Origin of the sequence: Pantoea sp. GM_Pan_3 (genome assembly GCF_026541045.1) — a bacterium.
Lineage (GTDB): Bacteria > Pseudomonadota > Gammaproteobacteria > Enterobacterales > Enterobacteriaceae > Pantoea > Pantoea anthophila.
This window is the reverse complement of record NZ_JALNVA010000003.1, coordinates 396,648-454,318: the sequence shown is the minus strand read 5'-3', so window position 1 is coordinate 454,318 and position 57,671 is coordinate 396,648. Positions and strand designations below refer to the sequence as shown.

Sequence of the window (57,671 nt, the reverse complement as noted above, 5' to 3'; positions counted from 1 at the left end):
GCGGCCAGAAACAGTCCGGCCGCTAACGGCGGCAGCACGGTAATCATCAGGGTCGGAATGACGCTGTCCGGCACGGTCAGATTTGGCAGTACCGCCCGGCCAAGCGCACCGGCCAGATGCATGCCCAGCATCAGCACCACCACCACAATGGTGCCCAGAATGATCGCCCGATGGACAGCCTTACTGTCCCTGTAGGAGATACAGCGCACCGCCGTGTGCGGCAACCCGATAACGCCAAAGCAGACCAGCACGATAAATGAGCTGAGGAAGGTTGGGGTGATAACCTCTCCCGGTCCCTGCGGTGAGAGCAGTGCGGGGTCGATGTCATGCAGTTTCTGAACCGCCGTGCTCAGACCGCCCGCCTGATGAATCACCGCGAACAGCAGCAGGAAGGTGCCAATCAGCATCACAACGCCCTGCATAGCGTCATTAAGTACGCTGGCGCGAAAGCCGCCAAACGCGGTGTAGAGGGCGATCGTGCCGCCAAAAATCAGCAGGCCGGTGTCATAGGGGATACCGGCAGCGGTTTCGAGCAGCCGCGCACCGCCAATAAACTGTACCGTCATGGCACCGATAAACGCGATCAGCAGGCTCAGACTCGCCAGCCAGATCAGCAGCGGGCTCCGATAGCGCGCATAGAGCATGTCATTCAGCGTGACCGCATTGTGCTGACGCGCCAGGATGGCGAACTTTTTCCCCAGCACCCCCAGCGAAAGCCAGACAGCGGGCACCTGCACCATCGCCAGCAGCACCCAGCCCAGCCCATATTTATAGGCGGCACCGGGCCCGCCTATAAATGAGCTGGCGCTGATATAGGTCGTGGTGATGGTCATTGCCAGCACAAATCCGCCCATGGAGCGGCTGCCGAGGAAATATTCCGTCAGGAAACTGCCTTCACGCCGTTTGCGAACGGCAAATACCGACAGTGCGGCGATCAGCACCAGATAGATCAGCAGCGGCAGGATAATTTCACTGTTCATTTTTCTCCTCCAGCGGCATGTCGCGAAAAATCACCCGCACCATCAGCCAGCACAAAAAAATGAAGAACAGGGGGGCAAACAGGCAGGAGAGTTCAAACCAGCGCGGCAGACCGGTGATGCCGGTGTCATTGCCACCCAGCCAGGCGGAAAGCCCCCAGACAGCGAGCCAGAGCAGGGTGAGATAGAGCGACCAGCGCGCCTCTTTATGTGCCTGTATAAAACGAGCATCCATGATTCAACCTTAACGCCCAGCGGCAAAAGAAAAAGGCCGGATTAACCGGCCTCTGACTGACTCAGCGTTGCAATTACTTCTCGTGCAAGCCGAGTTTTTTCTCCAGATAGTGGATGTTGGTTCCACCGTGCTGGAAATTCTCGTCGGACATGATTTTCATCTGCAGGTCGACGTTGGTCTTGATACCGTCGATGATCAGTTCCGCCAGGGCATTTTTCATGCGGGCAATCGCCACGTCACGCGTTTCGCCATAGGTGATCAGCTTGCCAATCATGGAGTCATAATAAGGCGGCACGGTGTAACCGGAGTAAATGTGCGACTCCCAGCGCACGCCAAAACCGCCTGGCGCGTGGAAGCGGGTGATTTTACCCGGACTTGGCAGGAAGGTTACCGGATCTTCGGCGTTGATACGGCACTCGACCGCATGTCCGCGAATGATCACATCATCCTGTTTGATCGACAGTGGCTGACCAGCCGCAATGCGCAGCTGCTCTTTGATCAGATCGACACCGGTGATCATCTCGGTCACCGGATGTTCCACCTGAATACGGGTGTTCATCTCGATGAAGTAGAATTCACCGTTTTCATACAGGAACTCGAAGGTGCCTGCGCCGCGATAGCCAATTTCGATACAGGCTTTGGCACAGCGGTTGCCGATAAAGCTGCGCAGTTCCGGCGTAATGCCTGGCGCTGGCGCCTCTTCGACCACTTTCTGGTGACGACGCTGCATGGAACAGTCACGTTCGCCCAGATAGATGGCGTTGCCCTGACCATCGGCCAGTACCTGAATCTCGATGTGGCGAGGATTCTCCAGATACTTTTCCATGTAAACCATGTCGTTGTTGAAAGCCGCTTTGGCTTCCGCTTTCGTCATGTTGATGGATTGTTCCAGATCCTTGTCGCTGCGCACAACGCGCATACCACGACCGCCGCCGCCGCCGGACGCTTTGATGATGACCGGATAACCGATGCGCTGAGCAAAGGCACGGTTTTTTTCCATATCATCAGTCAGCGAACCGTCAGAGCCTGGAACGGTCGGGACGCCCGCTTTCTTCATCGCGTTGATCGCAGAAACCTTGTCACCCATCAGGCGAATGGTGTCCGCTTTCGGACCGATAAAGATAAAGCCAGAGCGTTCAACCTGCTCGGCAAAATCGGCATTCTCAGAAAGGAAGCCGTAGCCTGGGTGAATCGCCACTGCGCCGGTGATCTCTGCAGCAGAGATCAGCGCCGGGATGTTGAGGTAACTTTTGACTGACTGCGCCGGGCCGATGCAGACGGTTTCGTCTGCCAGCAGCACGTGCTTCAGGTCACGGTCCGCGCTTGAGTGAACCGCAACAGTCTTGATGCCCAGTTCTTTACAGGCACGAAGAATGCGCAGCGCGATCTCACCGCGGTTAGCAATAACAATTTTATCCAGCATGATCTGCCCCGTTACTCGATGATAACCAGTGGCTCGTCAAATTCGACCGGCTGACCGCTTTCAACCAGAATGGCTTTCACCACGCCGGATTTGTCAGCTTCGATCTGGTTCATCATTTTCATGGCTTCGACGATGCACAGCGTATCGCCCGCGTTCACTTTCTGACCGACTTCCACAAAGGCTTTCGCATCCGGGCTCGGCGTGCGGTAGAAGGTGCCTACCATGGGTGAACGCACGATGTGACCGCTGATCTCAGCCGGTGCGGCTTCGGCAACGGCTGCAACAGGGGCCACAGCGGTGGCCAGCGCAGGCTGTTGTACCGGTGCAGCGTAAGCCTGCTGCATAACCGGGTAACCTGCGTTTGCAGGTGCGCGGCTGATGCGAACGGACTCTTCACCTTCAGAGATTTCCAGCTCAGAAATGCCAGACTCTTCAACCAGTTCGATCAGTTTTTTAATTTTACGAATATCCATGAGTGGGGTTCCGTACTCAGTTTGATTAATTAGTTTGAGACAGGCGTTTTACTGCCGTTTGTAAAGCCCATGTGTAGCCGTCAGCGCCAAGCCCGCAAATCACGCCAGCAGAGACATCAGAAAGATAGGAGTGATGACGGAAGGGCTCGCGTGCATGCACATTGGAGAGATGAACCTCGATAAACGGTATTTCTACCGCTAACAGGGCATCACGCAGTGCGACACTGGTATGGGTAAACGCGGCAGGATTAATGATGATGTAATCCACATTGCCTTTGGCCTCATGAATGCGATCAATAAGCTGAAATTCAGCGTTGGTTTGCAGGTGGCTCAACTCCACATTCAGCTGGTCTGCCTGATGCGTTAAATCGTCAACGATCTGACGCAGCGTGGTATGACCATATTTCTCAGGTTCACGCGTTCCCAACAGGTTCAGGTTGGGTCCGTTTAAAAGCAGAATATGTAATTTATGCGCCATCTTGCTGCCATCTCCCGCAATCATTGAGGCATCGCGTAAAATACCTTGCGAATCTCCATTTGTCACCTTTCACGGTGAAAAAGAAGACCCGACGAGCAATAAAGCCGGGCATTATATCCGTTTCGTGTCATTTCGCAGCAAAATACTGGTCTTATCTGCGAAGATGATCGGATGTGGCCTGCGGGCCACATCTTTTATCAGAAAACAGCAGCGGAAAACAACGGGTGAGGGCCTAGCGGGGCCACCATTTGAGAAACTTTTTGTAACGCCAGGCTAACAGTATCGCAGCAAGCAGGGCGTAGATAAGTGGCTGGGGTGACAGGATTTTTACCGACCAGATATAGTGAACCGGCACCAGGATCGCGACAAGATAGACCGCGTTGTGCAGGGTTTGCCAGCGTTTTCCCAGCCTGCGCTGCGCGCGCTGAAACGAGGTCACCGCCAGGGCCAGCAGGATAAACCAGCTGATGATGCCCAGCGTGAGATAGGGACGGGAGATCAGCTCGCTGCCCAGCAGACGCAGATTGTCCGCACCCAGCTCCAGCAGGTAATAGCTCAGCAGATGAAGTGAGGCCCAGACAAATGTCCAGACGCCCAGCAGGCGGCGGGTGCGGATTAACAGCGGCTGCCTGCCGTAACGCGCTAGCGGTGAGACCAGCAGCGTTCCCAGCAGCAGTTTCAGCGCCATTCGTCCGGTAAAATGCTGAATATCTTTCGCCGGATCGGCACTCAGCCCGCCCTGCATCGCGGCAAAAATCAGATAAACCAGCGGCAGCAGGGCCGCCAGATGCAGGATCACCTTTAAACCGGTTATCTGTTTTAACGACAGGCGCACCACCTAGTAGTTCTCCCGTAAATCCAGACCGCGATAGAGCGAGGCGACCTGCTCGCCATAGCCATTAAACAGCAGGGTCGGCTGACGCTCGACCTTCAGGCTGCCGCCAGGGCCGATAAAACGCTCGGTGGCCTGCGACCAGCGCGGATGATTAACGTGGGGATTCACGTTGGCGTAAAAACCATACTCATCAGCGGCAATCTGGTTCCAGGTGGTCGGCGGCTGATTGCTGGTCAGCGTGATTTTTACGATCGATTTGATCCCTTTGAAGCCATATTTCCACGGCACCGTCAGGCGAATCGGTGCGCCATTCTGCGGGGGCAGCGCTTTGCCATAGACGCCAGTCGTCAGTATCGTCAGTGGATGCATCGCCTCATCCAGACGCAAACCTTCGACATAGGGATAGTTGAGACCACCGCCAATAAAGCGATCTTTCTGGCCCGGCATCTGCTCAGGATCGTAAAGCGTCTGAAAGGCGACGAAACGCGCTTTGCTGGTGGGTTCGGCCAGCGAAATCAGTTTGTTCAGTTCGAAGCCAATCCAGGGCACCACCATCGACCAGGCCTCCACGCAGCGCATGCGATAGATCCGCTGCTCCATGGCGAACCGTTTAAAGATGTCATCCATATCCAGGGTCACGGGCTTCGCCACTTCCCCATCGATGGTCAGCTTCCAGGGCTCGGTTTTCAGCGTGCCGGCATTGGCGGCCGGATCGGCCTTATCCAGACCAAACTCATAGAAGTTGTTATAGCCGGAGACCTTATCCGCCGGGGTCAGGGTCAGATCGGCCTGATATTGCGCCGGTTTAGTAAAGTCCAGCGGGCGGCCTGCCGGCGCTGGCGGGCGATCGTTTCCCTTGAACCAGCTGAGAATGTCGGCGTTTGCCACGCCAGGCACGCCGATGGCCGCGGCGCTCAGCCCCAGCGTTTTCAGCACCTGGCGGCGCTTCATATTAAAGATGCTTTCCGGCGTAACGTCGGCTTCAGTCAGGCAGGGTGTACGTTTCATGGGCCTTCTCCAGACAGATTCTTATCGACCAGCATGATGACTATCGCTGATGTCGGCCACTTTCGCTGCGAAAATGTGAAATTTCCTGGCTGGGCGGGGCGATGAGAATGCACTGAAAAGTGCCGGGGTTCACGTCAGCGAGACAATCCCGACGATATACTTCGGCTTCTGGCGTCCGGGCACTGCCGTCAGCGGTAAATTATGCTATTTTGCTCGCGTTTTCGTCAGGCTGACGGTACAAGGTTGGGTGATCCGGTTATCACCGCAGTAATACAGGCACAGGGATGCGATTAACCACAAAATTATCTGCGTTTATTACCTTTCTTAGCCTGCTGGCCATGTCACTGATGCTGGCTGGCTGCGCATTCAGTTTTTTCTGGTTCAGTCATCAGCGCGTGGAACATCGGGCACAGATCCTGGCGGTCCAGGTGGATCAGGCGATGCTCACCCAGACCCCGGATCAGCTGCATACCTGGCTCACGTCGATCATGCCAATCATGAATGCGGAGCAGATTTTACTGCACAACGGCAGACAGACGCTCCTGACGCTCTCCCGTCATGAAAACCCGATGCTGGAAGATGAACCCAACCGCTTTATCCAGTTCGAGGTGCCGCTGATGCATCAGACCGGCTTACAGCTGCGGGTTGTCACCCTCGATCCTGCCAAAACCTGGCTACGCTCCATCACCGGCACTTCGACGCTGGGTATTCTGTTTACCATCATACTGGTCATGAGTCTGATGCTGCTGATGATGCATCGCTGGCTCAGCCGTCAGTGGCGTGGCATGGAGCATCTCGAAGTGCGGGCCGAGGCGATTATCAACGGCGAACGCGGCGTCATGCCGAAGCGCGGCGTGGATGAGTGGCCGCCCAGGGCGAGCCGCGCGCTGGATCTGTTGCTGGTGGATGTGCAGGAAGCCGCCGAACAGCGCGTGCGTATCGACACGCTTATCCGCACCTTTGCCGCCCAGGATGGCCGGACCGGCCTCAACAACCGACTCTTTTTCGACAATCAGCTGGCGACGCTGCTGGAAGATCAGGAAGATGTGGGCACCCACGGCGTGGTGATGATGGTGCGGCTGCCCGATCTGGATACCCTGCAGGAGACGCTGGAGCCCGCGCTGGTCGACGAGTACCTCTTTAACTTCGTCAACATGCTCTCTACCTTTGTGCTGCGCTACCCAGGGGCGCTGCTGGCGCGCTATTTCCGCAGTGATTTTGCCGTGCTGCTGCCGCATCGCAGCCTTAAAGAGGCGAACAGCATTGCCGACCAGCTGATCAATGCGGTGGATTCACTGCCGCCGATGCGTCAGGTGAACCGTGATGATTTGATTCACATCGGCATCAGCGCGTGGCACAGCGGGCAGACCGTGCCGCAGGTGATGGAGAATGCCGAAATGGCCACCCGCCGCGCGGCGTTACTGGGCGGCAACAACTGGACCAACGGTGCAGGCAATCCGCAGGACGCCGGGCGGGGGAGTGTACGCTGGCGTACCCTGCTGGAGAATACGCTCAGCCGGGGTGGTCCGCGGCTCTATCACAAACCTGCCGTCAATATTGAAGGCAAAGTGCAGCACCGGGTGATGCTGACCCGCATCTTCGATGGCGACAAAGAGGTGCTGGCCGCCGAATATATGCCGCTGGTGCAGCAGCTGGGTATGGCGGATGCCTGGGATCGCCAGCTGATGACCCGCATTGCGGCCCTGTCTGAACTCTGGCCGGAAGAGACCCTGGTCATCCCGCTGACGATGTCCTCACTCCTGCAACGACCCTTTGTGCTCTGGCTGCAGAATATGCTGCTGCAGTGCCCGAAAGGACAAAGAAAACGATTTTTATTTGAACTTGCCGAGGCAGATGTCTGTCAACACATCAACCGCTTAACACCAGTATTCCGTGCGCTTAAGGCGTTTGGTTGTCGGGTGGCGGTGAATCAGGCCGGTTTAACCGTGGTGAGCAGTGCCTATATCCGGCAGCTGCCGCTGGAGCTGATCAAGCTCGATGCCGGCCTGGTGCGCAACATTGAGCGGCGCACTGAAAATCAGCTGTTTGTGCAGAGTCTGCTGGAAGTCTGTAAATCCACCGGCATTCAGGTGTTTGCCACCGGTGTTCGCACCCGATCGGAGTGGCAAACATTAGTGTCGCTGGGTATAGCAGGCGGGCAGGGTGACTTTTTTGCCCCTTCGCTTCCGGTTAACAGTAACGTGAAGAAGTATTCCCAACGTTACCGTATTTGATGAATTGCCGTCCTGATGACGGCAATTAGCGCTTTTTTGTCATGTTAAGTCTCGTCTGCACCCACAACCCGACTGCCGGAAATGTTAAATTTTATGTCGGGAATGGAAAGGCGAAAGGCGGAGAAAAGCAGGAGTGATGGCGTCTAGTCGCCATTCTGCCGATTTCTGTTACGGGTTCAGATGACTTAAACGCAATCAGGCCTCTTTTTTCACCGAAGCAGAACGTTTTTGCGCCTTGTGGCAGCTTCGTGTGGTTGGTAAAGTAAGCGGATTTTATTTTCCGCCCCCAGCTTGCAGGATTATCCCTTAGTATGTTTAAAAAATTTCGTGGCATGTTTTCCAATGACTTGTCCATTGACCTGGGTACCGCGAATACCCTGATTTACGTAAAAGGACAGGGCATCGTGCTGAACGAGCCTTCCGTGGTCGCTATTCGCCAGGATCGTGCCGGTTCGCCGAAAAGTGTCGCGGCCGTAGGTCATGACGCCAAACAGATGCTCGGCCGTACGCCAGGCAATATCGCCGCTATTCGTCCGATGAAAGATGGCGTTATCGCTGACTTTTTCGTTACCGAAAAGATGCTGCAGCACTTCATCAAGCAGGTTCACAGCAACAGCTTTATGCGTCCCAGCCCACGCGTGCTGGTCTGCGTTCCCGTCGGTGCCACCCAGGTAGAACGTCGTGCGATTCGTGAATCCGCTCAGGGCGCAGGCGCGCGTGAAGTCTTCCTGATTGAAGAGCCTATGGCTGCCGCAATCGGTGCAGGCCTGCCTGTTTCCGAAGCGACCGGTTCAATGGTAGTCGATATTGGTGGCGGTACCACGGAAGTGGCGGTGATCTCACTGAACGGCGTGGTTTACTCCTCCTCTGTCCGTATTGGTGGCGATCGCTTCGATGAAGCTATTATTAATTATGTGCGTCGTAACTACGGTTCACTGATTGGTGAAGCGACGGCAGAACGTATTAAGCATGAGATCGGTTCAGCTTATCCGGGCGATGAAGTCCGCGAAATTGAAGTGCGTGGCCGTAACCTGGCAGAAGGTGTACCGCGTGGCTTCACGCTGAACTCCAACGAAATTCTTGAAGCGCTGCAGGAGCCGTTAACCGGTATCGTTAGCGCGGTGATGGTTGCCCTTGAGCAGTGTCCGCCTGAGCTGGCCTCGGATATCTCCGAGCGCGGCATGGTGCTGACCGGTGGTGGTGCGTTACTGCGCAACCTGGATCGCCTGCTGATGGAAGAGACGGGCATTCCGGTTGTGGTTGCTGAAGATCCACTGACCTGTGTGGCACGCGGTGGCGGCAAGGCGCTGGAAATGATCGACATGCACGGCGGCGATTTGTTCAGCGAAGAATAATTGCCTCAACCGGTTAAGAACGCAACGATCATGCAGGGGAGTAGCATGTGAACCGGCGAAATCTGGCCGGTACAGTGCGTTCAGCCCAGGGAAGCGCGGTGGTCAGCCGCCGCTTCCTTACCCGTTGTCGAGGATCACGCAGATTATATGAAGCCGATTTTTAGCAGGGGGCCTTCCCTGCAGTTGCGTCTTTTCCTGGCGGTTGTCGTGGCGATTGCCATCATTATCGCCGACAGTCGTGTGGGGTCTTTTACCCAAATACGCAACTATCTGGATACGTCGGTCAGTCCGTTTTACTTCCTGGCGAATGGGCCACGTCAGCTGCTGGACGGCGTCTCAGAGTCGCTGGCATCCCGTCAGCAACTGGAGCAGGAAAACAAAGCGTTACGTCGTGAGCTCTTCCTGAAAAACAGTAACCTGCTAATGCTGGGGCAATATAAGCAGGAAAACGCACGCCTGCGTGAACTGCTGGGTTCACCGCTGCGTCAGGATGAGCAAAAGATGGTGACGCAGGTGATCTCTACCGGCACCGACCCTTACACCGACCAGGTGGTGATCGATAAAGGCAGCGTAAACGGTGTCTACGAAGGTCAGCCGGTCATCAGTGATAAGGGCGTGGTGGGGCAGGTCATCGCCGTTGGGCAGTTGACCAGCCGCGTTCTGCTGATCTGTGATGCGTCCCATGCGCTGCCGATTCAGGTGCTGCGGAATGATATCCGTGTGATCGCCGCCGGTAACGGCTGTACTGAAGATCTTCAGCTTGAGCATCTGCCGGGCAACACAGACATTCGCGTCGGTGATGTGCTGGTCACCTCTGGCATCGGGGGACGTTTCCCTGAAGGTTATCCGGTGGGCGTGGTCTCCTCTGTTAAAGTGGATACCCAGCGCGCTTACACGGTGATTCAGGCGCATCCGACAGCCGGTCTGCAGCGTCTGCGCTACCTGCTGTTGCTGTGGGGAGCGGATCGCAATGGCGATATGCCGTTACCGCAGGATGAAGTGCATCGCGTCGCGAACGAACGTCTGATGCAGATGATGCCGCAGGTGTTACCGCCTGCCGGGGAGATGGGACCGCCTGCGCCTTCTGCACAGATGGGCCCGCCGGCCCCTTCCGGTAGTAGCAGCGGACAGAGCAGCAGCACCACGCGTTCACGCGGGGGCCAGCCTTGAGTCGATATCGCAGCCAGGGACGTTGGGTCATCTGGCTCTCTTTCCTGGTTGCGCTGATCCTGCAGATCATGCCGTGGCCGGATGAGATCTACATGTTCCGCCCCTCATGGCTGCTGCTGATTCTGATCTACTGGGTGCTGGCACTGCCGCACCGGGTCAATGTCGGCACCGGATTTATGCTCGGTGCTATCATGGATTTGATCGCCGGGTCCACACTCGGCGTGCGTGCCCTGGCGCTCAGCATCATCGCCTACCTTATCGCCTTTAAGTTCCAGTTATTCCGCAACTTAGCGTTGTGGCAGCAAGCGTTAATGGTTATGGTGCTGTCACTGGCGATGGATGTCATCGTCTTCTGGGCTGAATTCCTGGTAATCAACGTTTCATTCCGACCTGAAATTTTCTGGAGCAGTGTTGTCGACGGTATTCTCTGGCCCTGGCTATTCTTGTTAATGAGAAAAATTCGTCGTCAGTTTGCTGTTCAATAAGGAAATTTATGGTAACCCTTTATCTTGCTTCCGGTTCACCGCGTCGGCGTGAGCTGTTAACTCAGCTTGGGCTGACCTTCGAGCGCCTTGTGACGGACGTTGAAGAGCAGCGTCAGCCGGATGAAGCGGCAGAGGCCTATGTGCGCCGTCTGGCCAATGACAAAGCACAGGCTGGCGTCAGACTGGCCGCGCAGGATCTGCCGGTGCTGGGCGCCGATACCATCGTGGTGCTGAATGGCAGCGTACTGGAGAAGCCGCGCGATGCTGATGATGCCCGCGAGATGCTGCGCAAACTTTCCGGACAGTCGCACCAGGTGATGACGGCGGTGGCGCTGGCCGATCGTCAGCAGGCGCTGGATTGCGTGGTGACGACGGATGTGACCTTCCGCACCCTGACCGCCACCGACATCGACGACTATATTGCGACCGGCGAACCGATGGATAAAGCGGGAGCCTACGGAATCCAGGGCAGGGGCGGAAATTTTGTCCGCAAAATTAATGGAAGCTACCACGCGGTGGTCGGATTACCTTTGGTTGAGACAGCGGAGTTACTCAGCCATTTCCAGTCACTGCGTGCCGTAAGGGGTCACCATGACGGCTGAATTACTGGTTAACGTCACGCCTTCTGAAACGCGGGTTGCCTATATCGACGGCGGCATCCTTCAGGAGATTCACATTGAACGTGAGGCGCGGCGCGGCATTGTGGGCAATATTTACAAGGGACGAGTAAGCCGTGTACTGCCCGGCATGCAGGCCGCCTTTGTTGATATCGGCCTGGAAAAAGCCGCCTTTCTGCACGCCTCAGACATCATGCCGCACACCGAGTGTGTCGCGGGTGACGAAAAGAAAAATTTTGTTGTTCGCGACATCGCCGAGCTGGTGCGCCAGGGTCAGGATCTGGTGGTGCAGGTGGTCAAAGATCCGCTGGGTACCAAAGGGGCCCGGCTGACCACCGACATCACGCTGCCGTCGCGTTATCTGGTCTTTATGCCAGGGGCATCGCATGTGGGTGTCTCTCAGCGCATTGAGAGTGAAAAAGAGCGCGAGCGGCTCAAAGCGGTGGTGGCAGACTACTGTGACGACCTGGGCGGCTTTATCATCCGTACCGCCGCAGAGGGGATTGGAGAAGAGGAGCTGGCGCAGGACGCCGCGTTTCTCAAGCGTCTCTGGACCAAAGTCAGCGAACGCAAAAAGCGTAACCAGACCCGCTGCCTGCTCTACGGTGAGCTGGCGCTGGCGCAGCGTATTCTGCGTGATTTTGCCGGGGCCGCCCTGGATCGCATCCGGGTCGACTCCCGTCTGACCTGTGAAATGCTGGTGGAGTTTACTGCGGAATATATTCCGGAAATGGCGGGTAAGCTGGAGCTCTACAATGGCAAACAGCCTATCTTTGACCTGTTTGATGTCGAAAATGAAATTCAGCGCTCGCTGGATCGTAAGGTTGAACTGAAGTCGGGTGGCTATCTGATCATCGATCAGACCGAAGCGATGACCACCATCGACATCAACACCGGTGCCTTCGTCGGCCACCGCAATCTGGATGAGACGATCTTTAACACCAATGTGGAAGCGACGCAGGCGATTGCCCGCCAGCTGCGACTGCGTAATCTGGGTGGCATCATCATCATCGACTTCATTGATATGAATAATGAAGATCATCGGCGCCGGGTGCTGCATTCGCTGGAGAGCGCACTCAGCAAGGATCGGGTGAAAACCGGCATTAATGGTTTCTCGGCGCTGGGGCTGGTGGAGATGACGCGCAAGCGAACCCGTGAAAGCATCGAGCATATCCTCTGTCAGGATTGCCCGGTCTGTAAGGGACGCGGCACGCTGAAAACGGTTGAGACGGTCTGCTATGAGATTATGCGTGAGATTGTCCGCGTTCATCACGCCTACGATTCCGATCGCTTCCTGGTCTATGTTTCGCCGACGGTAGGGGAGGCGCTGAAAAGCGATGAGTCTCATGCCCTGGCGGAGGTCGAAATCTTTGTCGGCAAGCAGGTTAAAGTGCATGTCGAAGCGCTCTACACTCAGGAGCAGTTCGACGTTGTCATGATGTAACGCCGGCCCGCGCACTGGTTTCTCCGGCTGCCGGGCTGAAAAAACGCCCTTGTTTGGGATAAAATGCGTGTTTTACCGCTTTTGTCTGAAGACGGTCGGGTACGAGAGCCAACTATCCGTCGTTTGCGGAACACAAGGAGAGGCGTGAGTGAGGCAGTTGCCGAGGATTTTGTTACTGCTGGTCGCGGCAATCATCGTGATTGTCGCGCTGCTGGTCAGCGGATTGCGTCTGGTGATGCCGCATCTCGACAGCTATCGCAGCAACCTTCTGCAATTTATCTCCGATCGCAGCGGCGTTCCGGTCAGCGCCAGTCAGCTGCAGGGCAAATGGGAAAATTTCGGTCCCACCCTGCAGGTTCGCGATCTCAGCGTCGATCTCCACGAGAACGGCAAACTCACCATCTCACGCATCAATCTTGCCCTCGACGTCTGGCAATCCCTGCTGCACTGGCGCTGGCAGTTCCGCGACCTCACTTTCTGGCAGCTGCATCTCGACACGAATCGTCCCTTACTCGACAACGATAAAGAGAAAAACAGTTTCCGTCCGGCGCAAATCAACGAACTTTTCCTGCGGCAGTTTGACCACTTTGACCTGCGCGACAGCACCATCGGTTTCCGCACGCCGTCCGGTCAGCATGCCGAGCTGGCCATTCCGCGCCTGACCTGGCTGAATGAGAAAACCCGCCACCGGGCAGAAGGGGAAGTGAGCCTGTCGAGCTTTACCGGCCAGCACGGTGTGGTTCAGGTGCGGCTCGATCTCAACGACAGCAACGGTTTACTGAATGACGGGCGTATCTGGATGCAGGCCGACGATGTCGATGTGCGTCCGTGGCTGGGTCGCTGGATGCGCGACAATACCCGGCTCGACAGCGCCCGCTTCAGTCTGGCGGCGTGGGTGAACCTGCGCGATGGCGACATCTATGCCGGCGATCTGCTGTTGCGTCAGGGCGGTGCCAGCTGGCAGGGCGAAAGCGGACCACACCGGATTGAGGTTGACGGGCTGACCGCGCATCTGTCGCGCTTCCGGAATGGCTGGGTGGTCAATGTGCCGCAGACCCGCCTCAGCACCGACGGCCAGACCTGGCCCGCCGGTCACTTCTCCCTGCTCTGGCGTCCTGAGGATAAGCAGATGTCGGGCACTGACGGCCAGCCTGAGGTCCGGGTGCGCGCCACACAGCTGGTGCTGCGTCATCTTGCCCCTGTTATTCCCCTTTTCGCACCGCTTTCTCCGGCGCTGTTTGAAAACTGGCAGAAGTTACAGCCACAGGGCACCGTTGAGGGACTGGCGCTGGATATCCCGTTAGATCAGCCAGAAAAGACCCGCCTGCAGGTGAAATGGCACGATTTCAGCTGGCAGCAGTGGAAGCTGCTGCCGGGCATCAGTCGGTTGAGCGGGGAGGCTCGCGGCAGTCTGAGCAATGGTCAGGTCAGTGTGGCGATGGGAACCGCCACCGTCCCCTATGGTGACATGTTCCAGGCACCGCTGGAGATTAAACGGGTCACCGGGGCGCTGCGCTGGCTGCGCGATGAACATGGCCTGACGTTGGCGGGTGAGGATCTGGATCTGCAGGCGCGCTCACTCCGGGCGCGGGGCGACTTCAGTTATCAGCAGAACCGTGGCGCGGAGCCGCGTCTCGATATTCTGGCCGGTATCCGGGTCACTGATGCAGGCGATGCCTGGCGCTATTTCCCGGTGCCGCTGATGGGCAGGGGACTCACGCACTATCTGAGCGGGGCCGTGAAGGGGGGCAAAGTCGACAACGCCACGCTGCTGTTTGCCGGTAACCCGGCGCTGTTCCCGTTTAAACACAACGATGGCATGTTCCAGGTCTGGGTGCCGCTGCGCCAGGCAACCTACGCGTTTCAGCCCAAATGGCCGGCGATCAGCAATCTGGATATCGACCTCAACTTCCTGAATGACGGATTGTGGATGCATGCCCCGGTCGCCCGGCTGGGTGACGTCGAAGCGCACAACGTCAGCGCGGTCATTCCTGACTATCTGAAAGAGAAGCTGATCATCGATGGGGATATCCATGGCGAAGGCCCGCAGGTCGCGGACTATTTTCAGCAGACTCCGCTGAAGTCGTCGCTGGGTGCCGCCTTGGAGCAGCTGCAAATCACGGGCGGCGTAGGGGGGCATCTGAATCTCGATATTCCACTGGACGGTAAGCAGGTGCACGCGCGCGGCAATGTCGATCTGCATAACAACTCGCTGTATATCAAACCGTTAAAAACGACTATCGCTAACCTCTCTGGCCGCTTCCGTTACGATAACGGCAATCTGGCCAGTGAAGATTTGCAGGCGAACTGGTTTGGTCAGCCCCTGGGCGTCCGGTTCAGCACCACCGAGAACCCGGATGATTTTGGCGTTAACGTCAAACTGCAGGGCGACTGGCAACCGGCCAGAATCAGCCCGATTCCGGCCGCCGTCAGTAAGCAACTGGGCGGACATCTGCCCTGGCAGGGGAACGTCGATATCACGCTACCCCATCATGGCGGAGCGCGCTATGAAGTCGCCCTGAACGGTAATGCAAAAGAAGTGAGTAGTCGCTTACCTGCACCGCTCGACAAGAAAGCCGGTGAGACGATGCCGGTTACCATTGAGGCCAGCGGCGACCTGAACCACTTCGATCTCAGCGGCAGCGTCAGCGCAAACCACCGTTTTAACAGCCGCTGGCTGCTGGAGCCGACGCTGCGCGTGGATCGCGGCATCTGGCTGAATGATGCCCAGAAGAAACCCGAGCTGCCCGACCAAGCCGGAATGGTGCTGAATCTGCCTGCGCTGGATGGCGAAGCCTGGGTCGGGATGCTGGCAGCCGGAGGCGCAACGGGCGGCAGGTCGTCAGGTGGCGGCAGCGATTTCCAGACCGGCGGCGTGACGCTGCCCGGCAATATCACGCTGCGCAGTCCGGCGGTCACGCTGGCGGGGCAGCAGTGGCATGAGGTTGAGGCGACGCTGGCACAGCGTTCAGCCGGCAGTGGCAACGTCAGCGTCAGGGCGCAGGAGCTGCGTGGTGAGCTGTCGATGGCACCACAATCCCCGTGGCAGGTGAATCTGGATTACCTTTATTACAATCCGCAGTGGAACAGCGAGACGACGAGAGGCAGCAAAGCGAGCACTCAGCAGGCCAGTAATATTAATTTCAGTCAGTGGCCGGCTCTGCAACTGCGCTGTAAAGAGTGCTGGGTACTGGGGCAGAAATATGGTCAGGTCTCTGCGATGCTGCAACCCAAAGGGGATACGTTAGCGCTTACTAACGGCAAGGTGGATACCGGCAGTTCACAGCTGAAAATCAGCGGGGAGTGGGTAAATCGCCCGAACGACCCGCGCACCTCGCTGAAGGGCACGCTGAAAGGTCCTAATATCAATAATGCGACCAACTGGTTTGGTGTGAATACGCCGCTGCGTGATGCGCCATTCGACATTGCCTATGACCTGCACTGGCGGTCGGCGCCTTGGCAGCCCTCCGCAGAGACGCTGAGTGGCACCCTGAAAACACACTTTGGCAAAGGCCAGATTGCGGATGTGGACACCGGCACGGCTGGCAAGATCCTGCGACTGGTGAGCTTTGATGCACTGCTGCGCAAGCTGCGCTTCGATTTCAGCGACACCTTTACCAACGCGTTCTACTTCGATTCGATTAATGGCACGGCCTGGATCGAGAACGGCGTGATGCGCACTGATAATCTGCTGGTGGATGGGCTGGAAGCTGACATCGCTATGCAGGGCAATCTCGACCTGGTGAAACGTCAGATCGATATGGAAGCGGTGGTGGCGCCGGAGATCTCCGCCTCGGTGGGTGTCGCGACCGCCTTCGCGATTAACCCGGTGGTGGGCGCGGCGGTTTTCGCCGCCAGTAAGGTGCTGGCTCCCTTGTGGAACAGGATATCGTTGCTGCGTTATCACATCAGCGGGCCGCTGGATAAACCGGAAATCAATGAAGTGCTGCGTAAACCGCGTGAAACAGATAACAAGTGAATTTGACGCCGTACCTGAATTACCGCAGGCTATGATTATCTGAGCACATAATGAGTGAGAAACGATGACTCTGAACCTGGTAAGTGAGCAGTTACTGACTGCTAACGGCATTAATCAGCAGGACCTATTTTCCCTGTTAGGGCAGCTTTCAGAACGTCGTCTGGATTATGCCGATCTCTATTTTCAGTCCAGCTTCCACGAATCCTGGGTGCTGGAAGACAAAATCATTAAAGATGGCTCTTACCATATCGACCAGGGCGTGGGCGTTCGCGCGGTCAGCGGTGAAAAAACCGGCTTCGCCTATGCAGACCAGATTACGCTGAATGCGCTGCGTCTCTCCTCTGACGCCGCTCGCAGCATTGTCCGTGAACAGGGCAACGGCAAGGCACATACGCTTTCTGCCGTCATGAACCGTTCGCTTTATCCGGCGGTCGATCCGCTAAACAGCCTGACGCGTGAAGAGAAAATTGCGCTGCTGCATCGCGTTGACCAGGTGGCCCGTGCGGCGGACCCGCGCGTGCAGGAGGTTAATGCCAGTCTGACCGGCGTTTACGAGCAGGTGCTGGTGGCTGCGACGGATGGCACGCTGGCGGCGGATGTCCGTCCGCTGGTGCGTCTCTCTGTCAGCGTCCAGGTGGAAGATCAGGGTAAGCGTGAGCGCGGCGCCAGCGGCGGCGGTGCACGCACCGGTTATGCGTTTTTCCTGGCCGATGAGAATGGCGAAGTGCGTGCAGATGCCTGGGCGCGTGAAGCCGTTCGCATGGCGCTGGTTAATCTCTCTGCCGTGGCGGCCCCGGCGGGCGCATTGCCGGTGGTGCTGGGCGCGGGCTGGCCTGGCGTGCTGCTGCATGAAGCGGTGGGGCACGGTCTGGAAGGCGACTTCAATCGCCGTGGCACCTCCGTGTTCAGCGGTAAAATCGGTCAGCAGGTCGCGTCAGAACTCTGCACCGTGGTGGATGACGGCACCCTTGAAGGGCTGCGGGGTTCACTGGCGGTCGATGACGAAGGCGTGCCGGGTCAGTACAACATGCTGATTGAGAATGGCGTGCTGAAAGGCTACATGCAGGACAAGCTGAATGCGCGACTGATGGGCGTCAGCCCGACCGGTAACGGTCGCCGCGAATCCTATGCGCATCTGCCCATGCCGCGTATGACCAACACCTATATGCTGGCCGGCAAATCAACGCCGCAGGACATCATCGAAAGCGTTGAATATGGCATCTATGCGCCCAACTTTGGTGGCGGTCAGGTGGATATCACCTCCGGCAAGTTTGTCTTCTCCACCTCAGAGGCCTATCTGATTGAGAAGGGCAAGATCACCAAACCGGTTAAAGGTGCAACCCTGATCGGCTCCGGTATTGAAGCGATGCAGCAGATCTCGATGGTCGGCAATGACCTGGCGCTGGATAAAGGCGTGGGCGTCTGCGGCAAAGAGGGGCAGAGCCTGCCGGTCGGTGTGGGTCAGCCAACGCTGAAGCTGGACAAACTCACCATCGGCGGCACCGCCTGATGTGACCCCGACAACCCGCCCGCTGGCGGGTTGTCAGCTTTTGCGGTGCAGCTGATACTGTTCCGCAACCTGCTCAAAATAGCCGGTCAGATAGTCGATACAGACCTGTACCTTGAGCGGCAACTTATCCTTCTCGGTATAGAGCGCATAGACCGGTCGCGGATCGGACTGATATTGCGGAAAGAGAATATCGACCTCACCTGCGGTGATCTCATCAATCACCCACATCATCGGCACATAGGCGATGCCGTTACCGGACTTCAGCCAGCGTAGCAGTGTCAGCGAATCATTGGTGACAAACCGTCCCTGCGGGGCCAGCCGGGTGACGATGCCTTCTGGCGCAATCAGCTCGAAGTTGTTGTCGGGCCGTACGCTGTATTCCAGCCAGGAAAAGTTATCGATATCCCCCGGTTTCTCCGGCGTGCCATGCTGCGCCAGATAGCTCCTGGCGGCGCACACCACCATCGGCATCGCGCCAAGGCGACGTGAAAACAGGCTGGAATCTTTTAAGGCCCCGACCCGAATCACCAGGTCCAGACCGTCCGCGATCAGGTCCGGAGCGGGGACGCCGGTCACCAGGTTTACGCTCAGCCCCGGATAGTCGCGCAGCATATCGCTGGTCATGCCCGCTAACACGTTCTGTGCCATGGTCGAGGAGCTGCCGATACGCAGCACCCCAATGGGCGTGTTGTTAAACGCATAAAGCTGTTCATGCACCTGCGTCGCTTCCGCCAGCATACGGCGGCAGCCCTGATAGTAGATTTTGCCCGCTTCGGTGAGCCCGATACTGCGGGTACTGCGATTCAGCAGCTTAACCTGTAACGTATCTTCCAGCTTCGCGACGATCTGGCTGATTGAGGAGACACTCAGATGAAGCTGACGCGCCGCCGCGGTAAACGAACCAAGTTCGACCACTTTGGCGAAGACAGACATGCCCTTCAGTCGTTCCATTATTTACTCTGGCTTAAAAGTGATTTAGATCACATTCTGTAGAAAACTTATAGTCAGGCGCGTTATTATAAGCGCGCCGGGGTATCTCCCGGTGACTCTTCATTGCCTGATGCCCTGTGATGATACGCTATTATTAAGCCAGCTGCGGTTTGTATCGCGCTGTCAGCTGGGTTTGCTGTGACAGCTGGGTTTGCTGTGACAGCTGAAAAGGCAAAGGAGACTCCCGGCAAGGTTGAACTAAGGATTTCTGATGAGTGTGCTTCCGGTATTTGTCATGTTTGGGCTCTCGTTTCCGCCCGTATTCATCGAACTTATTCTCTCACTGATGCTGTTCTGGTTAGTGAAACGTGTGCTGACGCCGAGCGGTATTTACGATCTTGTCTGGCATCCGGCACTTTTTAATACAGCGCTTTACTGCTGTGTGTTTTACCTTGTCTCCCGTTTATTAGTCTGAGGTTTAAGTGAAAGCACTCATAAGAAAAATCGCGCGTTACGCGATTACACTCCTGCTGGTCATTATTGCTGTGGTTATCATCTTCCGTGCCTGGGTGTTCTATACCGAATCCCCCTGGACGCGTGATGCGCGCTTCGCGGCAGACGTAGTGGCGATCTCACCTGACGTGACCGGCCTGATCACCGACGTTCCGGTGCACGACAACCAACTGGTGAAGAAGGGCGACACGCTGTTTGTGGTTGACCGCCCACGCTATCAAAAGGCGCTCGAGCAGGCTCAGGCAGACGTGGAATATTACCAGGCGCTGGTGAGTGAGAAACGGCGCGAAGCCGGCCGCCGTAACCAGCTCGGCACTTCGGCGATGTCGCGCGAGGCGATTGAGCAGTCCAACAACGATCTGCAGACCAGCGAACATCAGCTGGCGAAATCGGTGGCGACACGCGATCTGGCGAAGATCGATCTGGAGCGCACCACCGTGAAAGCGCCCTCCGATGGCTGGGTCACCAACCTGAATGTCTATCAGGGCGAGTTCATTACCCGCGGCTCTGTGGCGGTCGCCCTGGTGCAGCAGCACTCCTACTATGTGCTGGCCTATCTGGAAGAGACCAAGCTGCATGGCGTAGAGAAGGGCTTCCGTGCGGAAGTGACGCCACTTGGCAGCAACATTGTGCTGCGGGGGACCGTAGATAGTGTGGCGGCCGGTGTCACCAACAGCAGCAGCTCGGTTGACAGTAAAGGTATGGCAACGGTCGATTCCAACCTGGAGTGGGTCCGTCTGGCGCAGCGTGTTCCGGTGCGCATCCGTCTGGATCAGCAGCCCGGCAACCGCTTCCCGGCCGGGACAACGGCGACCGTGGTCATTACCGGTCAGGCCGATCGTCAGCCTGAGCAGGTTTCACCGATGGTCCGCCTGTTTAATCGCCTGCGTGAGTTTGGTTAAGAGGGCGATATGATTGAGTTCCTGCGGTTCCCGGTAAAGCTGACCTTTGCGCTGGTGTTAGCACTGATGGTCGGCTTTCACTTCAACCTCGAAACGCCGCGCTGGGCGGTGATGACTGCCGGTATTGTGGCGGGCGGCACCGCGTTTGCAGCGGGGGGCGATCCCTATTCGGGGGCGCTTCGCTACCGTGGCGTTTTGCGTATTATCGGGACCTTTATCGGCTGTATCGCCGCGCTGACTATCATGATCGCCACCGTTCGTGCGCCGGTTGTGATGCTGCTGCTGTGCTGCATCTGGGCAGGGCTCTGCGTCTGGCTCTCTTCGCTGATCAAAGTTGAAAACTCTTACGCACTGGGACTGGCGGGCTACACCGCGCTGATTATCGTGGTGACCGCTGACGCCAGCGGCGGTCTGACCCTGGTGCCGCAATATGCGGTCGAGCGCTGCAGTGAAATCGTGCTCGGCATTCTGTGTGCCATTCTGGCCGACATGATCTTCTCACCACGCTCGATCAAAAAAGTGATCGACGCGGAGGTCGACTCGCTGCTGGTGGCGCACTATCAGCTGCTGCAGCTCTGCGTCGCCCACGGTGACAAAGAGGAGGTCGATAAAGCCTGGAGCGCGCTGGTCCGGCGCACCACCGCCCTTAACAGCATGCGCAGCCAGCTGATGATGGAGTCGTCACGCTGGAAGAACAGTAACCGCCGGCTGCAGATGCTTAATACCCTGTCGCTGACCCTGATTACGCAGGCAGCCGAAACCTTTCTGATCCAGAATTCGCGTCCGGACTACATCCCCCCTCAGTATCGCCTGATGATTGAGAAGCCCGCCACGACGGTTGACGAGGTGCACAAGCGGATGAAGGTGATGCGGCGGGTGATGGGGGCCAGAGATAAAACGGCCCCGGTGACGCTGAGCAGCTGGGTGGGTGCCGCGACGGAATATCTGCTGCTGCTGAAAGGCATCCGAAGTAACAGCCGGATCACGTCGCTGGAGGAGGAGATCCTGCAGCGCGAGGTGGTGATTCAGGCGCGCTCCGCCGAAACACACCATGCGATGATCAACGGTATCCGCACCTTTGTGGCGACCGCGCTGGGTTCCCTGTTCTGGCTCTACACCGGCTGGACGTCGGGCAGCGGCTGTATGGTCATGCTGGCGGTTATCACTGCGCTGGCGATGCGTATGCCTAATCCACTGATGATGGCAAAAGATTTTCTCTACGGCATGACGGTTGCGGTGCCGCTGGGCGCGCTCTACTTTATGTATGTGCTCCCCTCGACCCAGCAGAGCGCACTGCTGCTCTGCATCGCCATCGGCCTGCTGGGCTTTATCGGTGGCATCTTCATTCAGCGGCGTCAGCTCGGCACACTGGGGGCGCTGATCGGCACGCTTAACGTGCTGGTTCTCGATAATCCGATGCAGTTCCACATCAACGTCTTTCTCGACAATGTGCTCGGCCAGGTCATCGGCTGCTTTGTGGCGATGATGGTTATTCTGCTGATTCGAGACAAATCGAAGGCCCGCACCGGCCGTAAGCTGCTGAACCGCTTTATGTATGCGGCGGTTTCAGCCATGACGACTAATCAGGCGCGTCGGCGTGAAAACCATCTGCCGGCCCTCTATCAGCAACTGTTTCTGCTGCTGAATCTGTTTCCGGGCGATATCAATAAATACCGTATTGCCCTGACGCTGATCATCGGTCATCAGCGGCTGCGTGACGCAGACATCCCGATCAACGCGGATCTCTCTGCTTATCACCGGCAGCTGCGCTATACCGCTGACCGGGTCATCTCTGCCAGCAGCGATGACAAGCGGCGCTACTATTTTGAACGCCTGCTGAAAGAGCTGGACCTCTATCAGGAGAAACTGGTCCATTACGAGGCGCCTGTCAGCGTTACGGAACCGGTAAAACGCCTGGCCTTGATGCTGGATAAGTACCAGAACACGCTCATCCAAATCTGAATCTGGCCGCTGCGATCGGCAGCGGCCTGCGCAATCCCCGCCCGTCACAAAACCTGTCGCTTTTGCCAACTATACTCTTCAGACGCAAGCGTAAAACTGACAGGAGCGAATCAATGACATCACTGCAACAGAGCGAGCTGTTTCAGACCGGCTATCTGGCAGACGGCCAGTGGCACCCGGCGGCATCCACCTTTGATGTAACCAATCCGGCAACCGGCGAGGTCATTGCGCAGGTCGCCAAAGCGGGCAAGGCTGAAACGGAACAGGCGATTGCCGCAGCAGAACGCGCCTTTCCCGCCTGGCGTGCGCAGACGGCAAAAGCGCGTGCTGAGATTCTCACTCGCTGGTACCAGCTCATCATTGAGAACAAACGCTGGCTGGCCGAACTGATGACGACGGAACAGGGCAAGCCGCTTAAAGAGGCGGAGGGCGAAGTGGAGTATGCCGCCAGTTTTATCCAGTGGTTTGCCGAACAGGCGAAGCGAGCCAATGGCGAGATCATTCCGCCCGCCAAAGCGGGTTCCCGCATCCTGGCCACCCGTGAACCGATTGGCGTTGTGGCCGCCATCACACCGTGGAACTTCCCGATGGCGATGCTGACCCGCAAGCTGGGGCCCGCACTGGCCGCAGGCTGTACCGGGATCATTAAACCCGCTAATAACACGCCACTCTCCGCCTTTGCCCTGCTGGCCCTGGCGAAACAGGCTGGCGTCCCGGATGGCGTGCTGAACGCCGTAGCGGGTGACACCCATGCCATCAGCGACGCCATTATGGCCAGCAAAGCGGTGCGGAAGATCTCGTTCACCGGTTCAACCCAGGTGGGCAAGCTGCTGATGCGCAATGCCGCCGAAACCATGAAGAAAGTTTCTATGGAGCTGGGCGGTAACGCGCCTTACATCGTCTTTGACGATGCCGACATCGATGCCGCCGTACAGGGTGCTATTGCGAACAAATTCCGCAATGCGGGTCAGGTGTGCGTCAGTGTGAACCGTTTCTACATCCACAACAGTGTTTACGATCGTTTCACCACGCAGCTGGCCGCAGAGGTGAACAAGCTTAAGGTGGGTAATGGTCTGGACGAGGGCGTGATTGTCGGGCCATTGATTGAAGCGTCGGCGGTGGAGAAAGTGGAGCAGCACGTCAATGACGCGCTGGCAAAAGGTGGCAAACTGCTGGCAGGCGGCGAGCGCCATGCGCTGGGCGGCAACTTCTGGCAGCCAACCGTAATCGCCGAAGCACACGAAGGGATGCAGCTCGCGCAGGAAGAGACCTTTGGCCCGGTTGCCGCCTGCTTCCGCTTCGATGATGAAGATGAGGTGATCCGCCGCGCTAATGATACGCCATTTGGCCTGGCCGCCTACTTCTACACGCAGAATCTGCAGCGGGTGTTCCGCGTCTCAGCGGCGCTGGAAAGTGGCATGATCGGCATTAACGAATGTGCCGTTTCAACCGAGCTGGCACCCTTTGGCGGCGTCAAAGAGTCGGGTCTGGGCCGTGAGGGGTCGGTACTCGGCATGGAAGAGTATCTGGAGGTCAAAGCGCTGCATCTGGGCGGTTTGGGCTAGCAGAAGGGCACGGGCGGCGAAGGTCGCCCGCAGACGGAGCATGGGAGCCGTCAGCATGAAAACCGAGCGTTTTGATTTTAATGAAATTGTCGACCAGGCCCATTTTTTCCGCCAGTTCAGCGAGCGATTCGCGCTGGATGAGCGTCGCATCTGCGATTTGGATGGGTTATGGGATGTGGTGACGGAGGATCTGCTCCCGATGCCGCTGGAGATTGAGTTCATCAATCTGGGCAGAGGACAGCGACGGCGTTATGGGGCCCTGATTTTACTCTTTGATGAAGCTGAAGAGGAGCTGGAAGGTCAGCTTCACTTTAACGTCAGATGAAAAAAGGCCCCGGCGAGCGGGGCCAAAGGGTTCGTCATGATAGTGACGAGGAATTACTTATAAAGCTGTGCGGTGATGTGGTAGTTATCACCGGTGCGCGCCTCGATCACTTTATAGGCGCTGGCACCCTGTTCATCGGCTTTCTGAGACAGTTCAGCGCGATAATCCATCGGTGCGCCCGCAGTACCACTGATGGTTACGGTGCCCGCAGGCTGCAGGTTCTGCGTCTGATCGCCGGTTACCAGCTGCGCGGCGGAAGCGCCGAACGCCATAACGGAAAGCAGACTGACTGTAGCGATGGTTGTTTTGATGTTCATGTTCGTCTCCTCATTACATTCAACAACCTGCGGTTAATCATTGGTGCGGGTCGTCGATATTTTCAACGCCATAAGGCGTCATCACAGTGAATTATTTATACAGCTCAGCGGTCACATGCCAGGTGTTGTCCTGGTTGTTTTCGATGATGCGATAGTGGCTTGCGCCCTGCGCATCCGCTTTCTCCGACAGAACCTGACGGATATGCGTCTGGTCGCCGTTACGGCCCGCAATGCTGATGGTCTGGTTCATTGACTGCAAACCCTGCGCCTGTTCATTGGAAACCAGGCTGGCGGCACTGGCACCTGCTGAAAACAGGGCGATGCTCAGTGCAGCGATGGCAAGTTTGGTTTTCATTTTCTGCTCTCCTGAAATTCTGCTTACGCTCTCCGGCACGCGGCTTATCGCGTCAGACGGAGTGAGGCGACGCCTTAGTTATAGAGCGCGGCGGTCGCATGGTAATTGCCGTTGTTGTAAGCCTCGATGACGCGATAGGCTTTTGCGCCCTGCTGATCGGCTTTGTCGCTCAGTTTCTGTCGGATATCCATCGGTGAGCCCGCTACGCCGCTGACACTGATGGTGCCGACAGCCTGCAGATCCTGTGCCTGAGAGGCGCTGATAGATTCTGCTGCCACAGCACCGAATGACAGGGCAGAGAGCACGCTAAGAGCAGCGATGGTAGTTTTTACGTTCATGAAATTTTCCTCGTCGTCTGTTTTTATCTTTTTAGTTAGTGTGATTTGCATCACGAAAAGAAGTATAGGACTAATAACGTCAGAAATTAATACCGCGCTAATAATGTTTTTTTGTGATTCTTTATCCTTATGGCTACTTTTAATAACCGGACGTTATAAAAACAGGGTGAAAAATGAGCTTTGAGCGTGTTTTAACAGCAGAAACAAGGGGATAAATGACTTTAACGTTTCGTGCGAAAGAAGGTGGTATATCGGGCTGGTGTTTGATCTGGATCCGGGCAATGCGGCCGGATTAGTGATGTAAAGCAGTGTAAAATAGCGCAGAAGGTGAAGCAGACGACGCTATCTGACCACCAGCCTGCTGCCTGAAAACGGGGGCAAGCCTCGCAGAACGGCAGTCACGAGAGGAGCGCGTAACGGGAAGAGGAGAAGCGCAAACCGCAGAGAAAGCGCGGGCAGAGAGATGAACTGACGACCAGGCGCAGGATGGCCGGCCGCCAGTCAGCGATCAGAGTTCCTGTTCAAACAGGTTGAGGATCGCGCTATGCAGTTGCTTGACCGTGAAGTCACGCGCACGGGTAATAAAGATGGTGTCATCCCCGGCAATGGTGCCAAGAATTCCTTCCGACTTTCCTAATGAATCCAGCAGGCGTGCAATCAGCTGTGCTGCGCCCGGACTGGTGTGAATGACCACCAGCGCATCGTTGTAGTCGATATCCAGCACCAGGTTTTTTAACGGGCTGGTGGTCGTCGGCACACCCAGTTCGGCAGGCAGGCAATAGACCATTTCCATTTTGGCATTACGGGTGCGCACTGCGCCAAACTTGGTCAGCATCCGCGAGACTTTGGACTGGTTGATATTTTCAAAGCCCTCATCCTGAAGCGCCTGAACAATTTCGCCCTGGGAACTGAATTTTTCTTCTTTTAATAAGGCCTTGAAAGCCTTGATCAGATCGTCTTGTTTCGATGGGTTTCGCATAGGTTACCAATAAATAGAAAGAATAACCGCGCATCCGCCCGCGGCAGAGTGGTGATTATGCATTTAAATGCATTTTTATGCAATCGGTCGATTGATGAGCAGGGTTCGGGCGGCTAGCGGGCGGCGATAATAGCAAATAAATCCCTTCAGACCAAAACCCCTGTCACAGCCCCGAAAGGCGAAGGTTGCAAAGTTGTTATACTATTGGTGGTGTAGTAACAGAAAACGAACATAGCCGTTCTCTGTCTGACGACGGCACGGTTGTCGGTCATTCAGGCGACATGATAAGTAACTTTTGAATCCGGCGATTAAGTGTGAAAACACGTAGAATTAACAGCGGATTATCATTTTCGCCTGAGCAGTTGATTAAGGTCTGACACAGATAGAATTTCGGCCCATCTCTGCCCCACCTTAATAAGGAGTCAAGAATGAAAGTTGCCGTTCTCGGTGCCGCTGGCGGCATAGGCCAGGCGCTCGCACTTCTGCTCAAAACCCAGCTTCCGGCAGGTTCAGCACTCTCACTGTATGACATCGCCCCGGTGACACCGGGTGTTGCCGTTGATCTCAGCCATATTCCCACTGCCGTCACTATTGAAGGGTTCAGCGGAGAAGACGCGACGCCAGCCCTGAAAGGTGCCGACGTGGTCCTGATTTCAGCAGGTGTCGCACGCAAACCCGGTATGGATCGTGCGGACCTGTTTAATGTTAACGCCGGTATCGTCCGTAACCTGATTGAACAGGTGGCGGCAACCGCGCCAAAAGCCCTGATCGGGGTGATCACTAACCCCGTCAACACTACCGTTGCTATCGCGGCGGAAGTGCTGAAAAAGCATGGTGTCTACGATAAGAACCGTCTGTTTGGCGTCACCACGCTGGATATCATTCGCGCCAATACTTTTGTCGCGGCGCTGAAAGGCAAGCAGCCTGACCAGGTTGAAGTGCCGGTGATTGGCGGCCACTCTGGCGTGACCATTCTGCCGCTGCTCTCTCAGGTCAAAGGAGTGAGCTTCAGCGATCAGGAGGTGGCGGATCTGACCAAACGTATTCAGAACGCCGGCACCGAGGTCGTGGAAGCCAAAGCCGGTGGCGGTTCGGCCACGCTGTCGATGGGGCAGGCAGCTGCGCGTTTCGGGCTGTCACTGGTACGCGCGCTGAATGGCGAAGCGAACGTGGTGGAGTGTGCCTATGTGGAAGGTGAGGGCGAACATGCGCGCTTCTTCTCACAGCCGCTGCTGCTGGGTAAAAACGGGATTGCTGAACGCAAGCCTATCGGTACACTCAGTGCGTATGAGCAGCAGGCGCTGTCAGGCATGCTGGAAACCCTGAAGAAAGATATCGAACAGGGAGAGGCGTTCGTTAAGCAGTAGCAGACGTCACTGACTGAAAACGCCCGGCTTTGGCCGGGCGTTTTGTTTGTGACAAATTCGGGTTCATCTGGCTGTGAGAGGGTGCCTGCGCGGGGAACACGGTCAGATCGGAAAGACGCAAAAGCCGTCATCCATGACACGCTCGGCCCGCACCATCCCTGGTGCGGGACGCTTTCCTCTTCTGACCGTGTTCCCCTCGCTTCAGGTTTATTCGTCGCGGTTAAATTCACCCTGCGCACACTTTATCAGCTTAACTTCACATTCCCCCGACTCTGCCAGGCATGCTCTCTTACAGGCCACCTGATTTATAGGCACGGGCCGCCGGTGTCCCGTTACTGGCAGGCAGCTTCTTACCCAGGGTCTCCATGCGCATCTGGAACGGCGGGAACGGCATCTCAATACCGTGCTGCTCAAATCCGCGCAGGATGAGCTGATGCAGCTCGTGACGCAGGGGCATACGATGTCCCATCTCCGCGGCATGCACCCGGAGTTCAAACAGCTGAATCCCCTGCTGCAAATCGACGAGGAAGGCTTCCGGCTGCGGTGTATCCAGCACATAACTGCAGCGTTCCGCCGCCTGCGTCAGGATGGTGGTGACCTGTTCGCTGCTCACTTTGGCCGGGGCCGGGATGGTAAGCACCACACGCGTAACGGAATCGGAGAGCGACCAGTTAATAAACTGTTCGGTGATAAAGGCCTTGTTCGGCACGATAATCTCTTTGCGGTCCCAGTCGGTAATGGTGGTGGCACGGGTGTTAATCCGCGTAATGCTGCCGGTCAGGTCGCGAATCGTCACGGTGTCGCCAATACGAATCGGTTTTTCAAACAGGATGATCAGGCCTGAGATAAAGTTGGCAAAAATCTCCTGCAAACCAAACCCCAGTCCCACACCTAATGCGGCAACCAGCCACTGCAGCTTCGACCACTCGATGCCGATCATGGAGAAACCAATGAGTCCGCCAATCAGCAGCAGCAGATATTTGGTCAGTGTGGTGATGGCGTAGCCGGTGCCCGGCGTCAGATTAAGATGCTGTAACAGCGCCAGCTCAAGCAGGGCTGGCATGTTGCGCACCAGCTGAGTCGTGATGATAAACACCAGAATGGCAATCAGCACCGACCCCAGGGTAATCGGCTGAATCGACTCCACGCCCTGCACGGAGGTACTGACATCCCACAGCTGGATATTCTCCAGGAAGCCGAAGGCCGAGTGAATTTCAGACCACAGGACAATCACCGAGACCAGGGCGATCAATGTCAGAAGGGATCGCACCAGCCGCAGCGACTGCGCACTGATCGCATCCAGGTCGATCACCGGCTCCTCGACTTCAATCGCGTCGGTGTTCTGGGTGCCTTGCTCTTTCTCTTCTTCACTGCGCGCCCGGTTCGCCAGCATATCGGCACGGCGCTGACGGGCGCGATCAAAGCCCAGACGCCGCCGCTGAATCAGCATCCAGCGGCGAATGATGTGATAGATGACCAGCAGCAGGAACCAGATAGCGACTGAGGTTTCCAGACGGGCCAGCAGCGCCTGCGCAGTCGCCAGATACCCTACGGCAGAGGCGAGGGCTGCCATCAGCGGCATGGCGATCATCATGTTCCAGAGCATCCGGTTCACTATGTTATCGCCGTTTCCCTCTTTATCGAGATAGAGCGGGATGCCGGAACGCTTCAGGCTGACGGTGACGATGCTGATGGCCCCGCAGATCAGGATGAAACAGAGGCGGCCCAGCGATGCTGAGAACTTCCGGTCTTCAAGATTACCAAAGGCGATAAGCAACATGATCAGCGGCACAATCAGCCCGATACTCAGCGAGTAGTAGCGCATGGCGCGCGCGACCCGGTTCTGCGGCCAGCGGAAATGGACGATGAACAGTCCGTTGGGGCGGGCAAAGGCGGCGCTGATCATGAATGCCCACAGCAGCGGCAGCGTGGCGGTAATGCCATCACCAATCGCCACTGCGATAGGGTAGGGCCAGGCGTTCTGCAGGCCATACCCCAGCGTACCCCACAACACCGGCAGCGGCAGCGCCACCAGAATCGACCAGAACACGGTGCGGATGGTCAGACGAAAGCGATCCTGTGTCACTTTGCCGACTTTGCTGGCAGAACGATCCAGAAAAGCATTGAAGTGGCGGCGCGAACTGATACTGAAGCCAACCAGCAGCAGCGCACCAATAATTGGCAGCACCGTGTTGCGACTGGTAAACATCATTGCTATCGCTTTCCCAAGCTGACCCAGCGTATCCAGCGACAGCAGTCGGGAAAGATCTCTCGCCAGGTCCAGCGGATAGCTCAGCCCAATCGGGCTGACGTCGGCGGTCCAGAAGAGATAGCGGTGCGTCGCATCTTTGACTTCACTGAGCGCATCCTGAAGCTGAGTATTGCCGACCTTCAGCTTGGTGATCTCCAGAATCAGCGTGTCACAGCCGGAGATCAGCGAATTGAGCAGTTCACGCTGGGTGCGGAGTTGCGCATCGAGGATACGCTTCTGCTCGGCGGTAAAGGGCTGACCATTGGCCTGATGCCCCTTACGCAGGGTTTCCTGCTGCGCCATCAGATCTTCGTAGTAGAGACGCTGCACGCGAAGTTGCGCCATCTCGCTGTCAATCTGCTGGGACTTTGGCATCTCGGGCAGTCGCGCAACCTGTGCCCGCAGCGCTTCACCCAGCAGGTTAGAGGCACCCAGCCACTGCGACTGCTCACGCAGCGTCGAGAGAGCCTGACGAACCTGAATGATCTGGTTAGTGGCGAGACGCTGTTGCGACGCGACCAGATCCATCCGCTGCGCCTGCTGATTCAGAGCGACAGAGAGTTCACGGTTAACCCGGAACTGATCGCTGATGTCCTGCGGCAAATCACCGCTGTTTTCTGCCAGCTGCTCGGTGCGGGCCAGCGCAACTTCGGCTTCGCGTTGCCGCTGGTCATTGAGTTGATTGCGCAGCGCCTGCAGGTAGTTATCCAGCTGCGTTGCTTTACGCTGATGGGCTTCCGCCCGCATCCGCGCCAGTTCCTGACGGTTATTGGCAGAGAGTTGTGCCAGGTCAAGCTCATCGACGAGTGCTTTATTCGCCGCATTTTCCGCCTGGCGAGCCGCCAGCTGAAGCTGCCCCTGCGGTGAGCTGCTGTTGCTGGCACTCTGCAGACGACGCTCACTCTCCGTCATCGCCCGGCGGGCATCCGTCTGCTGCTGCGGCAGTTGCGACAGCGAATCACTGATTTCCCGCGCCCGATCCTGCTCCTGGCGCGCCTGCCGCCCCTCTTCCAGAAGCTGACTGCTGACCTGCAGGATCTCCTGATCCAGTTCGGCGCTGCTCATATTACTGCGCACTGTTTTTCCGCTGTCGCTGAGCGTGGCGATCTGCTGACGCAACTCCCGCGCCAGACGCGGAAAATCATCAATGACCTGCTGATACTGCGCTGCGCGCTCCAGGGAGTCATCACGTTCAGAGAGGAAATTCAGGGCGGCTTCAATCGACTGGATCTGCTCTGCCTGCGCGGGCGAGCTTTTGGCCGATTTTATCTCTTCCAGCTGCTGTTTGAGCTGGCTGGCGTCAGGAAGGCTGGCCGCAAAGGCCGGGCTGCTGAGCCAGAGGCTCAGCAGCAGAAGGAGAATCGAACGCACGGAGGACACTCAATTTAGTCGACGATGACGTCGGAGAGGTCTGTCGCGACCGGCAGCGCCAGGGCCAGCGGTTGTCCCAGACGGGTTTTACTTTCCGCTTCCAGGCTTTCAGCCAGTTTAACGCGGCCCGGTGCGAACAGGTTGATGACGGTAGAGCCGAGTTTGAAGCGACCCATCTCCTGACCTTTCAGCAGGACCACGGCGCCTTCATCATCCGCTGCCGGATAGTGCCAGCGCTTAATTACGCCTTCACGCGGTGGCGTAATCGTGCCTGCCCAGACGGTTTCGATACTGCCAACAATGGTGGCGCCCACCAGGATCTGCACCATCGGCCCGATATCGGTTTCAAAGTAGCAGATGACGCGTTCGTTACGGGCGAACAGATTCGGGATGTTACGCGCGGTCAGCGGATTGACCGAGTAGAGATCGCCAGGCACATAGATCATCTCACGCAGGATACCGTTGCACGGCATATGAACGCGGTGATAATCACGCGGGGCCAGATAGGTCGTGACGAATTCGCCCTCCACAAACCGGGCCGCCATTCGCTCATCACCCGCCAGCAGTGCTTCAAGCGAGTAGTGATGACCTTTGGCCTGGAAAATCTGGTCACCGTCGATGTGGCCGAGCTGGCTGATAGCGCCATCTGCGGGCAGGGCGATCAGGCTGGCGTCAGCATCCACCGGACGCGCATCCTCTTTCAGCGGACGCACGAAAAAGTCATTAAACGTCCGATAGCTGGCGGTGTCGGGCTTTCGTGCTTCCGCCATGTCGACTTTGTAAAACCAGACAAAGATGTCAATGACCAGTTTGGTCAACCAACCACCGCGGCGACTGGCGCCCCAACCGGCGAGTTCAGTCAGCCATTTCTTCGGGAGAATATGATTCAAGCCGAGTTTTAAACGATCAAACACCTTAGCCTCCTGGCTATTTTATGACGTTGAAAAAAAGGAAGCGGATTGTAGCAGTGCCCCGTTCTGATGGCGACTATACCTGATTCCGCGCATGCTGCACGGTCTGGGTCGCCTAATGGAAGGCACCTCGCAAAATCTTCTGGTCAGACCGGATCACGCGGTTATACCGGTTAACTCTCACCGTCAGGGAAATTTTTACGCGTTTTTACCTGCGCCATGCTCTCCAGGATACGGTGGTAGTTGTCGAAACGGGAGCGATGAATTTTACCGGCTTCCACCGCTTCGCGAATCGCACAGCCCGGGTCGCTGCCATGTTTGCAGTCGCGGAATTTGCATGCACCCAGGAAGGCGCGAAATTCGACAAATCCGCGGGTAATCTGTTCCGGCTCCAGGTGCCATAAGCCGAACTCGCGCACGCCGGGTGAGTCGATAACATCCCCGCCGTGCGGGAAGTGATAGAGCCGTGAGGCGGTGGTGGTGTGCTGACCTAAGCCGGAGCCGTCTGACACCTCGTTGGTCAGAATCGCGAGCTGCTCTTCTTTGTCGAAGCCGAGCAGGGCGTTCAGCAGGCTCGACTTGCCGACGCCGGACTGACCGGCAAAGATACTGACGCGATCGGTTAAGGCGGCTTCGAGATCGTCCAGGCCATTTTTCGCCCGGCTGGAGACCATCACTACGCGATAGCCAATCGCACGGTAGATATCCATCTGCTCATCGACCACGGCGCGTGCGCGCTCATCCAGCAGATCGGTTTTGTTGAGGACCAGTAGCGGCTCGATCTCCAGGGTCTCGCTGGCCACCAGATAGCGATCGATGATGTTAAGCGACAGCTCCGGCAGGATCGCAGAGACAATAATGATCTGATCGATGTTGGCCGCCATCGGCTTCACACCGTCATAAAAATCGGGACGGGTCAGCACACTGGTGCGTTCATGCACCGCTTCCACAATCCCTTTGCCGCCGCTGGTTGCCGGACGCCACAGCACCCGATCGCCGGTCACCAGCGAACGGATCGTGCGGCGGATATTGCAGCGGTGGGCAACGCCTGCGCTATCCTCAACGTCAGCGTGCATGCCGAAACGGCTGACAACAACCCCATCTGCGGCTTCCCCAAACAGGTTGTCGTCCGCTTCCGGGCGCTCTTTACGCTGATTGAGACGGCGATCGTGGTTAGCGCTTACGCGGCGTTGTTGGCCCTTCGACAGTTTATTTTTACTCACTCACCCTCACAGCATTAGCCAGATTTCGCCCGGCTGGGCAAAACGTCTATGATACACCTTATTCATTGTGAATGACGACTATAGCAACCGCAGGAAACAGCATGGCTACTGGAAATGAACAGAACCTGATCTGGATTGATCTTGAGATGACCGGGCTTGATCCGGCTCACGACCGTATTATTGAGATTGCGACCCTGGTGACTGATGCCAACCTGAACATTCTGGCGGAAGGGCCGGTTATCGCGGTTCATCAGTCTGACGCGCAGCTGGCGCTGATGGATGAGTGGAATGTCCGCACCCACACCAACAGCGGTCTGGTTGAGCGGGTGAAGGCGAGCACGATTGACGATCGCGCGGCGGAGCTGGCTACCCTGGAATTTCTGAAGCAGTGGGTGCCGGCGAACACCTCGCCTATCTGCGGCAACAGCATCGGGCAGGATCGGCGCTTCCTGTTTAAGTACATGCCTGAGCTGGAGGCGTACTTCCACTATCGCTATCTGGATGTCAGCACCCTGAAAGAGCTGGCCCGCCGCTGGAAACCCTCTATCCTGCCAGGCTTCAAAAAAGGCGGCACACACCAGGCGCTGGATGATATCCGCGAGTCAGTGGCGGAGCTCGCTTACTACCGCGAACACTTTTTGCAGCTTTAATCCGCGAAGGGTGCGCATGAAATCGCCAGGTTGCCTATTTAATCGGCAAACGCGCTGAAAACGAAAAATTCTGCTTTCAGACGCTTGCAGCAGCAACGATTTCTCGTATAATGCGCACCCCGTACCGGTGAAGAATTTAGTGACGGTACAAGGCGCGGGAATAGCTCAGTTGGTAGAGCACGACCTTGCCAAGGTCGGGGTCGCGAGTTCGAGTCTCGTTTCCCGCTCCAGTTTTAATCAGCAGTACCCTCTTTGCGGGAATAGCTCAGTTGGTAGAGCACGACCTTGCCAAGGTCGGGGTCGCGAGTTCGAGTCTCGTTTCCCGCTCCAGTTTTGTTTAGCAGTGCCCTTCTATGCGGGAATAGCTCAGTTGGTAGAGCACGACCTTGCCAAGGTCGGGGTCGCGAGTTCGAGTCTCGTTTCCCGCTCCAGATTTAACATCAACCTCATTGTGATCAGTTATCCGACGGTTTATCGTCGTCTGATTTTGATTGTCAGCCTAAGGTTATCCACAGCACGGCACCCCATCGTCTGCGCCTTTTACGGCGATCTGTAAAATGTTTCTGAACAGAGTTATCCACAGCTTTATCGTTAAAACGAAGCGGTAGACTCATTATTAAATAAACACAACTTTTTCTTAAGTTATTGATATTTATGATTATGAGGATATTTCAATTTGTTATTCCAGCGTGAAACGCCCGTTATTGCAGTTGAATGACAACAGCTTTTTATTTTTATTCACAGCGTGTGGAAAACGATAAACTGCCGGCTGGCTGGTTAATCACGCATCACGGGGTAAACCTTTTTCAATGGCACGCACCAGACGTTTCTGCTGAGCAGGCTGTACGTCCACGACGAGTTGCTGGCGTTTCTGCTGCTGACAGGCGACCGCCCACAGAATATGTTCATCCAGCAGTTCACTCTCTCCGAGCCGCTGTTCCAGTACTGGCACAATATCCGCTGACCAGGGCGCATTACCCAGCGCTACCGCAATATTACGCAGCCAGCGCAAATGACCAATCCGTCGAATCGCCGAGCCTTCGGTGATACGCAAAAATTTCGCCTCATCCCACTGAAACAGATCGATAAGCTCCGGTGCATGCAGGGCCGCGCGGGGAGAGAAGTCACTTTCATCGCTGAGTTGCCCGTAACGATTCCACGGACAGATCAACTGGCAGTCATCACAGCCATAAATCCGGTTGCCCATCAGCGGGCGAAACGCTTCCGGGATCGCCCCTTCCAGCTCGATAGTAAGATAGGAAATACAGCGCCGGGCATCCACGACGTAAGGCTCAACGATAGCGCTGGTCGGGCAGATGGTCATGCAGGCGACACAGCGGCCACACTGCTCCTGCTGCGGCGTATCAATCGGCAGGGGTATATCGATCAGCAGCTCGCCGAGGAAAAACCACGAGCCAGCTTCACGATTCAGAATCAGCGAATGTTTGCCGGTCCACCCCAGTCCTGCTTTAGCTGCCAGCGGTCGCTCAAGCAGCGGGGCCGAGTCCACAAAGGGCCGGAAGTTAAGCTCGCTGCAATGCTGCTGGATCATTTCTCCGAGCTTTTTCAGGCGATTGCGTAATACTTTGTGGTAATCGCGGCCTAATGCATAACGGCTGACATAGCCCAGTCGGGGATTTTTCAGCGTGCTGGCAAAGGCGGCTTTGGCCGGAAGGTAGTTCATGCGAACGCTGATGACGCGCAGCGTGCCGGGAAGCAGTTCATGCGGACGCGCCCGCATCATGCCATGTCGCGCCATCCACTCCATCTCGCCATGATACTGCTTCTCCAGCCACGCCTGCAGGCGCGGCTCTTCCGCACTGAGATCGGTATCGGTGATGCCGACCTGCTGAAAGCCGAGATCTAATCCCCACTGTTTAATCTGTTGTGCAAACTGATGAAGATCGAGAGGGTATGACATGAGTGACCAGGATTCGAAGAGAAACGACCGCAGTTTACCATATTCTGTCTGGCCTGCGCAGGCGGTGGCGCAGCTTGAGCAGCAGGGAGCCGATGCCCTTGGCATTACCCTCTATGAACTGATGCTGCGCGCCGGGCAGGCCGCCTATGAGCATCTGAACCGGCACTGGCCTGACGCCCGCCACTGGCTGATTTTGTGCGGCCACGGTAACAATGGCGGGGATGGCTATGTGCTGGCCCGACTGGGACAGGCCGCGGGTAAAACCATCACGCTGCTGGCGTGTGACAGTGAAAAAGCGTTACCGGAAGAGGCGCAGCGCGCCCGGGACGCCTGGCTGGATGCGGGCGGCGAGATCCATGCGGCTGGTGCGGCCTGGCCAGAGCAGGTGGATGTGATTGTCGATGCGCTGCTGGGCACCGGCACACAGCGCGCGCCTGCGGAACCCTATGCCACGCTGATTCAGCAGGCAAACGCCCACGCGGCACCGATCCTCGCCATCGACATGCCCTCCGGCTTATCCGCGCGAAACGGCACGACGCCCGGTGAGGTGATTAACGCCACACATACCCTGAGCGTCGTGGCGCTGAAGCCAGGCCAGCTTACCGGCAAAGCCCGCGACGTTATCGGCACGCTCTATTATGCCGACCTTGGCCTGGCGACGTTTCTCGCGGGAGAAACCGCGCCGATGGCGCGTTATGATGCCAGCGCACTGACCCGCTGGCTCAAGCCGCGCAAACCCACCTCGCATAAAGGCAACCATGGCCGTCTGCTGGTCGTCGGAGGCGATGCCGGAACGGCCGGGGCAGTGCGCATGACGGCTGAGGCCGCGTTGCGCACCGGCAGTGGGTTGGTGCGAGTACTCACTCACAAAGATAACATTATCCCGATTCTGACAGCCCGCCCCGAAGTGATGGTCGATGAACTGTCCGATGAACGCCTGAAAGAGGCGCTGGAGTGGGCCGATGTCATCGCGGTCGGGCCTGGATTAGGACAGCGCGAGTGGGGTAAGCAGGCGCTGAAAGCAGTGGCAGGCAGTGAAAAGCCGATGCTTTGGGACGCAGATGCACTTAACCTGCTGGCAATCAGTGCGGAGAAACGTCAGAATCGCATCATTACGCCGCATCCTGGCGAAGCGGCACGTTTGCTTAATATCAAGACCAGTGAAATTGAGAGTGACCGCTTACATGCAGCGCAGAGACTGGCGCAGCAATATGGTGGCGTAGTGGTACTGAAAGGTGCCGGTACGATTATTGCCAGCGAGCAGGGCGAAATGGCCTTTGCTGATGTGGGCAATGCCGGTATGGCCTCCGGCGGTATGGGCGACCTGTTGAGTGGCATCATCGCCTCGCTGATGGGTCAGCAACTGCCGCTGTTCGGGGCGGCCTGCGCTGGCTGCGTGGCGCATGGTGCCGCAGCCGATGCGGTGGCGGCACAACGCGGCACGCGCGGTATGCTGGCAACAGATTTACTGGATCTACTGTGGCAGTTTGTTAATCCTGAGATGAATAAAGAAGCATGAAGACCTGTGTTATCTCTTTGCCCGATGAGGCGGCTACGCTCAGTTTGGGCGCTCAGCTGGCGCGCGCCTGTGGCAGCGCGGCAGTGATTTATCTCTATGGCGATCTGGGGGCGGGTAAAACCACCTTCAGCCGCGGCTTTCTTCAGGCGCTCGGCCATCAGGGCAACGTTAAAAGCCCTACTTACACTCTGGTGGAGCCTTATGCGCTGGGTGATCGCACCCTTTATCATTTCGACCTCTACCGCCTGGCCGATCCCGAAGAGCTGGAGTTCATGGGGATCCGCGACTATTTCAGCGGCGAGGCAATCTGTCTGGTCGAATGGCCGCAGCAGGGCGCTGGTTTTCTGCCGTCGCCCGATGTCACACTGACGCTGCGCTATGTGGGTGAGGCGCGGGAAGTGGAGCTGACGGCACAATCCGCAGCCGGACAGCAATGGATTGAACACGTTGATCAGGGCAGGGATCAGGCATGATGTCACGGATGAAAATCGCGCTGGTGACACTGCTGCTGCTGGTCTGTACGCCGCTGTTTGCCGCCACGTTGTCCGATATTAAAGTGGCTAACGGCGACAGCCAGGCCACCATTACCCTGAACTTTGCCGGACAGCCTGTTTACGGCTTCTTCCCGCTGCGCAATCCCGATCGTGTGGTGCTTGATGTGCGCCAGAGCGGCGTGGTTCAGGGACTGCCGCTGAACTTCAGCGGGGAAAATATCGTAAAGCGGATTCGGACAAGTACCCCGAAAGATAAACAGAGCGTGCGGCTGGTGTTTGAGCTGACGCAGGCAGGGAAAACCCGTGCGGTTACCCAGCGCAATGGCAACAGCTACAGCGTGGTCTTCACGATTACCGGTAAAGCGCCGGCGGTGACGCGCAGCGCACCCGCTCCGGTGACAGCCCCGTCGCGAGCGCCCGTCCAGAGTGCCGCTGCCAATCCATTTAACGCCAATCCGGTTACCTCAGTGAGCAGTTCTGCCAGCACGGTACGCCCTGGCGCGGCGGTCAGCCACAATGACACGGTGATTGTGGCGATTGACGCCGGGCATGGCGGTCAGGACCCGGGCGCCATCGGACAGCGCGGGCTGCAGGAGAAGAACGTCACTATCGCGATTGCACGTAAACTGCGGGTGCTGCTGAACAACGATCCGATGTTCAAAGGCGTTCTGACCCGCGATGGTGACTATTTTATCTCGGTGATGGGCCGTTCTGACGTGGCGCGTAAAGCCAATGCGAACGTGCTGGTGTCAATCCATGCGGATGCGGCGCCGAGCCACGCAGCCACCGGTGCATCGGTCTGGGTCTTATCCAACCGCCGTGCCAATAACGAGATGGCTAACTGGCTGGAGCAGAAAGAGAAACAGTCTGAGCTGCTGGGCGGCGCAGGCGACCTGCTGGCTAACAGCCAGGCGGATCCCTACCTCAGCCAGGCGGTGCTGGACCTGCAGTTTGGTCACTCGCAGCGCGTCGGATATGACATCGCGCAGAAAGTGTTGCAGCAGCTGCGCGGCGTCACCTCGCTGCATAAACGGCTGCCTGAACATGCCAGCCTGGGCGTGCTGCGTTCACCTGACATTCCTTCTCTGCTGGTGGAAACCGGCTTCATCAGTAATTCCTCGGAGGAGCGACTGCTTGGCAGTAGCGCACACCAGGATAAGATTGCGCAGTCGATCTACAAAGGTCTGCGCACTTATTTCCTGGCGCACCCGCTGCAATCCATCCCAAAGGAGGAAAACCGGCCGCTGGGCTCGTCGCCGGCGGTTAGCGTCGCCAGCAACCCGGCGACCGGGGTGACGCAATATACGGGGGCAACGCAGCGTCATACGGTGACGCGCGGTGAGACGCTTTCCGGTATTGCCGCGAAGTATGGCGTCAGCATGGCGACGCTGCGTGAGCTGAATACGCTGAAGCGGGATGTGGTCTGGGTCGGACAGCGGCTGAAGGTGCCCGCCACTGCCACGGCCAGCCGCACGACCCGCGCCCGGGGTGTTGTGCGGCACAAAGTGGTCGTCGGGGATTCCCTGACCGGTATCGCCGCACACTATGGCGTCAGTCCGAAAGCGATAATGCAGACCAACAATCTGAAGTCGACCAACGTAATGTTGGGGCAGAACCTGAAAATCCCTGCATCCTGATTGTTCGCCCGGCCACGCGCCGGGCTGTCAGCCAAAAGGATATCCACCATGCCGATACAAATTTTACCGCCTCAGCTGGCAAACCAGATTGCGGCGGGGGAAGTGGTTGAGCGTCCTGCATCGGTTGTAAAAGAGCTGGTGGAAAACAGCCTTGATGCTGGCGCAACGCGCATTGACGTTGATATTGAAAAAGGGGGCGCAAAGCTTATCCGCATCCGTGACAACGGTTGCGGCATCGTGAAAAGCGAACTCTCGATGGCGCTCGCCCGGCACGCTACCAGTAAAATTGCCTCGCTGGATGACCTGGAGGCGATCATGAGTCTGGGGTTCCGGGGCGAAGCGCTGGCCAGTATCAGTTCGGTCTCCCGCCTGACCTTAACCTCGCGTACTGCCGATCAGACCGAAGCCTGGCAGGCTTATGCCGAAGGGCGTGAGATGGCGGTGACGGTCAAGCCGGCTGCGCACCCCTGCGGCACCACGCTGGAAGTGCTGGACCTGTTTTATAACACCCCCGCGCGGCGCAGATTCATGCGCACCGAGAAAACCGAATTTGGTCACATTGACGAGGTGATTCGTCGTATTGCGCTGGCGCGGTTTGATGTCGCCTTTTCACTCAGCCACAACGGCAAAATGATGCGCCAGTATCGGGCCGTCAGCGAGGAGAGTCAGCGCGAACGGCGGCTGGCCGCCATCTGTGGCACCACCTTTATGCAGCATGCGCTGCGCATCGACTGGCAACATGACGATCTTTCGCTGCGCGGCTGGGTCGCCGATCCGGCCGGGTCGCGTCAGGTCAGCGAGCTGCAATATTGCTACGTCAATGGCCGCATGATGCGTGACAGGCTGATCAACCACGCTATCCGCCAGGCTTTTCAGGACCAGCTGCAGGATGAGCAGCAACCCGCTTACGTGCTCTATCTGGAGATCGATCCGCATCAGGTGGATGTCAACGTCCATCCGGCCAAACATGAAGTGCGGTTTCATCAGTCACGTCTGGTGCATGACTTTATTTATCAGGGCGTGGTCAGCGCGCTTCAGGCGGTTGCCGCACCAGCGCTGCCCGCGCTGAAAGCAGAAGAACCGGCCCCACGCTGGCAGCCGGAGAATCGTCAGGCCGCCGGGGGCAACCATTTTGCCCAGCCTGCGACCTCCGCCAGTGAGAACCGACCGGCCGCGCCCGCCCCCGCATGGCAAAACAAAGAGAACGTCTATCGTCAGCGTGAAGGCGCGGTTTATCAGCAGCTGCTGAAAACGCCTGCCGCCAGTGCGGCGGCGCCTGAAGCCCGCGAACCGGCTGCGCGGCGTCAGCCGGAGAAAGCCACGCCGCTGGCGGCCCATGCGCAGAGTTTTGGCCGGGTGCTGACCGTCCTGCAGAACCACTATGCGCTGCTGGAACAGGACCAGAAACTGTTCCTGATGGCGCTGCCGGTCGCGGCGCGCTGGCTGAAGCAGGCGCAGCTCGAACCGGGTGAAGAGGGGCTTAAACCGCAGCCCCTTCTGATTCCGGTGCGCCTGAAAATGGCGCGGGAGGAGTGTCAGGCCGCCAAAGAAAACAGCAGTCTGCTCAGTCAGATGGGTATCGATCTGCAGCCTGACGGTGACCACGTGACCCTGCGTGCAGTGCCTTTACCGTTACGAACACAAAATTTACAAATCTTGATTCCTGAACTGTTAGGCTATCTCGCCCGGCAGCAGGAGAACTCTGCGACGCAACTGGCCCAGTGGCTGGCACGGCGTCAGGATGCAGCGTCCTCCGACTGGAATCACTCACAGGCGATCAACCTGCTGGCAGAGCTCGAACGGCTCTGCCCACAGCTACTGAAATCGCCACCTTCAGGCTTGTTACAGCCCTTAGAGATTGAGAGCGCGATTAACGCGTTGAAGCATGAGTGAACTGAACCAGGCTGGCCGGCCAAAGGCGATTTTTTTGATGGGACCCACTGCATCGGGTAAAACCGCATTAGCCATTGAACTGCGCAGGCAGTTACCGGTGGAACTAATCAGCGTCGATTCTGCCTTAATCTATCGTCAGATGGATATTGGTACGGCAAAACCGTCGGCTGAGGAGTTAGCAGTGGCCCCCCATCGTCTGCTCGACATCCGCGATCCCGCAGAAGCCTATTCGGCTGCGGAGTTCCGGCGCGATGCTTTAGCAGAAATGGCGGATATCGTTCAGGCTGGACGAATTCCGTTGCTTGTTGGTGGAACCATGCTCTACTTCAAGGCGTTACTTGAAGGATTGTCGCCGTTGCCCTCGGCCGATCCTGACGTTCGTCAGCAGATAGAGCAAACGGCGCGTGAAAAAGGCTGGGAAGCTTTGCACCGCCAGCTGTGTGAGATCGACCCGGTTGCTGGTAGTCGTATTCATCCGAATGATCCGCAGAGACTTTCGCGAGCACTGGAAGTTTTTTTTATTTCGGGTAAAACTTTAACGGAACTGACAAAAACCTCCGGTGAAGCGTTACCCTACGACGTGCATCAGTTTGCCATCGCCCCCGCGAGCCGCGAACTGCTGCACCAGCGCATCGCGTTACGTTTTGAGCAGATGTTGGCGTCAGGATTTGAAGCGGAGGCTCGGGCCCTGTTTGCACGAGGTGATTTGCATACGGACATGCCTTCCATTCGTTGTGTTGGCTATCGTCAGATGTGGTCTTATTTATCAGGCGAAATCGATTACAGCGAGATGGTTTATCGGGGAATTTGCGCAACCCGGCAGCTCGCTAAGAGACAGATGACCTGGTTACGTGGCTGGGAAAACGTTCACTGGCTTGACAGTGACGAGCCCCGGCTGGCGCGTGATACGGTGTTACAGGTTCTTAGTGCGAAGCATGGGTGATTGTGTACAATTGATGAGTTATCGTGCGCAAATTTTTACGCAGTTTTTTTCAGAACCATAGGTTCTACGAGCAACAAACAACAAGCATATAAGGAAAAGATAGAATGGCTAAGGGGCAATCATTACAAGACCCGTTTTTGAACGCACTGCGTCGTGAACGTGTTCCGGTTTCGATTTATCTGGTTAACGGTATTAAGCTGCAGGGTCAGATTGAGTCATTTGATCAGTTCGTCATTTTGTTGAAAAACACGGTAAGTCAGATGGTTTATAAACATGCCATTTCTACCGTTGTTCCTTCACGCCCGGTTTCTCACCATAGCAATAATACCGGTGGCGGCAGCAACAATTATCATCATGGTGGCAGCAACACATCTGCGCAGCCACAGCCACAACAAGACGGTGATAACGCAGAGTAACGCGTCGCCGTACAGCCAGGATCGGAGAACAGTGGTTTTCCGTCCTGGTCTTTTATTTTAGCGAGGTTATAGCTTGTTTGACCGTTATGATGCCGGTGAGCAGGCCGTACTGGTACACATCTGGTTCTCCCAAGACAAAGAAGTAGAAGATCTGCAGGAGTTTGAAACCCTGGTCTCTTCTGCTGGCGTTGAGGCGCTGCAAGTGGTAACTGGCAGCCGTAAAGCGCCACACCCCAAGTATTTTGTCGGTGAAGGAAAAGCCGTTGAAATTGCCGATGCGGTAAAAACAACAGGAGCATCGGTCGTCTTATTCGATCATGCCCTTACGCCCGCTCAGGAAAGAAACCTCGAGCGCCTGTGCGAATGCCGGGTCATTGATCGCACCGGTTTAATTCTGGATATCTTTGCCCAACGGGCACGCACCCACGAAGGTAAATTGCAGGTCGAGCTGGCACAGCTTCGCCATCTCGCCACACGTCTGGTGCGCGGCTGGACCCACCTTGAACGCCAGAAGGGCGGGATTGGTTTGCGGGGTCCGGGTGAAACCCAGTTAGAAACAGACCGCCGTCTGTTACGCGGACGCATCAGCCAGATTCTGTCTCGCCTTGAGCGGGTTGAAAAGCAGCGCGAACAGGGGCGTCAGTCACGTGCCAAAGCGGATGTGCCGACCGTTTCGCTGGTGGGGTATACCAACGCCGGCAAATCGACCCTCTTTAATGCCATGACCTCGGCCAACGTCTTTGCCGCAGACCAGCTGTTTGCGACGCTCGACCCTACGCTGCGCCGTCTGAATGTGGCTGATGTCGGGGAAGTCGTGCTGGCGGACACGGTCGGGTTTATTCGCCATCTTCCTCACGACCTGGTTGCCGCGTTTAAAGCCACGCTGCAGGAGACACGCCAGGCGACGCTGCTGCTGCACGTGGTTGATGGCGCCGATCTTCGCGTCACCGATAATATGGCTGCCGTCGATGCCGTCCTCGAAGAAATTGAAGCGGATGAGATCCCGACGTTACTGGTGATGAATAAAATCGATATGCTCGACGGATTTGAGCCGCGTATCGATCGCAACGAAGAGAATCTGCCTATTCGTGTCTGGCTCTCTGCCCAGACCGGTGCAGGCCTTCCGTTGCTCTGGCAGGCGCTCTCTGAGCGGCTGTCCGGGGAGATTGCTCAGCATGCATTACGTCTGCCACCGGAAGCGGGGCGACTTCGCAGTCGCTTCTATCAGTTGCAGGCGATTGAGAAAGAGTGGAATGAAGAAGACGGCAGTGTAGGATTGCAGATACGTATGCCCATTATTGAATGGATGCGTTTATGTAAGCAGGAACCGTCGCTGACCAGTTACATTGTTTGATATTGCCAAAACGCATTTACCTTAACATTAGACGATTGTCGCATCCGAAAAATGAAGGGTAAAAACCGTAATTACAATAAATGGAGTAGAACATGGCGTGGAATCAGCCCGGAAATAACGGACAGGACCGCGACCCGTGGGGAAGCAGCAATAATCAAGGCGGCAACTCTGGGGGGAATAAGGGAGGACGGGAATCCGGGCCTCCTGATCTGGATGATATCTTCCGTAAACTGAGCAAGAAGCTTGGCGGACTGGGCGGTGGCAAACAGAGCGATAACGGTCAGCGCGGCTCCGGCAGCGGTGGCAAACTGGCTGGCATCGTCGCGGTAGCGGCGGTCGTCATCTGGGCTGCAAGCGGTTTCTACACCATCAAAGAAGCGGAACGGGGCGTGGTCACGCGTTTCGGTAAGTTCAGTCACCTGGTCGAACCAGGTCTGAACTGGAAGCCGACCTTCATCGATCAGGTTCGTGCGGTCAACGTCGAGTCGGTGCGTGAACTGGCGGCGTCTGGCGTCATGCTGACCTCTGACGAAAACGTGGTGCGCGTAGAGATGAACGTGCAGTACCGCGTGACCGATCCGGAACGCTATCTTTATGCGGTCACCAGCGCCGACGACAGCCTGCGTCAGGCGACCGACAGCGCGCTGCGTGGCGTAATTGGTCGTTCTACCATGGATCGCATCCTCACCGAAGGTCGTACCGTGGTGCGTAGCGATACCCAGCGTGAAATTGACGAGACGATTCGCCCGTACAACATGGGCATCGCGGTACTGGACGTCAACTTCCAGGCGGCCCGTCCGCCAGAAGAGGTGAAATCTGCGTTTGATGACGCTATCGCCGCGCGTGAAAACCGCGAGCAGTACGTCCGTGAAGCGGAAGCCTACGCTAACGAAGTTCAGCCTCGTGCGAATGGCCAGGCGCAACGTATTCTGGAAGAGGCGCGCGCTTACAAAGAGCGAACCGTTCTGGAAGCGCAGGGTGAAGTGGCGCGTTTCGCCAAGATTCTGCCGGAGTATAAAGCGGCGCCAGAGATCACCAAGGAGCGTCTCTATATTGAGACCATGGAACGCGTACTGAGCCATACCCGCAAAGTTCTGGTTAACGATCGCGGTAATAATCTGATGATGCTGCCGCTGGACCAGCTGATGCGTGGCGGTCAGGCTGCATCCGGCCAGCACGGTCAGAAGGGCGGCACCAGCTCGTCACTGCCTGCGCTCTCCGATCGCAATGCCAGCCGCAATGACACGTCGTCATACAGTCCGGATAACATCATGGATCAGCGCCGGGCGAATGCTCAGCGCAGCGACAGCCAGCGCGAAGGGAGAGAGTAATCGATGCGTAAGCCAATAATATTTTTAATTATCGTCGTGCTGGTGGCGCTCTATGCGTCGCTGTTTGTGGTGCAGGAAGGCGAGCGCGGCATCGTGCTGCGCTTCGGTAAAGTTCTGCGCGACGGCGAAAACAAGCCGCAGGTGTTTGAGCCGGGTCTGCATTTCAAGATCCCATTCCTGGAAACGGTTAAGACGCTGGATGCACGTATCCAGACCATGGACAATCAGGCCGATCGCTTCGTCACCAAAGAGAAGAAAGATCTGATCGTGGACTCCTACATCAAGTGGCGTATCAGCGACTTCAGTCGTTACTACCTGGCCACCGGTGGCGGGGATGTCTCTCAGGCGGAAGTGCTGCTGAAACGTAAGTTCAGTGACCGCCTGCGTTCGGAAATGGGCCGTCTGGATGTGAAAGATATCGTTACGGATTCCCGCGGTCGCCTGACCACGGACGTGCGTGACGCGCTGAACACCGGTTCTGTCGGCAGCGATGATGAAGTGGCGACGCCAGCGGCAGATGACGCGATTGCCAGCGCAGCGGCCCGTGTTGAGCGTGAAACCAACAGCAATGAGCCCGCTCCGAATCCGAACAGTATGGCCGCGTTAGGTATTCAGGTCGTTGATGTGCGCATCAAGCAGATCAACCTGCCGACCGAAGTGTCTGATGCGATCTTCAACCGTATGCGCGCTGAGCGTGAAGCGGTTGCACGCAGCCAGCGTTCACAGGGTCAGGAAGAGGCGGAAAAACTGCGCGCCCAGGCGGATTATCAGGTCACGCGTACGCTGGCCGAAGCGCAGCGTGAAGCGCTGATCACCCGCGGTGATGGTGATGCGGAAACGGCCCGGTTGTTTGCCGATGCGTTCAGCAAAGATCCTGACTTCTACGCCTTTATTCGTAGCCTGCGTGCTTACGAAAACAGCTTCAGCGAAAATCAGGACGTGATGGTGTTAAGCCCGGATAGCGACTTCTTCCGATATATGAAGGCGCCCTCTAACGCGACACGCTAAGAACTGATATAACCTACAGGCCGACAATGTTGTCGGCCTTTTTTTTGGGTATCAGAATGAAAACAAGCATCTGGATGGCACTGGCGCTGGTGTTAGTGCTCGAAGGGTTGGGGCCGATGTTTATGCCACGCCTCTGGCGACGCATGATCCTGTCGATGACCCGCTTACCGGATCGTCTGCTGCACCGTTTCGGTGGCGGACTGGTGGTGGCAGGCATGGTCATCTACTGCATGCTGAGTCTGCACGGCAACGTCTGAAACCGTGGCTGAAACCGGCTAAATTGTGCCTTTTTGCGCCAGAATCCCCAACATGTTGTAGTGATCAAAACTCAGGCAAAAAAGCGCGCAATCGTATGCTAAAAGTGCTGAAAACAGCGGGATCAGATGATAGAATCCTTTTTTAAGCAATCGGTGATTTTGAGAAATGGGTAAGAACGTCGTCGTACTGGGCACCCAATGGGGTGACGAAGGTAAAGGTAAGATTGTAGACCTTCTGACTGAACGCGCGAATTACGTTGTGCGTTATCAAGGCGGCCACAATGCGGGCCACACGCTTGTCATCAACGGTGAAAAAACCGTCCTCCACCTGATCCCTTCTGGCATTCTGCGCGATAACGTGACCAGCATCATTGGTAACGGTGTTGTGCTCTCTCCTGAAGCCTTAATGAAGGAGATGAAAGGTCTGGAAGCGCGCGGGATTCCGGTACGTGAACGTCTGCTGATTTCTGAAGCCTGTCCGCTGATCCTGCAATATCATGTTGCGATGGACATGGCGCGTGAACGTGCGCGCGGTGCCAAAGCGATCGGTACCACCGGCCGTGGCATCGGACCGGCTTATGAAGATAAAGTGGCGCGTCGCGCACTGCGCGTCAGCGACCTGTTCAACAAAGAAACCTTTGCTGCCAAGCTGAAGGAAGTGGTCGATTTCTACAACTTCCAGCTGGTGGAGTACTACAAAGAGCCAGCCGTCGATTTCGACAAAGTGCTGAGCGATGTGATGGAAGTCGCTGACATCCTGACCGGCATGGTGGTTGACGTCTCTGAACTACTGGACAGCGCGCGTAAGCGTGGCGATCTGATTATGTTTGAAGGCGCGCAGGGTACCCTGCTGGATATCGACCACGGGACCTATCCTTACGTGACCTCGTCCAACACCACCGCAGGTGGCGTGGCGACCGGTTCAGGTATCGGTCCGCGTTATGTCGACTACGTGCTGGGTATTGTGAAAGCGTACTCCACCCGCGTAGGTGCAGGCCCGTTCCCGACCGAGCTGTTCGATGAAACCGGTGAGTTCCTGTGTGCACAGGGCAACGAGTTTGGTGCGACCACCGGACGTCGTCGTCGTACCGGCTGGCTGGATGCGGTAGCCGTTCGCCGTGCAGTTCAGATCAACTCCCTGTCAGGTTTCTGCATGACCAAGCTGGACGTGCTGGATGGCCTGAAAGAGGTGAAAATCTGTGTCGCTTACCGTATGCCGGATGGCCGCGAAGTGACCTCTACGCCGCTGGCAGCAGAGAACTGGGAAGGCATTGAGCCGATCTACGAAACGCTGCCAGGCTGGAGCGAGACAACGTTTGGCGTTAAGACGCTGGAAGGTTTACCTCAGGCGGCGCGTGATTACATCAAGCGCGTTGAAGAGGTAACGGGTGTGCCGATTGATATTATTTCAACCGGTCCCGATCGCAGTGAAACCATGATTCTGCGCGATCCGTTCGACGCATAATGATTGAGGCCGGACGCTGTCCGGCCCTTGTTTTTCCACTCTCTGATGCCACTTATCTTCCCTTCGCTTGTCAAACCCGGTGCTGACTGAAAAAAACGCACGGCCAATCACACTCTGGTTTATCATCGTAGTTAATCGAATGGCGATCCGATTTAATCCCGACACCCATTGTAAGGCGAACAATGTCATGCAACGCCTGAAGGTTCACTGAGGTTACTGTGCAGCTCACGAGTTTTACTGATTATGGCTTACGGGCCCTGATTTATCTGGCCTCGTTACCTGAAGGCCAGCAGACCAATATTACTGCGGTAACCGACACGTACGGTTTGTCGCGTAACCATATGGTCAAAATCATTAATCAGCTGAGCCGGGCGGGCTATGTCGCTGCAACACGGGGTAAAAATGGCGGTATTCGTCTGGGTATGCCGCCGCGTCAGATTGTGATTGGTGAAGTGGTCCGCAGGATGGAGCCGCTACAATTAGTCGATTGCCCCTCCTGCTCCATTTCGCCCGCCTGCCGTCTTAAACAGGCGCTGCATGATGCAGTACAGCGATTTTTGCAGGAGCTGGATAACTATACGCTGGCCGATTTGGTCGAAGGCAATACGCCACTTTATGAAATCATACTGTCCAAATCGCCGGCGGATATAAATATTAAATGACATCGGAGGAACCGTTATGTCAAAAGATCCTTTTCAGGATAGAGAAGCTGAAAAATACGAAAACCCTATTCCAAGCCGTGAATTTATCCTGGCTTTATTAGAAAAACGTGAAAAACCGGCCAGCCGTGAAGAGCTGGCTGAAGAGATGAATCTGCACGATGAAGAGCAGCTTGAGGCGCTGCGTCGCCGCCTTCGCGCCATGGAGCGTGATGGTCAGCTGGTCTTCACCCGCCGTCAGTGTTATGCCCTGCCAGAACGCCTCGATCTCCTGCGCGGTAAAGTTATCGGCCATCGTGATGGCTACGGCTTCCTGCGGGCGGAAGGTCAGAAAGATGACCTCTATCTTTCCGCTGAACAGATGAAATTCTGCATGCACGGTGACGTGATCCTGGCGCAGCCACTGGGTGCCGATCGCAAAGGCCGTCGCGAAGCGCGCGTGGTCCGGGTGCAGGAACCCCGCAACAATCAGATCGTTGGCCGCTACTTTACCGATGCCGGTGCCGGCTTCGTGGTGCCGGATGACAGTCGCCTGAGTTTCGATATTCTCATCCCGCCAGAAGAGACGATGCAGGCCCGTATGGGTTCCGTGGTGGTGGTAGAGCTGGTGCAGCGCCCGAACCGCCGCAGCAAAGCGATCGGTAAAGTGATTGAAATCCTCGGCGAAGATATGGGCACCAGCCTGGCCGTGGATATGGCGCTGCGCACCCATGAAATTCCGCACACCTGGCCGCCGCAGGTAGAAGCCCAGATCAGCCAGCTGAAAGAAGAGGTGCCGGAAGAGGCGAAAAAAGGCCGCGTCGATCTGCGCAAACTGCCGCTGGTCACCATTGATGGTGAAGATGCCCGTGACTTCGATGATGCCGTCTACTGTGAGAAAAAGCGCGGGGGTGGCTGGCGTCTGTGGGTCGCGATTGCCGATGTGAGCTACTACGTTCGTCCGGGCACGCCACTGGATGATGAGGCGCATCAGCGCGGCACCTCGGTCTACTTCCCGTCACAGGTGGTGCCGATGCTGCCGGAAGTGCTGTCGAATGGCCTCTGTTCGCTTAACCCGCAGGTGGATCGCCTGTGTATGGTGTGCGAGATGACCATTTCGACCAAGGGTAAACTGACCGGCTTCAAACATTATGAAGCGGTGATGAACTCCCATGCGCGTCTGACCTATAACAAGGTCTGGAATATCCTGCAGGGCGACAAAGAGCTGCGTCAGCAGTACGCGCCGCTGGTTAAAGATCTTGAAGAGCTGCATAACCTCTATCAGGCGCTGGATGCTGCCCGCGAAGAGCGCGGCGGTATTTCGTTTGAGACGGAAGAGGCGAAGTTTATTTTCAACGCCGAGCGCCGTATTGAGCGGGTGGAACGCGTCTCCCGTAATGACGCCCACAAGCTGATCGAAGAGTGCATGATCCTGGCAAACATCGCCTCGGCACGCTTTGTCGAGAAAAATCAGGAACCGGCGCTGTTCCGCGACCACGATCGTCCGACCGACGAGAGCATCAAGAGCTTCCGTACCGTGCTCAATGAGCTGGGACTGAGCCTGCCAGGCGGCAACAAACCGCAGCCTGTTGACTATGCGGCGCTGCTGAAGCAGGTGGCCGATCGTCCGGATGCGGAAATGCTGCAGACCATGCTGCTGCGTTCCATGAAGCAGGCGGTGTACGATCCGGAGAACCGCGGCCACTTCGGTCTGGCCCTCTCCTCCTATGCTCACTTTACCTCGCCGATCCGTCGCTACCCGGATCTGACGCTGCACCGCGCCATCAAATATCTGCTGGCAAAAGAGCAGGATGAAGGCAAAGGGCTGGTTCAGCGCGCCATTAAGTACCTGATGCCGAAAGATCGCAGCGTTGCCAAAGATCTGACGACCGCGACCGGGGGCTATCACTATGACATGCCGCAGATGCTGCAACTGGGCCTGCACTGCTCCCTGACCGAGCGCCGCGCAGATGAAGCGACGCGCGATGTGGCGGACTGGCTCAAGTGTGACTTCATGCAGGATCAGGTCGGTAACGTGTTCAACGGCGTCATCTCCAGCGTCACCGGATTTGGCTTCTTTGTGCGCTTAAACGATCTCTTCATTGATGGTCTGGTGCATGTCTCCTCACTCGACAATGACTACTACCGTTTTGACCCGGTAGGGCAGCGTCTGATTGGTGAATCGGGCGGGCGCACCTATCGCCTGGGTGACACCGTGGAAGTGCGGGTGGAAGCCGTGCATATGGACGAGCGTAAAATCGACTTTGCCCTGATCTCCAGTCAGCGGCAGGTGCGTGGCGAAGGAAAAACCGCGCTCGACCGCGCAAAACGCGACGATAAAGCGCCAGCGAAGCGCCGTCGCGATGCGAGCCGTAAGTCTAACTTCGAGCCGGACGCCGCCTTCCGGGGAGGCAAAGGCAAATCTGCCGGGGCAAATAGCGAGAAAAAAAGTAAAAACGTCTCGGAAAAAACCCGTAAAATCGCCGCCGCCACAAAGGCGAAGCGCGCCAGAAGAAAGACTGAGTCTGACTGAGGCGCGTCACCGCCTTTTCTCTCCGGAGAAAGGGCGGTTATTCTTTTCATTTCCAACCACTGAGCAGATTGATGAGCGAAATTATTTTTGGTATCCATGCCGTGCAGGCGCTGCTGGAACGTGCTCCACAACGTTTTCAGGAAGTCTTTATCCTCAAAGGCCGCGACGATCGTCGCCTGCAACCCGTGGTCGCCGCGCTGGAAGCTCAGGGGATCGTCATTCAGCTGGCGGAGCGTAAATGGCTCGACAGTCAGGTCGAAGGCGGGGTGCATCAGGGCATCGTGGCACGGGTAAAACCCGGCCGTCAGTATCAGGAGGGCGATCTGCCGGATCTGCTGCAGAGCCTGGACAAACCGTTTCTGCTGGTGCTGGATGGCGTCACCGACCCGCATAATCTGGGCGCCTGTCTGCGCAGCGCGGATGCGGCCGGTGTGCACGCGATTATCGTGCCGAAAGATCGTTCTGCCCCTCTGAACGCCACCGCCAAAAAAGTGGCCAGCGGCGCGGCGGAAAATGTGCCGTTGATCCGCGTCACCAACCTGGCGCGTACGCTGCGTCTGCTGCAGGAGTACAACATCTGGGTTGTCGGCACCGCAGGTGAAGCTGACCATACCGTCTTCCAGAGCAAAATGACCGGCCCGATGGCGCTGGTGATGGGCGCAGAGGGTGAGGGCATGCGTCGCCTGACCCGTGAACATTGCGATGAACTGATCAGCATTCCGATGGCCGGCAGCGTTTCGTCGCTCAACGTCTCGGTGGCCACCGGCGTCTGCCTGTTTGAAGCGGTGCGCCAGCGCAACGCCTGATCCCCGATGTGATCCTCGCCACAAATTAGTTTCTGTACCAGGCATAACCCCGCGTCCTTCGCATACTTACGGAGTGACATCCGCGAGGAGTGGTTATGACCTGGACAACACACACCGTTTTTAATCAGCCCCATCCTCTCAGCAACAGTAATCTGTTTCTTTCCGATACGCCGCTCAGCGAAGCCCTTTCCCGTGAGGGGGCCGGATGGGATCGGGAATGGCTGACCTCCGTTGGCTCACAGCTCGGCGGAGCCGAGTCGCTGGAGCTTGGCCGGCTTGCCAATACTGAACCCCCTGAGCTGCAGCGCTATGACGCCCGTGGCGTGCGGCTGGATGAGGTCCGTTTTCACCCCGCCTGGCACCTGCTGATGCAGGGCGTCTGCGCCAGCCGCCTGCACAACCTCAGCTGGCAGCCTGCGGTTCGGGAACAGGCGAGCGTGGCGCGCGCCGCGCGCTTTATCCTGCATGCACAGGTTGAAGCGGGCACGCTCTGCCCGATGACCATGACACACGCTGCCATTCCGCTGCTGCAGACCTGTCTGCCCGCCGCATTTGAGGGCTGGCTCGATCCGCTGCTCAGCGACCGCTACGATACCCATGCGCAGCCTGGCGACCTGAAACGTGGCCTGCTGATCGGCATGGGAATGACAGAGAAGCAGGGGGGCAGCGATCTGCTTACCAGCACCACCTTTGCAGAACCGCTTGAGGCGCGCGGCCCCGGAGAAGCCTGGCGGCTGACCGGCCATAAATGGTTCTTCTCCGTGCCGCAGAGTGATGCGCATCTGGTACTGGCGCAGACGCCCGCCGGATTAAGCTGCTTCTTCCTGCCGCGACTGCTGCCCGACGGCACCCGCAATGCCATTCAGCTTGAACGGCTCAAAGAGAAGCTGGGCAATCGCTCGAACGCCAGTTGCGAAGTGGAGTTTCGCGAGGCGACGGGCTGGCTGCTGGGAGAAGAGGGTGAAGGGGTGCGGCTGATCCTGAAGATGGCCGGGATGACGCGCTTCGACTGTGCACTCGGCAGTCACGGGCAGATGCGGCGGGCCTTCTCGGTGGCACTCTGGCATGCTCACCAGCGTCAGGTGCAGGGGAAAAACCTCGTGGATCTGCCGCTGATGCGGCAGGTGCTGGCTCAGCAGGCGCTGCAGCTGGAGGGGCAGACTGCGCTGCTGATGCGCCTTGCGCGCGCCTGGTCGCAGCCGGCGAAACCGCATGAGGTCACCTTTGCCCGCTTATTTACCCCGGCCGCTAAGTATCAGATCTGCAAAGCGGGCGCGCCGTTTGTAGCGGAGTCGATGGAGGTGCTGGGCGGGATTGGCTACTGCGAAGCGAGTGAGCTGCCGCGTCTCTATCGTGACATGCCGGTCAACAGTATCTGGGAGGGGTCGGGCAACGTAATGTGTCTGGACGTCCTGCGCGTGCTCGCCCGCCAGGCTGAGGTGGCTGAGATGCTGAATCAGGAGTTTGAGGCGGTAAAAGGAAGTAACCGGCATTTTGATGCGCGCTGGCGTCAGCTGCGGCTGAGACTCAGCCACATCCCTGAAGAGCAGGCGCGCGAGGTCACCCGCACGCTGCTACTGCTGGCGACGGGCGCTCAGCTGCTGAAATATGCCGAGCCGCCGCTGGCCGATGCCTGGTGCCAGCAGTGGCTCGACCCGCGCGGTTCACGCCCGCTGGAAGCCGCAGTGACCGATCGTTTACTGGCCCGCGCCTGTGGCCGGTGACGCACCATAAAGAATCGCACTGGCGTACCACAAGCCAGGCATCACCGTTTCACTCAGCGCCACGATCTGATAGTAAACCGCTCCGGCCTGATTGGCCCGGGCGGCCACCGCCCGCTGGGCGTCATCCGGCGAGCCATGCACATTCACGGTGATATTACCCAGCTTCGGTAAGCCGCCACTCTGCGACCGTGAAATCTCCTGTGCCTGCTGCGTTGGAGCAGGCGGCGCTTCTGGCGTTGTCTGAAGGGCGGAACAGCCTGCCAGAAGCAGGCTCAGGATCAGTAAGTAAGCGGAACGCATAGCAAAACCCTTTTTCAGGACGAGACAGTAAGTGTATGTCATCGTCCTGAAGGCGGTCAGGCTTTAAGGCTGAATACGCTGACCAGCTGGGTGAGATGATGACCTTTATCACTCAGCGTCTGCGCACTGTTTTCCGCCTGCGCCACCAGCTCGCTGTTCTGATGGGTCGCCTGACTGATCTGATTCATCGCCAGATTAACCTGACCAATGCCCGCCGCCTGCTGCTGCGCCGCCACGTTGATCTCGCCCATCAGCGCCTGCACCTGCTCGATGTGCGTCACGATGTCACTCATCGCATCGCGCGTCTGTTCAGAGAGCTGATGTCCCTCTGCCACGTTGCCGATGGAGGTGGCAATCAGCCCATCGATCTCTTTGGCCGCCTGCGCCGACCGCTGTGCCAGTGCCCGCACTTCTGCCGCGACCACGGCAAAACCGCGGCCCTGTTCACCGGCTCGCGCCGCTTCAACGGCGGCATTCAGCGCCAGGATGTTGGTCTGGAAGGCAATCGACTCAATCACATGGGTAATGTCCGCAATGCTTTGTGAGGACACTTTAATCGCTGACATGGTGTTTACCGAGCGCTCCACCGTCTGGCTGCCGTGGCTGACGATTCCGCTGGCTTCCGCCACCAGGGACATCGCCTGACGCAGGCTGTCGGCGGTGTGTTCCACCGTTGCGCCAAACTGCTCCATGCTGGCGGAGGTCTGCTCGACGCTGCTGGCCTGACGTCCAATCTGCTCGCTGATGTTATGGCTGCTGACGGCGATGGTATCCGTACCGTCACTGATCTCCTGTGCGGCAACGCGCACCTGGCTGACGATTTTTTCCAGACCGTTTCCAATACCGTTAATTGCCACGATCAGCTGGCCTACCTCATCAGAGCGGGTGGTCTTCAGGTTGACCTGCAGATTACCGGCGGCATACTGCTCCGCCAGATGGATCACCTGCTGCAGCGGATGGGTAATGGCCCGGCGGCTGTACCAGACAAACCCCAGCGCAAAGATCACCACCAGAATCAGTCCGGTCATCAGGAACAGGTTACGGCTGTGGGTAATCGGAGCCAGCAGGCTGGCACGGTTAACTTCGCCGGTGATCACCCAGTTCCAGCCCGGCAGCTGCTGCCAGGCCAGGATTTTCTGCTCACCGTCAATCTCCACCTGCTGCATGCCCTGTGGCTGCGTCAATAGCGGCTGCAGGATAGCGCTATCCCAGCCGGGCTGTTTTCCTTCGTTGTGCTGGTCAAACAGATAGTTGCCCTGCGTCTTACCGGGCGTGCCGTTGAGCACAAAGAAATGACCGCTGTCACCCAGCCGGCGAGCCAGGATTTTTTCGCGCATCAGCGCATACTGCTTGTCAATGCCGACGCCGACGAAGAGGATGGCAACGACCCTGCCACTCTCATCCTTTACCGGCTGGTACTGCGTGATATAGCGGTGGCCGAACAGCGTGGCCAGGCCCTGATATGCCCTGCCTTCGTGAACGCTTTTCCAGGCGGCGCCGGTGCGATCAAGCTGAGTACCGATAGCCCGACTGCCATCCTCTTTTTTCAGCGAGGTGGAGATGCGGATAAAATCATCGCCATCGCGCACAAAAATCGTCGCCACCGCTGCGGTGCGGTCAGTGAAATCGTCGACGGCAACCTGATCGAGGTTCAGCGTTTTTAATCCGGCGCGCAGCACGGGCGTTGAAAATGCGCCCACCTGAATTCTGGCGCTGTCATCAAGGCTGAAGCGCCTGGGTAAAAAGCTGATAAACAGATTGGTATAGTGGCTCACCTCTTCGGTGAGGGTGGCGTTGAACATGGAGGCCATTTCATTAATGCCCTGCACCTGATTGTGCATGTCATCGATGGCGAGATTTTCCAGCTGGCGTGAGGCGTTGTGGCTTTGAGTCAGGGTGAGTACCAGCAACAGCAGCGCAACGCTGAGAGACGTCAGTACAGACAGCTTAACTCCAAGACTCAGGCCGCTGAGAGAGAGACGCGTCATAAATTACCTTTGAACAAGTTATGGGGGTACACCATCAACGGCAGGGAGGGGGAAAAGTTTAGGGCGAAATCCGGCCGCTAAGCGCAGCGGCACGTTTCGTTAAATCATCCACAGCACGTACACTGAAGCGGCACGCTTTCACCTCATCAGGAGAGACGATGATCGAACTCACGACAGAAACGCTGGCCGGTATTGAATGCCTGCACGCCACGCCTGCCGGACAGCGCCAGGCACCGCTGCCCACGGTGCTGTTTTATCACGGCTTTACCTCGTCGAAAGAGGTCTACGCCTACTTTGCGGTAGCGCTGGCGCAGGCAGGTTTTCGCGCGGTGATGCCCGATGCGGCGCGACACGGCGCGCGCTATGACGGTGATGCCGGGACACGCCTGGACCGCTTCTGGGAGATCCTGAAGCAGAACATTGATGAGCTGCCGCAGCTGGAAGCGGCGCTGCGAGATGAAAATCTGATCGCCGGTTCGTGTTTTGCGGTGGCGGGGGCCTCAATGGGCGGCATGACCGCCCTGGGGGCCATGGCGCGCTATCCACAGATTCACAGCGTCGCCTGCATGATGGGATCGGGCTATTTTATGCAGCTCAGTCACTCACTGTTTCCGCCGCGGCTCCCCGATTCGCCCGACCGGCAGGCGAAATTTGCTGCCCGTATGGCGCCTCTGGCGGAGTATGACCCCTGCAACCGGCTCACGGCACTGGCAGACCGGCCGCTGCTGCTGTGGCATGGCGAGGCGGATGAGGTGGTGCCCTGGGCGGAAACCGAGCGGCTGGAGAGAGCCCTGCGTGACAATGGCCTGGATCAGCATCTGACGTCGCTGTCGGAAAAGGGAATTGGGCATAAGATCACCCCCTCCGCCCTGACGGCGCTGGTCAGCTTCTTTCGTCATCAGCTGTAAACGATGAACGGGCGGAGCAGGATGCCGCCGCCCGTGACGCGACCGGTACTTACCAGCGCGCAGCCGATTTCTCAGCTGGACTGGCAGCCGCGCTGACCGGGTTTCGTTCCGGCCTGTCCAGCCGGTTAACGTAGACATAACCGGATGCCGCTTCACTGCTGTGACTTCTTATCTGCTGCGCACAGTCAGCATGGCTGGCAAGGGCGGGTGGAGACAGGAAGAGACCCAGGAAAGTGGCGATGACGAACGTTTTCATGCCCGACTCCTCACTTCAGGGAAGACACTCTGTGTGACGCCAGCGACCCTGTCGTGACGTCTGCTTTAATTTTAGCCACTGCCACTGCGAACGCCAGA

Annotated in this window: 50 protein-coding genes and 3 tRNA genes (1 of these 53 only partly in view); 34 read left to right on the top strand and 19 right to left on the bottom strand. The window is 57.3% G+C overall.

The window, feature by feature from the left end:
* From panF to msrP, 7 genes are all read right to left on the bottom strand, one after another.
* Positions 1-980, bottom strand: the 5' portion of a protein-coding gene (gene panF / locus OXR04_RS12640; RefSeq protein WP_046102624.1) for a sodium/pantothenate symporter. 466 nt of this gene lie to the left of the window's left edge; only the first 980 of its 1,446 coding nucleotides appear in the window; it begins with the start codon at positions 978-980; the stop codon falls past the left edge of the window.
* Positions 970-1,212: a YhdT family protein gene (locus OXR04_RS12635; RefSeq protein ID WP_009087527.1), complete on the bottom strand. Its 243-nt coding sequence runs from the start codon at positions 1,210-1,212 to the stop codon at positions 970-972. The genes panF and OXR04_RS12635 overlap by 11 nt, the downstream gene beginning before the upstream one ends.
* Positions 1,213-1,285: 73 nt before the next feature.
* Positions 1,286-2,635 carry an acetyl-CoA carboxylase biotin carboxylase subunit gene (accC, locus tag OXR04_RS12630; RefSeq protein WP_009087525.1) on the bottom strand — a complete coding sequence of 450 codons (1,350 nt, stop codon included), beginning with the start codon at positions 2,633-2,635 and terminating at the stop codon, positions 1,286-1,288.
* A gap of 11 nt (positions 2,636-2,646) precedes the next feature.
* The gene (accB, locus tag OXR04_RS12625; protein WP_009087523.1) at positions 2,647-3,108 is read right to left on the bottom strand and encodes an acetyl-CoA carboxylase biotin carboxyl carrier protein; all 462 of its coding nucleotides are present in this window, start codon (positions 3,106-3,108) and stop codon (positions 2,647-2,649) included.
* A gap of 25 nt (positions 3,109-3,133) precedes the next feature.
* Entirely contained in the window at positions 3,134-3,586 is a 453-nt protein-coding gene (aroQ, locus tag OXR04_RS12620; protein ID WP_009087521.1) for a type II 3-dehydroquinate dehydratase, read from the bottom strand.
* A gap of 232 nt (positions 3,587-3,818) precedes the next feature.
* Positions 3,819-4,421, bottom strand: a complete 603-nt coding sequence (msrQ, locus tag OXR04_RS12615; protein ID WP_046102638.1) for a protein-methionine-sulfoxide reductase heme-binding subunit MsrQ — start codon at positions 4,419-4,421, stop codon at positions 3,819-3,821.
* 3 nt (positions 4,422-4,424) lie between these two features.
* Positions 4,425-5,429 (bottom strand): protein-methionine-sulfoxide reductase catalytic subunit MsrP, encoded by a 1,005-nt coding sequence (gene msrP, locus OXR04_RS12610; RefSeq protein ID WP_140029577.1) that lies wholly within the window; start codon positions 5,427-5,429, stop codon positions 4,425-4,427.
* A 284-nt stretch (positions 5,430-5,713) separates the two neighbouring features.
* Between msrP and csrD the strand changes: the two genes are divergently transcribed.
* The 8 genes from csrD (at position 5,714) to tldD (ending at position 18,223) form a co-directional block, all read left to right on the top strand.
* The gene (gene csrD / locus OXR04_RS12605; protein ID WP_058956523.1) at positions 5,714-7,663 is read left to right on the top strand and encodes an RNase E specificity factor CsrD; all 1,950 of its coding nucleotides are present in this window, start codon (positions 5,714-5,716) and stop codon (positions 7,661-7,663) included.
* 311 nt (positions 7,664-7,974) lie between these two features.
* A complete protein-coding gene (mreB, locus tag OXR04_RS12600) occupies positions 7,975-9,018 on the top strand; it encodes a rod shape-determining protein MreB (RefSeq protein ID WP_003855260.1) in 1,044 nt (347 codons plus the stop codon).
* A 147-nt stretch (positions 9,019-9,165) separates the two neighbouring features.
* Positions 9,166-10,188 carry a rod shape-determining protein MreC gene (gene mreC, locus OXR04_RS12595; RefSeq protein ID WP_009087515.1) on the top strand — a complete coding sequence of 341 codons (1,023 nt, stop codon included), beginning with the start codon at positions 9,166-9,168 and terminating at the stop codon, positions 10,186-10,188.
* Complete coding sequence (gene mreD, locus OXR04_RS12590; RefSeq protein ID WP_009087513.1) at positions 10,185-10,673, top strand: rod shape-determining protein MreD; 489 nt, start codon at positions 10,185-10,187, stop codon at positions 10,671-10,673. Before mreC ends, mreD begins: the two co-directional genes overlap by 4 nt.
* A gap of 8 nt (positions 10,674-10,681) precedes the next feature.
* Positions 10,682-11,275: a Maf family protein gene (locus OXR04_RS12585; protein WP_167429631.1), complete on the top strand. Its 594-nt coding sequence runs from the start codon at positions 10,682-10,684 to the stop codon at positions 11,273-11,275.
* The gene (gene rng, locus OXR04_RS12580) at positions 11,265-12,734 is read left to right on the top strand and encodes a ribonuclease G (protein WP_009087509.1); all 1,470 of its coding nucleotides are present in this window, start codon (positions 11,265-11,267) and stop codon (positions 12,732-12,734) included. The genes OXR04_RS12585 and rng overlap by 11 nt, the downstream gene beginning before the upstream one ends.
* Positions 12,735-12,882: 148 nt before the next feature.
* The gene (yhdP, locus tag OXR04_RS12575; protein ID WP_267369880.1) at positions 12,883-16,713 is read left to right on the top strand and encodes an AsmA2 domain-containing protein YhdP; all 3,831 of its coding nucleotides are present in this window, start codon (positions 12,883-12,885) and stop codon (positions 16,711-16,713) included.
* A 64-nt stretch (positions 16,714-16,777) separates the two neighbouring features.
* Complete coding sequence (tldD, locus tag OXR04_RS12570; RefSeq protein ID WP_009087505.1) at positions 16,778-18,223, top strand: metalloprotease TldD; 1,446 nt, start codon at positions 16,778-16,780, stop codon at positions 18,221-18,223.
* 33 nt (positions 18,224-18,256) lie between these two features.
* Here the strand turns inward: tldD and aaeR are convergent, their stop codons facing one another.
* Positions 18,257-19,174, bottom strand: a complete 918-nt coding sequence (aaeR, locus tag OXR04_RS12565; RefSeq protein ID WP_009087503.1) for an HTH-type transcriptional activator AaeR — start codon at positions 19,172-19,174, stop codon at positions 18,257-18,259.
* 250 nt (positions 19,175-19,424) lie between these two features.
* Between aaeR and aaeX the strand changes: the two genes are divergently transcribed.
* The 5 genes from aaeX (at position 19,425) to OXR04_RS12540 (ending at position 24,420) form a co-directional block, all read left to right on the top strand.
* On the top strand, positions 19,425-19,628 hold the full coding sequence (gene aaeX, locus OXR04_RS12560; RefSeq protein WP_009087501.1) for a p-hydroxybenzoic acid efflux pump operon protein AaeX: 204 nt from the start codon (positions 19,425-19,427) through the stop codon (positions 19,626-19,628).
* Positions 19,629-19,635: 7 nt separating this feature from the next.
* Positions 19,636-20,568 carry a p-hydroxybenzoic acid efflux pump subunit AaeA gene (aaeA, locus tag OXR04_RS12555; protein WP_009087499.1) on the top strand — a complete coding sequence of 311 codons (933 nt, stop codon included), beginning with the start codon at positions 19,636-19,638 and terminating at the stop codon, positions 20,566-20,568.
* A gap of 9 nt (positions 20,569-20,577) precedes the next feature.
* A complete protein-coding gene (gene aaeB, locus OXR04_RS12550; protein WP_046102620.1) occupies positions 20,578-22,530 on the top strand; it encodes a p-hydroxybenzoic acid efflux pump subunit AaeB in 1,953 nt (650 codons plus the stop codon).
* A 113-nt stretch (positions 22,531-22,643) separates the two neighbouring features.
* The gene (locus tag OXR04_RS12545) at positions 22,644-24,095 is read left to right on the top strand and encodes an NAD-dependent succinate-semialdehyde dehydrogenase (RefSeq protein WP_267369882.1); all 1,452 of its coding nucleotides are present in this window, start codon (positions 22,644-22,646) and stop codon (positions 24,093-24,095) included.
* A 55-nt stretch (positions 24,096-24,150) separates the two neighbouring features.
* Positions 24,151-24,420, top strand: coding sequence for a hypothetical protein (locus tag OXR04_RS12540; protein WP_267369883.1), 270 nt, complete (start codon positions 24,151-24,153; stop codon positions 24,418-24,420).
* Between the two features lie 53 nt (positions 24,421-24,473).
* On the opposite strand, the gene yhcN (OXR04_RS12535) is transcribed toward OXR04_RS12540, so the two are convergent.
* From yhcN (OXR04_RS12535) to argR, 4 genes are all read right to left on the bottom strand, one after another.
* Positions 24,474-24,737 (bottom strand): peroxide/acid stress response protein YhcN, encoded by a 264-nt coding sequence (gene yhcN / locus OXR04_RS12535; protein WP_009087490.1) that lies wholly within the window; start codon positions 24,735-24,737, stop codon positions 24,474-24,476.
* 91 nt (positions 24,738-24,828) lie between these two features.
* Complete coding sequence (locus OXR04_RS12530; protein ID WP_009087488.1) at positions 24,829-25,092, bottom strand: YdgH/BhsA/McbA-like domain containing protein; 264 nt, start codon at positions 25,090-25,092, stop codon at positions 24,829-24,831.
* Between the two features lie 74 nt (positions 25,093-25,166).
* A complete protein-coding gene (yhcN, locus tag OXR04_RS12525) occupies positions 25,167-25,430 on the bottom strand; it encodes a peroxide/acid stress response protein YhcN (RefSeq protein WP_058956518.1) in 264 nt (87 codons plus the stop codon).
* A 508-nt stretch (positions 25,431-25,938) separates the two neighbouring features.
* On the bottom strand, positions 25,939-26,409 hold the full coding sequence (argR, locus tag OXR04_RS12520; RefSeq protein ID WP_009087485.1) for a transcriptional regulator ArgR: 471 nt from the start codon (positions 26,407-26,409) through the stop codon (positions 25,939-25,941).
* Between the two features lie 428 nt (positions 26,410-26,837).
* On the opposite strand from argR, the gene mdh reads away from it, so the two are divergent.
* The gene (gene mdh / locus OXR04_RS12515) at positions 26,838-27,776 is read left to right on the top strand and encodes a malate dehydrogenase (RefSeq protein WP_009087483.1); all 939 of its coding nucleotides are present in this window, start codon (positions 26,838-26,840) and stop codon (positions 27,774-27,776) included.
* Between the two features lie 289 nt (positions 27,777-28,065).
* Here the strand turns inward: mdh and mscM are convergent, their stop codons facing one another.
* From mscM to rsgA, 3 genes are all read right to left on the bottom strand, one after another.
* Positions 28,066-31,398 (bottom strand): miniconductance mechanosensitive channel MscM, encoded by a 3,333-nt coding sequence (gene mscM / locus OXR04_RS12510; protein ID WP_046102617.1) that lies wholly within the window; start codon positions 31,396-31,398, stop codon positions 28,066-28,068.
* A 14-nt stretch (positions 31,399-31,412) separates the two neighbouring features.
* A complete protein-coding gene (gene asd / locus OXR04_RS12505) occupies positions 31,413-32,312 on the bottom strand; it encodes an archaetidylserine decarboxylase (protein ID WP_009087480.1) in 900 nt (299 codons plus the stop codon).
* Between the two features lie 170 nt (positions 32,313-32,482).
* Positions 32,483-33,532, bottom strand: a complete 1,050-nt coding sequence (gene rsgA, locus OXR04_RS12500; protein WP_009087478.1) for a small ribosomal subunit biogenesis GTPase RsgA — start codon at positions 33,530-33,532, stop codon at positions 32,483-32,485.
* 101 nt (positions 33,533-33,633) lie between these two features.
* Between rsgA and orn the strand changes: the two genes are divergently transcribed.
* The 4 genes from orn to OXR04_RS12480 all read left to right on the top strand — a co-directional run bounded on the left by orn (position 33,634) and on the right by OXR04_RS12480 (position 34,613).
* Entirely contained in the window at positions 33,634-34,182 is a 549-nt protein-coding gene (orn, locus tag OXR04_RS12495) for an oligoribonuclease (protein WP_009087476.1), read from the top strand.
* Between the two features lie 154 nt (positions 34,183-34,336).
* A tRNA-Gly gene (locus OXR04_RS12490) sits at positions 34,337-34,412 on the top strand.
* Between the two features lie 24 nt (positions 34,413-34,436).
* Positions 34,437-34,512, top strand: a tRNA-Gly gene (locus OXR04_RS12485).
* Positions 34,513-34,537: 25 nt separating this feature from the next.
* Positions 34,538-34,613: transfer RNA gene (locus tag OXR04_RS12480), tRNA-Gly, on the top strand.
* Positions 34,614-34,963: 350 nt separating this feature from the next.
* On the opposite strand, the gene queG is transcribed toward OXR04_RS12480, so the two are convergent.
* Positions 34,964-36,103 (bottom strand): tRNA epoxyqueuosine(34) reductase QueG, encoded by a 1,140-nt coding sequence (queG, locus tag OXR04_RS12475; RefSeq protein ID WP_009087474.1) that lies wholly within the window; start codon positions 36,101-36,103, stop codon positions 34,964-34,966.
* Here queG and nnr point away from each other — a divergent pair.
* The 15 genes from nnr to OXR04_RS12400 all read left to right on the top strand — a co-directional run bounded on the left by nnr (position 36,102) and on the right by OXR04_RS12400 (position 54,121).
* Entirely contained in the window at positions 36,102-37,622 is a 1,521-nt protein-coding gene (nnr, locus tag OXR04_RS12470; protein ID WP_267369884.1) for a bifunctional ADP-dependent NAD(P)H-hydrate dehydratase/NAD(P)H-hydrate epimerase, read from the top strand. The genes queG and nnr overlap by 2 nt on opposite strands.
* Positions 37,619-38,095 (top strand): tRNA (adenosine(37)-N6)-threonylcarbamoyltransferase complex ATPase subunit type 1 TsaE, encoded by a 477-nt coding sequence (gene tsaE / locus OXR04_RS12465; protein WP_267369885.1) that lies wholly within the window; start codon positions 37,619-37,621, stop codon positions 38,093-38,095. The genes nnr and tsaE overlap by 4 nt, the downstream gene beginning before the upstream one ends.
* Positions 38,092-39,753, top strand: a complete 1,662-nt coding sequence (amiB, locus tag OXR04_RS12460; RefSeq protein WP_267369886.1) for an N-acetylmuramoyl-L-alanine amidase AmiB — start codon at positions 38,092-38,094, stop codon at positions 39,751-39,753. The genes tsaE and amiB overlap by 4 nt, the downstream gene beginning before the upstream one ends.
* A 48-nt stretch (positions 39,754-39,801) precedes the next feature.
* Positions 39,802-41,646 (top strand): DNA mismatch repair endonuclease MutL, encoded by a 1,845-nt coding sequence (gene mutL / locus OXR04_RS12455; RefSeq protein ID WP_267369887.1) that lies wholly within the window; start codon positions 39,802-39,804, stop codon positions 41,644-41,646.
* Complete coding sequence (miaA, locus tag OXR04_RS12450; protein ID WP_046102612.1) at positions 41,639-42,589, top strand: tRNA (adenosine(37)-N6)-dimethylallyltransferase MiaA; 951 nt, start codon at positions 41,639-41,641, stop codon at positions 42,587-42,589. Before mutL ends, miaA begins: the two co-directional genes overlap by 8 nt.
* A 104-nt stretch (positions 42,590-42,693) precedes the next feature.
* Positions 42,694-43,005: an RNA chaperone Hfq gene (hfq, locus tag OXR04_RS12445; protein WP_009087468.1), complete on the top strand. Its 312-nt coding sequence runs from the start codon at positions 42,694-42,696 to the stop codon at positions 43,003-43,005.
* Between the two features lie 73 nt (positions 43,006-43,078).
* Positions 43,079-44,359, top strand: coding sequence for a ribosome rescue GTPase HflX (gene hflX / locus OXR04_RS12440; protein ID WP_046102611.1), 1,281 nt, complete (start codon positions 43,079-43,081; stop codon positions 44,357-44,359).
* A 92-nt stretch (positions 44,360-44,451) separates the two neighbouring features.
* Positions 44,452-45,690 (top strand): FtsH protease activity modulator HflK, encoded by a 1,239-nt coding sequence (hflK, locus tag OXR04_RS12435; RefSeq protein WP_009087466.1) that lies wholly within the window; start codon positions 44,452-44,454, stop codon positions 45,688-45,690.
* Positions 45,691-45,693: 3 nt separating this feature from the next.
* Entirely contained in the window at positions 45,694-46,698 is a 1,005-nt protein-coding gene (gene hflC, locus OXR04_RS12430) for a protease modulator HflC (RefSeq protein WP_009087465.1), read from the top strand.
* 56 nt (positions 46,699-46,754) lie between these two features.
* Positions 46,755-46,955 (top strand): DUF2065 domain-containing protein, encoded by a 201-nt coding sequence (locus tag OXR04_RS12425; protein WP_009087464.1) that lies wholly within the window; start codon positions 46,755-46,757, stop codon positions 46,953-46,955.
* Positions 46,956-47,121: 166 nt separating this feature from the next.
* On the top strand, positions 47,122-48,420 hold the full coding sequence (locus OXR04_RS12420; protein WP_009087463.1) for an adenylosuccinate synthase: 1,299 nt from the start codon (positions 47,122-47,124) through the stop codon (positions 48,418-48,420).
* 218 nt (positions 48,421-48,638) lie between these two features.
* A complete protein-coding gene (nsrR, locus tag OXR04_RS12415; protein ID WP_046102609.1) occupies positions 48,639-49,082 on the top strand; it encodes a nitric oxide-sensing transcriptional repressor NsrR in 444 nt (147 codons plus the stop codon).
* 16 nt (positions 49,083-49,098) lie between these two features.
* Positions 49,099-51,591 carry a ribonuclease R gene (gene rnr / locus OXR04_RS12410; RefSeq protein WP_267369888.1) on the top strand — a complete coding sequence of 831 codons (2,493 nt, stop codon included), beginning with the start codon at positions 49,099-49,101 and terminating at the stop codon, positions 51,589-51,591.
* Positions 51,592-51,662: 71 nt separating this feature from the next.
* Entirely contained in the window at positions 51,663-52,397 is a 735-nt protein-coding gene (rlmB, locus tag OXR04_RS12405) for a 23S rRNA (guanosine(2251)-2'-O)-methyltransferase RlmB (RefSeq protein WP_009087460.1), read from the top strand.
* A 95-nt stretch (positions 52,398-52,492) separates the two neighbouring features.
* Positions 52,493-54,121, top strand: a complete 1,629-nt coding sequence (locus tag OXR04_RS12400) for an isovaleryl-CoA dehydrogenase (protein WP_267369889.1) — start codon at positions 52,493-52,495, stop codon at positions 54,119-54,121.
* On the opposite strand, the gene bsmA is transcribed toward OXR04_RS12400, so the two are convergent.
* Both bsmA and OXR04_RS12390 read right to left on the bottom strand, forming a co-directional pair.
* Complete coding sequence (gene bsmA / locus OXR04_RS12395; protein ID WP_009087458.1) at positions 54,095-54,421, bottom strand: biofilm peroxide resistance protein BsmA; 327 nt, start codon at positions 54,419-54,421, stop codon at positions 54,095-54,097. The two genes, OXR04_RS12400 and bsmA, sit on opposite strands and share 27 nt — an antisense overlap.
* A gap of 56 nt (positions 54,422-54,477) precedes the next feature.
* A complete protein-coding gene (locus OXR04_RS12390) occupies positions 54,478-56,409 on the bottom strand; it encodes a methyl-accepting chemotaxis protein (protein ID WP_267369890.1) in 1,932 nt (643 codons plus the stop codon).
* Positions 56,410-56,567: 158 nt separating this feature from the next.
* Between OXR04_RS12390 and yjfP the strand changes: the two genes are divergently transcribed.
* Positions 56,568-57,317, top strand: coding sequence for an esterase (gene yjfP, locus OXR04_RS12385; RefSeq protein WP_154929179.1), 750 nt, complete (start codon positions 56,568-56,570; stop codon positions 57,315-57,317).
* Positions 57,318-57,366: 49 nt separating this feature from the next.
* Here the strand turns inward: yjfP and OXR04_RS12380 are convergent, their stop codons facing one another.
* On the bottom strand, positions 57,367-57,573 hold the full coding sequence (locus tag OXR04_RS12380) for a hypothetical protein (RefSeq protein WP_154929178.1): 207 nt from the start codon (positions 57,571-57,573) through the stop codon (positions 57,367-57,369).
* Positions 57,574-57,671 lie beyond the last annotated feature (98 nt).

Coding starts and splice junctions, on each gene's coding strand:
- OXR04_RS12530 (WP_009087488.1), bottom strand. CDS start 25,092: ATGAAAACCAAACTTGCCATCGCTGCACTGAGCATCGCCCTGTTTTCA.
- rlmB (WP_009087460.1), top strand. CDS start 51,663: ATGAGCGAAATTATTTTTGGTATCCATGCCGTGCAGGCGCTGCTGGAA.
- miaA (WP_046102612.1), top strand. CDS start 41,639: ATGAGTGAACTGAACCAGGCTGGCCGGCCAAAGGCGATTTTTTTGATG.
- tldD (WP_009087505.1), top strand. CDS start 16,778: ATGACTCTGAACCTGGTAAGTGAGCAGTTACTGACTGCTAACGGCATT.
- yhcN (WP_009087490.1), bottom strand. CDS start 24,737: ATGAACATCAAAACAACCATCGCTACAGTCAGTCTGCTTTCCGTTATG.
- queG (WP_009087474.1), bottom strand. CDS start 36,103: ATGTCATACCCTCTCGATCTTCATCAGTTTGCACAACAGATTAAACAG.
- OXR04_RS12400 (WP_267369889.1), top strand. CDS start 52,493: ATGACCTGGACAACACACACCGTTTTTAATCAGCCCCATCCTCTCAGC.
- mreB (WP_003855260.1), top strand. CDS start 7,975: ATGTTTAAAAAATTTCGTGGCATGTTTTCCAATGACTTGTCCATTGAC.
- OXR04_RS12425 (WP_009087464.1), top strand. CDS start 46,755: ATGAAAACAAGCATCTGGATGGCACTGGCGCTGGTGTTAGTGCTCGAA.
- yhcN (WP_058956518.1), bottom strand. CDS start 25,430: ATGAACGTAAAAACTACCATCGCTGCTCTTAGCGTGCTCTCTGCCCTG.
- rnr (WP_267369888.1), top strand. CDS start 49,099: ATGTCAAAAGATCCTTTTCAGGATAGAGAAGCTGAAAAATACGAAAAC.
- OXR04_RS12545 (WP_267369882.1), top strand. CDS start 22,644: ATGACATCACTGCAACAGAGCGAGCTGTTTCAGACCGGCTATCTGGCA.
- OXR04_RS12380 (WP_154929178.1), bottom strand. CDS start 57,573: ATGAAAACGTTCGTCATCGCCACTTTCCTGGGTCTCTTCCTGTCTCCA.
- OXR04_RS12540 (WP_267369883.1), top strand. CDS start 24,151: ATGAAAACCGAGCGTTTTGATTTTAATGAAATTGTCGACCAGGCCCAT.
- accB (WP_009087523.1), bottom strand. CDS start 3,108: ATGGATATTCGTAAAATTAAAAAACTGATCGAACTGGTTGAAGAGTCT.
- tsaE (WP_267369885.1), top strand. CDS start 37,619: ATGAAGACCTGTGTTATCTCTTTGCCCGATGAGGCGGCTACGCTCAGT.
- yjfP (WP_154929179.1), top strand. CDS start 56,568: ATGATCGAACTCACGACAGAAACGCTGGCCGGTATTGAATGCCTGCAC.
- accC (WP_009087525.1), bottom strand. CDS start 2,635: ATGCTGGATAAAATTGTTATTGCTAACCGCGGTGAGATCGCGCTGCGC.
- OXR04_RS12420 (WP_009087463.1), top strand. CDS start 47,122: ATGGGTAAGAACGTCGTCGTACTGGGCACCCAATGGGGTGACGAAGGT.
- csrD (WP_058956523.1), top strand. CDS start 5,714: ATGCGATTAACCACAAAATTATCTGCGTTTATTACCTTTCTTAGCCTG.
- orn (WP_009087476.1), top strand. CDS start 33,634: ATGGCTACTGGAAATGAACAGAACCTGATCTGGATTGATCTTGAGATG.
- aaeR (WP_009087503.1), bottom strand. CDS start 19,174: ATGGAACGACTGAAGGGCATGTCTGTCTTCGCCAAAGTGGTCGAACTT.
- hflC (WP_009087465.1), top strand. CDS start 45,694: ATGCGTAAGCCAATAATATTTTTAATTATCGTCGTGCTGGTGGCGCTC.
- argR (WP_009087485.1), bottom strand. CDS start 26,409: ATGCGAAACCCATCGAAACAAGACGATCTGATCAAGGCTTTCAAGGCC.
- hflK (WP_009087466.1), top strand. CDS start 44,452: ATGGCGTGGAATCAGCCCGGAAATAACGGACAGGACCGCGACCCGTGG.
- aaeB (WP_046102620.1), top strand. CDS start 20,578: ATGATTGAGTTCCTGCGGTTCCCGGTAAAGCTGACCTTTGCGCTGGTG.
- OXR04_RS12585 (WP_167429631.1), top strand. CDS start 10,682: ATGGTAACCCTTTATCTTGCTTCCGGTTCACCGCGTCGGCGTGAGCTG.
- mreC (WP_009087515.1), top strand. CDS start 9,166: ATGAAGCCGATTTTTAGCAGGGGGCCTTCCCTGCAGTTGCGTCTTTTC.
- OXR04_RS12635 (WP_009087527.1), bottom strand. CDS start 1,212: ATGGATGCTCGTTTTATACAGGCACATAAAGAGGCGCGCTGGTCGCTC.
- aroQ (WP_009087521.1), bottom strand. CDS start 3,586: ATGGCGCATAAATTACATATTCTGCTTTTAAACGGACCCAACCTGAAC.
- rng (WP_009087509.1), top strand. CDS start 11,265: ATGACGGCTGAATTACTGGTTAACGTCACGCCTTCTGAAACGCGGGTT.
- mdh (WP_009087483.1), top strand. CDS start 26,838: ATGAAAGTTGCCGTTCTCGGTGCCGCTGGCGGCATAGGCCAGGCGCTC.
- bsmA (WP_009087458.1), bottom strand. CDS start 54,421: ATGCGTTCCGCTTACTTACTGATCCTGAGCCTGCTTCTGGCAGGCTGT.
- nnr (WP_267369884.1), top strand. CDS start 36,102: ATGAGTGACCAGGATTCGAAGAGAAACGACCGCAGTTTACCATATTCT.
- amiB (WP_267369886.1), top strand. CDS start 38,092: ATGATGTCACGGATGAAAATCGCGCTGGTGACACTGCTGCTGCTGGTC.
- aaeX (WP_009087501.1), top strand. CDS start 19,425: ATGAGTGTGCTTCCGGTATTTGTCATGTTTGGGCTCTCGTTTCCGCCC.
- OXR04_RS12390 (WP_267369890.1), bottom strand. CDS start 56,409: ATGACGCGTCTCTCTCTCAGCGGCCTGAGTCTTGGAGTTAAGCTGTCT.
- mutL (WP_267369887.1), top strand. CDS start 39,802: ATGCCGATACAAATTTTACCGCCTCAGCTGGCAAACCAGATTGCGGCG.
- msrP (WP_140029577.1), bottom strand. CDS start 5,429: ATGAAACGTACACCCTGCCTGACTGAAGCCGACGTTACGCCGGAAAGC.
- hfq (WP_009087468.1), top strand. CDS start 42,694: ATGGCTAAGGGGCAATCATTACAAGACCCGTTTTTGAACGCACTGCGT.